This window comes from Comamonas sp. FUJ_7 (assembly GCF_057369555.1).
Genome location: NZ_JBXXZI010000003.1, coordinates 1 through 55,667, shown reverse-complemented (window position 1 = coordinate 55,667; position 55,667 = coordinate 1). Strand labels below are relative to the sequence as shown.

Below are 55,667 nucleotides of genomic sequence, written 5' to 3'. Positions count from 1 at the left end.
GTTTTGTCATCGTCAAGCAAGGCATCGGCCGCTTTGCCCACGCCTTTGCCGACGATTTTGGCTGTGCCAATGGCAGCATCCGCCGCCAGTCCAACCACGCCAGCGGTCACGCTGATGGCCGTACCGGTGACTGCGATGACGGTGCAGCCCGAGAGCGCCAGACAGAAAAAAGCTCCTGCAAACAGCCTCAGGAGCCTGGAGTTCAGAGAGCGCATTACTGCGAAGGAAGGAGTCGTTGCAGGTGATGCTTGAGCGTGCTCAGGTTGACAAAGCTCAGCTCATACATGGCGCTAAGCCCTTGAGCCTGTTCTTGCGTTAACTCAGGAGCCAGAATCAGAAAGCGCTGGGCTGGAATGTCCAAGCGCTTTCTCAGACGCAGATATTTGTCGATGTCTCTGCGGAATTCACCGCTTTTGCATTCAATACAAATAGGTTGCTTGTCTTCAGGCAGGCAGACAACGTCCAGCTCATGCAAATCTTCATTTGGGAAGTTCACCTTGACGCTTCTTGCGCTACCGAGAAGCGCTTTGGGAGACTGCTGACGAACTGCCATGAGTGCATACCACTCAAGCCACCCACCTTCAAAGAATTGGCGAATAGCGGGTGCCGTCTGTAGAGTGAGGCGGGCGATTTTTTCGGGCTTCTGATAATGAAAGCGTGAAAAAAACGTGTGCTCATACAGCTCTCGGCAAAGCTTTGTCACCGCTTGCCCGTCTTTTTGCGATAACTGTGCCAACTCCAGCGTCACATTGCTGTGGCTTTTGCGATAGGCATAGCGCACGCGATCCATCAACTCAGCAAACAGCTCGTAGTCATCTCCGATTCGGGTGGCCATGTCGTCGAAGAATCCGCTGGTATCGGAGAGTGACGGATCAAATTCGGCATGGATCTTTTTCTCCGTGAACCAGTGTTTGAGTGGTTCTATCCCGTGAAGGGGAGCGGACGACATGCTCGCTGCAGAGGTTGCCGGCGAGGAAGCGACGCTGGCCTTGAGTTGCTGCAGTTCACGGCTGGCAGTTGCAAGCCGCTTGACGATCTCTTCCACAAAAAACACGGTTCCATAGACCATGCATGCTGTTCCGCAGCGTGCACAAGGTGTCTGGGTATGGATGGGTGTTTGTGAATCCTCTGAGATGAAACCGCATTTATTGCAACGGTAGATGGGCATGACTCTGTCGTTGTGGTTTTGTCGTTTCAATGAGTTTACCCAATGCGCCAAGACCGGCGCATCAGGTCTTGTCAAACATCGCTATCAATGAATACGCATGCCGGGCGCTGCACCGGGGAAGGGCTCCAGCACATAGATGCCGGGGTTGGCCTTTTCGTCGGCGTGGCTGGCTGCCAGCACCATGCCTTCGCTGATGCCGAACTTCATCTTGCGCGGTGCCAGATTGGCGACCATCACCGTCAGCTTGCCCTGCAGTTGCTCTGGTTGGTACATGCTGCTGATGCCGCTAAAGACGTTGCGGGTCTTGGGCTGGCCGTTTTCGTCCTTTTCACCCACGTCCAGCGTCAGCTGCAGCAGCTTGGTCGAGCCTTCGACGCTTTTGCATTCCAGAATCTTGGCAATGCGCAGGTCGATCTTGACGAAGTCATCAATGCCGATGGTTTCGGCCAGAGGCTCGCCGCCGGGGGCGTTGGGGTCGATCACGGGCTCGGCCTTCTTGGCGGCTTTCTTCTCAGCCTTGGCTGGCTCGGCAGCGGGTGCGGCCTGACCGGCGGGCGGCTCAAACAGCGCTTCGAGCTGCTTGGGGTCCACGCGCTGCATCAGGTGCTGGTAGGCACCAATCTGGTGGCCTTCGCCCAGGGGCTTGACCACATCGGCAAAGCTCTCGGGCGGCACGATGAGGAAGTTGGCCACTTCGGCGGCCACGCCGGGCAGGATGGGCTTGAGATAAATGGTCAGGATGCGGAAGGCTTCGATGCAGGTGCTGCACACATCGTGCAGGCGCTGCTCCATGCCTTCTTTCTTGGCCAGCTCCCAGGGCTTGTTGGCGTCCACATAGCTGTTGACCTTGTCGCACAGCAGCATGATTTCGCGCGCGGCGCGGGCGGTGTCACGGGCTTCATAGGCGGCAACGATGGCGTCTTTTTGCGCGCGCAGGGCTGCCAAAACGGCCTGGCCGTCTTCGCTGACCACGCCGAGCTTGCCGTCAAAGCGCTTGCTGATGAAGCCAGCGGCACGGGATGCGATGTTGACGTACTTGCCGATCAGGTCGGAGTTCACGCGCAGCATGAAGTCTTCGGGGTTGAAGTCGATGTCTTCGTTCTTGCCGTTGAGCTTGGCGCCCAGGTAGTAGCGCAGCCACTCGGGGTTCATCTTGAGCGACAGGTACTTGAGCGGATCCAGACCCGTGCCGCGGCTCTTGCTCATTTTCTCGCCGTTGTTCACGGTCATGAAGCCGTGCACGCAGATCTTGGTGGGCGTCTTGCGGCCGCTGAACTTGAGCATCGCAGGCCAGAACAGCGTGTGGAAGGTGATGATGTCCTTGCCGATGAAGTGGTACTGCTCCAAATCGGGGTCGGCCATATAGGCGTCGTAATCTTCACCGCGCTTGTTGAGCAGCTCTTTGAGCGAAGCCAGGTAGCCCACGGGCGCATCCAGCCACACGTAGAAATACTTGCCCGGCGCATCGGGAATCTCGATGCCGAAGTAAGGCGCGTCGCGGCTGATGTCCCAGTCGTCCAGGCCTTCGCTGGTCGAGCCATCGGGGTTGGTGCGCACACCAAACCATTCCTTGATCTTGGCGGCCACTTCAGGCTGAACATGCTTGCCGTTCTGCGTCCACTCGGTCAGAAACTCGACGGCGCGCGGGTCGGACAGCTTGAAGAAGAAGTGTTCGGACTCCTTCATCACGGGCTTGGCGCCGGACAGGGCCGAGAACGGGTTGATCAACTCGGTCGGTGCGTAGACGGCGCCGCAGACTTCGCAGTTGTCGCCGTACTGGTCCTTTGCGTGGCAGCGGGGGCACTCGCCTTTGATGAAGCGGTCGGGCAGGAACATGTTCTTCTCGGGGTCGAAGAACTGCTCGATGGTGCGGGTTTCGATGAAGCCGGCCTTCTTCAGGTCCAGGTAAATCTGCTTGGACAGCTCGTGGTTTTCGGCGCTGTCGGTGTTGCTCCAGTTGTCGAAGGCGATGTGGAAGCCGTCGAGGTACTGCTTGCGGCCGGCGGCGATGTCGGCCACGAATTGCTGGGGCGTCTTGCCGGCCTTTTCGGCGGCAATCATGATGGGCGCGCCGTGGGCATCATCGGCGCCCACGAAGTTGACCGCATTGCCCTGCATTCGCTGTGCACGCACCCAGGTGTCGGCCTGGATGTATTCCATGATGTGGCCGATGTGGAAGTTGCCGTTGGCATACGGCAGGGCGGTGGTGACGAATATTTTGCGTGCGGTCATGAGGAAACAGCTTTCACAGAGAACCCGTCATTCTAGAAGGGCTTGGCCTTAGGCTGGGCTAGTGGGGTTTGAGCAGAGAGGGCAGTGCATGCGCAATGCTTCTTTTTTAGGAGCTTCTTGCGCCTGAATTTCATTGTTTTCAGATATGAATGATATGAAATTCAATGAATAGCAAGCGGAGCATGCTTTGTAATTGATAGCGGGTCCTGTGTGTCTTCAGCGTATCGACGGCTCTTTGCTGCGATACATGTCCTGGTCGGCCAGCTTGAGCAAGGCCTGCGGGTCTTGCGCATCACGCGGATAGAGCGCCTGGCCTATGGAGACGCCGACGGTAACCACCTCATCTTCAGGGACGCCTTGCAAGGTGCTCAGCGGTTGCTGCAGCGCGTGATCGATCTTCAGGCGCGTGGCCTGTACATGCTCCTCATCGCTGACGCCGCGCAAGATGATGACGAACTCGTCACCGCCCAGACGGGCCACGACATCATTGGGGGAGAGCAGGTTGCGCAGGCGCAGCGCGACTTCGGCCAGGGCCAGGTCGCCGTTGTCATGGCCCCAGCGGTCGTTGAGGGGTTTGAAGCGGTTGAGGTCGAGAAACAGCAGCGCAAACGGAGTCGCTGCATGCTGACCGGAAGCAGGGCGAGTGAGGGTGGTGAGGATGTGCTGCAGCGCGCTGCGGTTGCTGACGCCGGTCAGCGGGTCGGTGAACAGGCTGTGGCGCATGCGGTGAAAGTTGTGGGCCAGTTCGCCAATTTCGTCGCGGCGCTGCACTTCGATGGGCGTGTCGATTTCGCCCTGACCCACGCGCCGCACAGCGCGTGCCAGCAAGCGCATATCGTTGGCCACGGCACCGAAGATGCGTGTGCCGATGAACACGGCAATGACCAGCGCCAGCAGGCCCAGGCCGCCGACCAGCAGCATGTGGCGATATACACCGGCCAGCATGTCTTTGTGCGGAACGGCAACCACGGCCATCCACTCCTGCCCAGCTCCATCGCCCAGACGGCGATAGGCAATTCGAATGCTGTTGCCTTTGGCGTCGGTGAGCAAAGCCGTACCCGGCGCATTGCTGGCAAGGGAGGAGGAGAAAACGTCGCGAATCTTGTCGTACACGGCCTGAATCAACAGGTCCTGGCTGTTGGCCGCGCTCATGCGCTGCATCTTGCCGTCGGGGCCTTGGTAGATATTGGGCATGCCGGTGGCTGCGATCAGCGAGCCGTCACCTTCAATGATGAAGGCTCGGCCATGTTCGCTGAGCTGCAACTGGCTGATGAAATCATTGAGTGCCCGCAGCGAGATATCGGCTGCCACCACGCCTTCGAGCTGGCCCAGCGGCGACAGAATGCGGCGTGCGCGGGTGAGTACCAGATCCTTGGCGCTGAAGTCTATGTAGACCGGTGTCCAGACGGGCTCGGAAGACTCGGCCGCCAGCTTGAACCAGAGCCGCTTGCGGGGATCGAAGAGGCTGCCTTCGGTAGATTCGTGAACAGGTTCTCCATCCATGGCGTCAAGCCTGAAGAAGCTGCGATGCTCTCTGGCATCGGTTTTGAGCCGCAACTGCGCCTGCCCAGCGGCCAGCCGCTTGAGGCCAATGCCCTGGCCCGCCACATTGCCGTAGTACACATAGTCGTTGGGCTGTGTGTGCAAGGACGTGGCAACCCACAGCCGCGAGGTCAGCGCAGAAAGGTGTGGGCGAATATCGGCTGGCGTGCTCTGCTCTTCGGGAAAAGCGGCCTCCAGTACCGCATTGGAGGGAGACAGGTGTTGCTGCACGATGAGTGCAATGCGCTCCACCTTTTCTTCCATGACCTGCTCGGACAGGGCCGAGATGGTGTTGCTGCCCGTCCAGTACCAGAGCATGCCCAGCGCCGAGGTCAGCAGCGCAATCAGAGCGACAAAAGGCAGGATCAGCGAAAGCTTGAGCGAGCGGGATGCACGAAGGGGTGGTGTGGCAGAGGTCACTGATTGGGCGAGGAAATGAAGTCCGTCTGAAACAAAGTGTATCGTTCTCTTTTGCTGCGGCTCAAGCCGCATCATCAAGATTTGTCAAAGCACCGGGCCAGCCCAGAAAGGCACAAAGCTCTTCCTGTTTGGCCATGGCATCTTTGCGACCCAGAGCAATCAGCTCGCGGGTGTAGCTTTGCTCGAAAAGCAAATAGCTGGCCAAAGCGCCATCCCGCATAGGGTTGCCGGCAGCTGCACGCACGCCCAAGGTGCCCAGCAGTGTGCGCACAGGCCGTGGCAACTGGTCGATGTGGCGGGTGGCGATATCGTCAATGCGCTCGCTGGGGGTGATGGTCAGCAGTTCTATGGGGCGCAGCCGGCTGTGTATGCGCTCGGCGGGCGAGATCAGGCTCAAGGTGTGATTGATGCGCTCAGCGCGCTCTATATCCACGGCCAGCGTGTCCAGAAAAATGCTGGAAAGCGCATGCCCGGCAACTTGGGCCAGCGTGGGGTAGCTCGCATCGGGGGCGGTCAGAGGGGCTGCGGGCTCATGCCTACGTCCGGCCCCCACAACCAGCAGCTTGCTTGCGCCCAGGTGGATGGCTGGCGCGAGGGGGGCTGTCTGGCGCATGGAGCCGTCACCGAAGTACTCCAGATGACCATCAATGGGCAGGGCAGTGGCGGGAAAGATAAAAGGCAGGGCAGAGGAGGCCAGCAGGTGGTCTGCCGTGAGCTGTGTCTGCGCGGCTTTGCGCTGATCGCGCACCCAGGGGTTCAGGGCCTCGCGGGACTGAAAGAAGGTGATGTGCTGGCCGCTGCTGTAGCTGGATGCCGTGATGGCCAGTGCATGCAAGTGCCCGCTCTCTATAAGTTGGGGAATGCGCTCAAAGGGCATGAGCGCGCTGTTCATCAGCGCTTTGAGCGGCGAGTTGTCCAGCAGCGAGCGTGGCCGCATACGGCTCCAGCGGGCCAGTGCCCAGCCCAGGGACAGCAGGGTCAGCCAGTGAGCGCCGCTGCGCAGCATGCTCAGAGAGTCGGCCTGGTAAATCTGCTCGGTGTGCATATGGCCCCAGACGTGCAGCATGCGCTGTACGGCGCTGTCAAAGGCATCGGCATGGCAGGCCAGGGCGGCCACATTAATGGCGCCAGCTGATGTGCCTGCAAGTATGGGAAAAGGGTTGGGGGCGTCTCGCAAGCCTCGTGATCGGCGCAGCTCGGCAATATGTGCCAACACGCCCACCTGGTAGGCGGCGCGGGCGCCACCACCGCTGAGCAGCAGCCCGGTTTGCCCGATGCTAGAAACCGGGCCAGCAGGAGGGGGCTGTACAGCCGAAGCGAGATCCGAAGGGAAGTGGGGAAAAAGCTGCTCTGCCGCCATGGCTGCAGTGTGCCCGGATTGCTCGTCCTGCGGTAGGGGCTTGGCGGCGAATCGACTGGCGGTGTTACCTGATGTCAGTGGCCGCTTTTGTTGCCGGCCTTGGGGATTTTGGCAATCAAGGTGGCGATAGCGCGGGCATCAAGCACGGTGATTTGTTGCTTGGCAGCCCAGTCTGCGGCCTTTTCTCCCAGGGCCTGCAGCGCCACATAAACACTTTGATCGGCTTGTTGGCGGGCCTGCGCTGCCTGCAGCTCGCGCAGCGGCTCCACGCCATGGGTGGCAGCCTTCCAGCGTCGCGCGCTGACGACACTGGTCTGACCATTGCGGCTCAGCAGCAGATCGACGCCGGGCAGGTTCAGCGGCTGAACTTCATAGCCCTCGGCTTGCCAGGCGGCCTGCAGCTGGGCGCTGAAGTCGGCCCAGGACTGCTCGGCAACGACTTGCTGAATCAGCTCCAGCCGTGCCGGACTGGGTGCGCGCATCTGCTTGTAAAAAGCGATGCAGCCCACGATAAAAAACGGAAAGGCACCCAGCGCAGCAAACGGCGAGATGTCCTTGGGGAACACGGCCAGCGATATCAGCACCACGGCGGCGCAGATCGCAAAGCTGATCCACCAGCGCGAGCGCATCAGGACTGCGAACAGGGAGTTTTCGGCCATCTTCAGTTTCACGGGCTGTCTCTCAAAATTGGGGCAAGGGGCAGCATTGTCTCCTGTGCCGGCAGGGGCCAGGCAGAGATCGCCGCTGTGCACTAGGGTTGGAGAGCTTCGCTAGACTATCCCCATTGACGAACCTTCTGGAAACTGGAACCAATGGCTGTAACCGAACAAGCGCTTCAGGGCGCACTCGCAGCGGTGCTCGATCCGCACACGGGCAAGGACTTTGTGAGCACTCGCGCACTGCGCAATCTGCAGATCGCGGGCGACGATGTCTCGTTTGATGTGGAGATGGGCTATCCGGCCAAGAGCTTGCATGCCGACCTGCGCAGCCAGTTCATTGCTGCCGCCAAGAGCGTGGCCGGTGTGGGCAATGTCTCGGTCAACATCACCACTAAGGTGGCATCGCATGCCGTGCAGCGTGGCGTGCAGCTGTTGCCTGGTGTGAAGAACATCGTGGCCATCTCGTCCGGCAAGGGCGGCGTGGGCAAGAGCACGACCACAGCCAACCTGGCGCTGGCGCTGGCCGCCGAAGGTGCACGCGTGGGCATTCTGGACGCCGACATCTACGGCCCCAGCCAGCCCATGATGATGGGAGTCTCGGGCAAGCCCGAAAGCCATGACGGCAAGACCATGGAGCCGCTGGAAAACCATGGCGTGCAAGTCATGTCCATCGGTCTGCTCGTCAACAACGACCAGGCCATGATCTGGCGCGGCCCCATGGCCACGCAGGCACTGGAGCAAATGCTGCGCCAGACCAACTGGCGTGATCTGGACTATCTGTTTGTGGACATGCCCCCGGGCACCGGCGACATTCAGCTGACGCTGGCCCAGCGCGTGCCCATGACGGGTGCCGTGGTGGTGACCACGCCCCAGGACATCGCCCTGATCGACGCCAAAAAGGGCGTTCAGATGTTCGAGAAGGTGGGCGTGCCTATTCTGGGTCTGGTCGAAAACATGGCCGCTCACGTTTGCACCAACTGCGGCCATGTCGAACACATCTTCGGCGCCGATGGCGGCAAGAAGATGGCCGGCGAGCAGAACATCGACTACCTGGGTGCGTTGCCTCTGTCGCTGCAGATTCGCCTGCAGGCCGATAGCGGCACACCCACGGTGGTGGCAGATCCCGAGAGCGAAGCCGCTCAGGTCTACAAAAAGGTCGCGCGCGATCTGGCCGTGAAGGTAGCTCTCAAGGCCAAGGACTTCTCCAGCAAGTTCCCTACGATTACGGTATCTCAGGGAACCTGAGATTCACCCCCTGAGGCGCTATGCGCCTTCCCCCTCTCTCTCCGGGAGGGGGACGACACCCTTGCTGCGGGGCGGCCCTTGCTCGGTGTCCCTACGGCGGAGTGTGCAGGTGCGTAGGATTTTGGCTCATGCAGAATTTTTCATTTTTGAGAGTTAAATCTTTATGAACCTGCTGACCTCCATGCGGTATCTGGTGGCCCTTAATGAGCACCGCCATTTCGCAAGGGCGGCGCAGGCCTGCCATATCACGCAGCCCGCGCTGTCCAATGCGCTCAAGGCGCTGGAGGATGAGTTTGGCGCCGTCATCGTGCGGCGTGGTCGTGTGTTTGGCGGGCTGACGCCCGAGGGCGAGCAGGTGCTGGCCACGGCGCTGTCCATGCTCAGGGCTGAAGAATCCTTGCGCCAGGACTTGAGCGCTGCAACGGGTCAGCTCAAAGGCCATTTGCGCATGGCGGCTGTGCCCACGGCCATGCCCATGCTCACGCGCTTTGCCGCGCTGCTGCGTCAGCAGCATCCGGGTATCACGCCCATGGTGCTGTCCATGAGCTCTCTGGAAATTGATAGCGGGCTGGAAGATCTGACACTGGATCTGGCGCTGGGCTATGGCGATCGCCTCTCCAGCACCGGTCGACGGCTTGAGCGCAACACCCGCATCACGATCTGGCCACAGTACCAGGAGCATTATTTTCTGCTCAGTCCTGCGACTGAAAGTCATAGCCAAAAGCCCATGAAGTGGGCGCAGGCAGCGAGACTGCCGCTATGCCTTTTGACCCCGGACATGCACAACCGGCTGATTGTGGACCAGAGCTTCAAGGCCGCAGGCTGCGAGGTGGAAGCAGCGATGGAAACCAATTCCGTGCTCAGCCTGATGCAGGCCGTGACCGAAGGTGGGATGCATAGCGTGCTACCGGGAGCGCTGGTAGCGACCTTGCCCGATGCCGTGCAACTGCGCGTGCGGCCATTGGTGGGACCTAAGGTGCAGACAGCGATTGCATTCTTGACACCGCCTCAGGAGCAGGCGACCCGGGCGCAGCAAGCCGCCATGGCACTGGTGAAATCGGGGCAGTGGATGCAGCAATGCGTCCGCTTTGCCGGGGCTGTGCGTTGATTCACAGCTTGAATCAAGTCATCACTTCAAAGAATTTGACCTGAGGCAGCCCTGAGGCTGAAATGCGGCATGAGACAAAGGGTGCAGGTGCGCCCGCATAAAAAGGCCGCCCCATGCCCTCTGAAAAAAAACCATCGGCCATCTTGCCCGTGCGGGCCTTGCTCAGTGCCGAGCAGGTAGATGCTTTGAAGCATTGCCTGGCGCGCTTTGGCGAAGAGCCCGCAGAACTCTTGCCGCTGCTGCATGCCGTACAGAAAGCACTGGGCTTTATTCCGGCCGCAGCCGTGCCCGTGATTGCCGAGGCTTTAAATCTCTCCAGCGCCGAAGTGCATGGCGTCATCAGCTACTACCCGCATCTGCGCGACAAGCCGCATGGCCGGGCGCTGATCCAGATTTGCCGAGCCGAGTCCTGTCAGTCGCGGGGAGCTGATGCCCTGATGGCCCATGCCGAGGCAGTACTGGCGTGCCAGGCCCACGAAACCACAGCCGACGGCAGCGTGACGCTGGAGCCGGTCTACTGCCTTGGTTTGTGCGCCCAGTCGCCTGCGGTGATGGTGGATGAGCATGAAGTCCATGCGCAGATGACGCCCGACAAGCTGGATGTTCTGCTGCAAAAAATACAGCAAAAACAGCCTGTGGTGCATGCAGATAAAGCGCTGGTAGCTACTGAAAGCGTAGTGAGTGCCGTGCGCGTTTATGTGCCGCGTGATGCGGCGGCGCTGGCCGTGGGGGCTGATGAAGTCGCCCGAACGTTGGCAGAGCAATGCGCAGCCCGTGGATGGCCGGTGCAGATTGTGCGCAATGGTTCGCGGGGTCTGCTGTGGCTGGAGACCTTGGTCGAGGTGGAAACCGGGCAAGGCCGTGTGGCCTATGGTCCGGTTCAGGCGACGGATGTGGCGGGTCTGCTCGATGCCGGCATGCTGCAAGGGCAGCCCCATGCGCTGTGCCATGGCTTGACGGCGCAAATCCCGTATCTGGCCCGGCAGGAGCGGCTGACCTTTGCGCGTGTGGGCGTGATCGACCCGCTGAGCCTTGCCGACTACGAAGCCCATGGCGGCTGGCTGGGGCTGAAAGCTGCGGCAGCCATGGCGCCTGAAGCCATCGTGCAGCAGGTGCTGGACTCCGGCCTGCGTGGGCGCGGCGGGGCGGCGTTTCCTGCGGGCATCAAATGGAAGACCGTGGCGATGGCTGTCGGGCCGCAGAAATACATTGCCTGCAATGCCGATGAAGGCGATTCAGGCACGTTTGCCGACCGTCTGCTGATGGAGGGCGACCCGTACTGCCTGATCGAAGGCATGGCGATTGCGGCGCTGGCCGTGGGGGCAAGCCAGGGCTTTATCTATGTGCGCAGCGAATATCCGCACGCTATTGCTGCGCTGAATGAGGCTATTGCCCGCGCCAGTGCGGCGGGCTGGCTGGGCCGCAATGTGGCGGGCAGCGGCAAGGCCTTTGTGCTGCAGGTGCGTGTGGGGGCAGGCAGCTATGTCTGCGGTGAAGAAACAGCGATGCTGGAGAGCCTTGAAGGCAAGCGCGGCATTGTGCGCGCCAAGCCGCCGCTGCCCGCGATGGAGGGGCTGTTTGGCAAGCCCACGGTCATCAACAACGTGATCACGCTGGCCACGGTGCCCATCATCATGGCAAGGGGTGCGGCCTTCTATCAGGGCTATGGCATGGGTCGCTCGCGTGGCACGCAGCCGTTTCAGCTGGCTGGCAATATTGCGCGGGGCGGGCTGGTGGAAAAAGCCTTTGGCCTTTCGCTGCGCGAGCTGGTTGAGGACTTTGGGGGAGGCACGGCTACGGGCAGGCCCATCAAGGCGATTCAAGTCGGCGGCCCGCTGGGTAGCTACGTCGCCCCCACAGACTGGGATGCGCCGCTGGATTACGAGGCCTACGCCGCCAAGGGCAATGTAGTAGGACATGGCGGTCTGGTGGTGCATGACGACAGCGCCGACATGGCGCAGCTGGCGCGTTATGCCATGGAGTTCTGCGCAATTGAATCCTGCGGCAAGTGCACGCCCTGCCGCATAGGTTCGACACGCGGTGTGGAGGTCATTGACCGCATTACCGCCAACACGGGCGCCGTGAAAGCCGCGAATGTGAGCTTGCTGGAGAGCCTGTGCGAGACCATGGAAAAAGGCAGCCTCTGCGCCATGGGCGGCATGACGCCATACCCCGTGCGATCGGCCTTGCGCCACTATCCGCAGGACTTCGGTATTGAGCCCGTACAGGTCATGACGACCGTGACCCCCGTCTGAGGAGAGCCAGACCATGCTCGAGCATTTGAAGAACACCGACTTCGGCACGCCGGCCAGCCTGTCTGAAGAACTCGTCACCCTGCAAATTGATGGCCGAGACGTGACGGTGCCCAAAGGCACCTCGCTGATGCGCGCTGCGGTGGATGGCGGCATCAAGGTGCCCAAGCTCTGCGCCACCGATTCTCTGGAACCCTTTGGCTCATGCCGTCTGTGTCTGGTGCAGATCGAGGGGCGCAAGGGCTTTCCGGCATCGTGCACCACGCCTGCCGAAGCGGGCATGAAGGTCAGGACGCAAAGCCCGCAGCTGCAGGAGCTGCGCAAGGGGGTGATGGAACTGTATATCTCCGACCACCCGCTGGACTGTCTGACCTGCTCGTCCAACGGTGACTGCGAGCTGCAGGATATGGCCGGTGTGGTGGGCCTGCGCGAGGTGCGCTATGGCATGGACGGAGCCAACCACTTCAAGGGTGAAGCCAAGGCTGCTGTTGATACCTCCAACCCCTATTTCAACTACGACCCCAGCAAATGCATTGTCTGCAACCGTTGCGTGCGCGCCTGCGAGGAAACGCAGGGCACGTTTGCGCTGACCATTACCGGGCGCGGGTTCGAGTCGCGGGTGACGGCTGGGCAGGGCGATGGCTTTATGGCCAGTGACTGCGTGAGCTGCGGGGCCTGCGTGCAAGCCTGCCCCACGGCCACACTGCAGGAGAAGACGGTGGTGGAGCTGGGGCAGAGCGAGCACAGCGAGATCACTACGTGCGCCTATTGCGGCGTGGGCTGCGGCTTCAAGGCCGAGATGAAGGGCGAGCAGGTTGTTCGCATGGTGCCGTGGAAGGACGGCAAGGCCAATGAAGGCCATGCTTGCGTCAAAGGGCGCTTTGCCTGGGGCTATGCCACGCACAAGGATCGCATTACCCAACCCATGATCCGCGCAAAGATCACCGACCCCTGGCGCGAAGTGAGTTGGGAGGAGGCTATAGGCCATGCGGCCAGTGAGTTTCGCCGCATTCAGGCCGAGCATGGCAGGGATTCGATTGGAGGTATCACCTCATCGCGCTGCACCAACGAAGAAACCTATCTGGTGCAAAAGCTCATTCGCGCAGCGTTTGGCAACAACAACGTCGATACCTGCGCACGTGTCTGCCACTCGCCCACAGGCTATGGTCTGGGTCAGACCTATGGCACATCGGCGGGCACGCAGACCTTCAAGTCGGTAGAGCAGTCCGACGTCATCATGGTCATAGGCGCCAACCCCACGGCGGCCCACCCGGTGTTTGGCTCGCGCATGAAAAAGCGCCTGCGTGCGGGGGCGAAGCTGATCGTGATCGATCCGCGAGAGATCGAGCTGGTCAGCTCGCCGCACATCAAGGCCGACTATCACCTGCAACTGCGCCCCGGCACCAATGTGGCCATGATTACGGCGCTGGCCCATGTGATCGTCACCGAAGGCTGGCTTGCCGAGGAATACGTAGCTGAGCGCTGCGACGCCAAGTCCTTCGAGCAATGGAAGGCATTTGTGGCTCGCCCTGAAAACTCGCCCGAAGCCACGGCAGAAATCACGGGTGTGGCCCCGGCGCTGGTGCGCGGTGCGGCGCGGCTGTATGCCAAGGGTGATGGAGCCCGGAAAGCTCAGGTCAACTCCGCCATCTACTACGGCTTGGGCGTGACGGAACATGCGCAGGGATCGACCATGGTCATGGGCATTGCCAATCTGGCCATGGCCACGGGCAATGTGGGCCGCGAGGGCGTGGGTGTGAACCCGCTGCGGGGCCAGAACAATGTGCAGGGCAGCTGCGATATGGGCAGCTTTCCGCATGAGCTGCCGGGCTACCGCCATATCTCGGACAGCACCACGCGTGCCGAGTTTGAAGCGGCATGGGGCGTGCCCCTGAACCCCGAGCCGGGCCTGCGCATACCGAACATGTTTGAGGCCGCTCTGGGCGGCAGCTTTCTGGGGCTGTACTGCGAGGGTGAGGACATTGTTCAGTCTGACCCCAACACCCAGCATGTGACGGCGGCACTGGCGGCCATGGAGTGCGTGGTGGTGCAGGACATCTTCCTCAACGAAACCGCCAAGTACGCCCATGTGTTTCTGCCCGGCTCGTCCTTCATGGAAAAAGACGGCACCTTTACCAATGCAGAGCGCCGTATCTCGCGAGTCAAAAAGCTGATGCAGCCACTGGCCGGTTATGCGGACTGGGAGGTGACGCAGCTGCTGTCCAACGCGCTGGGCTACCCCATGAGCTACGGCCACCCCAGCGACATCATGGCCGAGATTGCGGCGCTGACGCCGACCTTTGCGGGCGTGAGCTACGAGAAGATCGAACGCCTTGGCAGCGTGCAATGGCCTTGCAATGACAGCACCGACGAGGCCGGAACGGCCATCATGCACGAGCAGAAATTTGTGCGTGGCAAGGGGCGCTTCATCATCACGCAATATGTGGCCACCGATGAAAAGGTCACGCAGCGCTTTCCGCTGCTGTTGACCACGGGCCGTATCCTCTCGCAGTACAACGTGGGCGCGCAGACCCGCCGCACGGCCAACAGTCTGTGGCATGGCGAAGATGTGCTGGAAATTCACCCCCATGATGCCGAGGACCGAGGCATACGCGAAGGCGACTGGGTGGGCATTGAGAGCCGCGCCGGTCAGACGGTGCTGCGCGCCACGGTGACCGAGCGCATACAGCCCGGTGTGGTCTACACCACCTTCCACTTCCCGGAGTCCGGGGCGAATGTGATCACGACCGATAACTCGGACTGGGCCACCAACTGCCCCGAGTACAAGGTGACGGCCGTGCAGGTCATGCCGGTGCCGAGTTCCGCCCAGTCGTCCAGCTGGCAGAAGGACTATGCGCGCTTCAACAGCGAGCAGCTCAGCCATCTGGCCGCAGCGCAGGACGCTGCCGCTTTTGCGGGAGGCAAGTGATGGATGCCGACAACCTGATCCGCATGGTCAACCGCATTGGCGAGTTCTTTGAAGCCCAGCCCAATCGCGACGAAGCCCTGCAAGGCATTGCCGAGCATCTGCGCAAGTTCTGGGACCCTCGCATGCGCGGGCAGATTTTGCAGGTGCTGGAGCGGCCCGGTGAGGCTGCGCAATTGCGACCGTTGGTGCGCGAGGCGCTGCTGCTGCATGCTGCGCAGCTGAGGCCGGTAAAAGCATCAGACTATTCGTAAAACGAGAGCAGCATGCGCTTGCCCTGTCTTGGCTGCGGGTATATTGGACCCTCATTTCTCTGATCTGAGCCGCTGCCTGTCATTGGGCGGTAGCGGCCTTGCATGTCTGCTTCTTTCATGACTACCGATTCCGTCAAAAGCGCTTTGATGAGCGCGCATCTGCGCCTTTTGGGTATGGCTGTTCTTTGGGGGGCATCCTGGCCTGCCGGCCGCATTCTGGCGCTCAATATGCCGCCGCTGGCAGCATCGGCTTTGCGCTTTATTCTGGCCGCCACCATGCTGCTGCCCTGGCTCTATTGGTCGGGTGGGCTGGGCGCACTCAAGAAATGGTCAGTCAAGACCTGGCTGGGGATGTTTGCCGCAGGGGCGACGGGGGTGTTTGGCTATGCCAGTTTCTTTTTGACGGGCTTGCAGCACCTGCCCGCAGGCAAGGCTGCCTTGCTGATCACGCTCAACCCGGTGGTCACGCTGGCACTGGCCGTGTGGCTGTTCAAGGAACGCATCAATCTCACCATTGCGCTGGGCATGCTGGTGGCCGCTTGCGGTGCGGTGGTGGTGATCTCGCATGGCGATCCTCTGCAGCTGTTGCAAGGAACGATTGGTGTGGGGGAGATGCTGATTCTGGGCTGCGTGGCCTGCTGGGTGGGGTACACGCTGATTGGCCGAGCCATGCTGGCGGGCGTAGATGCGCTGGCAGCCACCACGGTAACATCGATTTTTGGTGCCCTGCTGCTGCTGGTAACCAGTCTATTGGTGGAAGAGCCTCAGGGGCTGGCTTCGGCCTTTCAGGCCAGCGGAACAGCCTGGACGGCAATGATTTTTATGGCCTACGGTTCTACCGCCGTGGCCTATGCTTGGTATTTCTCGGGTGTCAAAAAACTGGGGGCCGGAGCCGCATCGGGCTACATCACGCTGGTGCCAGTGATTGGCGTGGTTCTCTCAGCCTTGCTGCTGGGCGAAAGCATTGATGGCTCCATGCTGCTGGGCGGAGCCATGGCTATTGCGGGTACTGCGGTGATGAACTGGGGCCGCAGGAGCTAGACACCCCGGCAGGCCGCTTTAAACAGGCTCGTAGCGTGCGTAGCGAGGGTTCAGCCAGCGCACCTCGTGCTTGCCCAGACTGCGCAGGTGATTGACGGCCTGCTGTACCAACGGGAGCTTCAGGTCTTTGTATTCCAACAGGTGAAGCTTTCCCGCCTGGCCCAGTCCCATCAAGCTTGCCTGGCTGCCTTCATCGCTGTAGCTGCGGGCCTTGAGTGTGAGTGGGCCTTCGGTGAACAGAAAAATGTCGTACTCGTAGTAATACTCGTAGTCGCCATGCTCATCGGGCTCGCTGGCGTCAATGTGGTGGCTGACGGTGACTTGCATGAATTCAGCTTGTCTGCTTTGGGGTGATGGCTTGCAGCAGACCCTTGCAGGCATCTTCCACCAGATCCAGCACATGCTCGAAGCCGCGTTCGCCGCCGTAATAAGGGTCGGGTAATTCCTGGTCGTCAAAGCGCTGACAGTAGTCGGTCAGACGCTTCATGCGCTGCTGCTGCGAAGAGCTGGCAATACGTCGTGCAGCGGTTTCATTGTCCGCATCCATGACCAGCACCAGATCGAAATCCTCAAAGTCCTGCGCCGTGAGCTGGCGTGCGCGTTGACCACTCAGGTCATAGCCTCTGCGGCTGGCATGCTGCTGGCTGCGGCGGTCCGGAGCTTCGCCCACGTGGTAGCCGTGCGTGCCGGCAGAGTCCACGCTGATGCGGTGCTGCAGGCCAGCATCGGCGACCATTTTTTCAAAGACGCCATGGGCTGTGGGACTGCGGCAGATATTGCCGGTGCAGACCATGAGTACGCGAAAAAGCTGTTCTTGCGTCATGGCTGAGCGTTCTCTTGCGTGAGTTTGGCTTGACTGGCGCGCGCTTCGTTCATCTGCTTTTCCAGGCTGCCGATCTGAATCTGCAGCTGGCGAATACTGCTTTGCATGGTCAGGCCCAGCAGGCGGCGCATGGCTTCAAAGAACAGGGTCAGAAACAGTGTCAGCGGCAGAATACCCCAGCGCAGCCAGGGCGATGCATGGTTGATCCATGCCACCAGGCAGACCACGGCGGCAATGGCCACGGCAAACATATTCCACTTTCTGGAACGCTGCATTTTCTGCTCGTACTGCTGGCGCGTGGCATCCAGCTTGGTGCCCGTGGCCTTGAGCTGGGTTAGGGAGTCTTGCAGTGCTTCAAGCGTGGGAGCGGAGGTGTCTTGGGCGGCGGTCATGAAAATTCGGGTGATGAGCGCCTGCACAGCTTTGGGGCAGGTGCTCATCGATGTCGTCAAACAGAAAAGATGGCCGCCATCATGCCTGCGGATGCAAAGCAGGTCGTGCTTGCAGGCTGATTTCTTTGTGGGGCAATCTGGCAGTCTGAGAGTTGCAGGGCGGGCGGCTGCTGATCTGCTCTCATGGTGCGATGGTGCAGAGCGAAAAAGCAGAACCAAAGGCAGAACGAAAAAAGCCCCCGCGTCAGCGTTGGCACATCACGCTGGGGCGCGAGGTCTTGCTGTGGCGGGGGCTCTGTAGCGGCTTATCGGCGGTAAGAAAGTTCCAGACCCTGGTATTGCTCGGTCATCGTGGCGTTGACGAAGGGACCGTCGGGGTCGGGCTTGAACTCGATAACCGTGTACTTGGTATCGCTGGTCTTGGTGGGTATGGCATGCGGCGATGCCTTGGTCTTGCTCACGCTGCGGTTGCTGAGCGCGGTCAGTGAGGGAGACCTGCCTTTGGGGCTGCAGTGCTGGTTGACTGCAGTCAGGGGAATACCCAGTTCGGTGGCGATGCTGCGGGGGGATTTACCTGCGTTGCTCAACGAGGTGATCTGGAGGCCTTGCTCCTTGGTGATGGAATTAACCAAATTTCTTCAACTCCTTAATCGCGTCAAGGGTTCGAATTCCTGGTGGTCAAGCTGTGACTAACCATTTCTTCTGTCATGGCTTTTTATTGACAGTAGATCGCCAGGGCGTTAGGTAATTTTAATCGCTGGGGGTTTTTCTGCCTCTTGCTTCTGAATTAAACCTATGGCTGGTGCCACTATGAAGAAAGAAGGGAGTGAAATAAGCGCAGAAAAATGCAGAAAGAGGCGGCAAGGCAGAGATGTGTTTTTCGAGATATCGAGAGTGAACTCTTGCGGTAAAGAAATCTGATTTCTATGAATTTGATAGCTTCAAGCGCTTTGTTTGTAAGCGCTTGAAGCTGTTTTGAGCGCAATTTATACCGGCAGCATACGGGCGTGCAGAGCATCAAACTCTGCGCCCCACTGCGAACGCAGAACGCGCTTTTCGCTTTCGTCAAGCCATGCCGCATCGATGCCGTTGAGCATGAAGCTGCGGAGGTCTGAAACCGAGAAACCAAAGTCGCTGACCATCTTGGTCCAGGCTCCAGTGGGGTTGACGTGGTGCAAGGTGGGGTCGTCGGTGTTGGGGTGCACGCGAATGCCCATGGACGGCATTTTGCGAATGGGGTGGTCCAGCGCCCAGCGTTCTGGCGAAAGTGTGCGCAGGTAGTAGGAGTTGGTCGGTACCACGGTAAACACAATGCCCAAATCGGCGCAGCGCTGTGCCAGCTCCGGGTTGTCGATCACGGTGTAGCCGTGGTCTACGCGGTCCACCTTGAGGGTCTCAATGGCGGTTTGCAGATTGTTCCAGGGCAGGCCGAACTCGCTGGCGTGGGCTGTGGTCCTGAGACCCTTCTTTTTGGCCAGCACGTAGGCTTCGATGAACAGCTCGGGCGGGCGTTCGTTTTCGCGGTAGTCAATGCCTATGCCGGGCACTTCATCATGGCGACTCTCCAGCATCCATTGCACCATCTGCACTGCGGCTTCGGGCGGGGCTTCACGGTCGATGGAGGGCACGAGACGGCCGCGTATGCCGCAGTCCTTTTGCGCGGCGGCAGCTCCCGCCAAAATCGCCTGCTGGGCTGCGGCATAGCTCATGCCAGAGCATTGCACCGTGCCCGTGGGGTTCCAGAAAAACTCGGCATAGCGAACGTTGTGGGCGGCGGCATCCTGCAGGTATTCGTAGGCGATGCGCTCCAGGTCGGCAGGCGTCTGTAGCAGCCACTGGTCCAGTGCTCGCAGCACGCGCAATACGCCTACGGGCTTTTCGCCGCGCGTGTAGAAGGCTTCAATTTCTTCGCGTGTCAGCGGCGCTTGGGAGCGCTCGGCCAGTTCGATAAAAGTGTTTTTGCGAACTGTGCCCAGCAGATGGCAATGCAGCTCCATCTTGGGAATGGCATGGCAAAAAGCGGTCAGTTCGGCAGTAGGTTCTGTGGGCGCGGCATTCATGCTGCAGATGGTAGAGGCTGCGGGGCACTCCAGCCGTAGGCAGTTCTACGTTACGGCGCAAAGAACAGGCGCGGCACGGACGCTGCCAGCATGGCGATGCCGGAGCAGATCAGCAGGCTCAGCACGATCTGGCGAAAGCGGGCATCGCTGACGCCTTTGTACACACGCGTGCCGAAGATGACGGGCACCAGCACGGCAGGCAGCACCACGGCGAACCATTGCCACATGGCGGGCTTGACCATGCCGGTTGCCAGATAGCTGGCCATGGTGACGGCCAGCACCGAGAGATTGAAGTTCTGAATCACGGTGCGTTGCACATGGCGCTCAAAGCCGCGCAGCGTGCACCACAGCGTGGGCACGGTACCGCTGAAGCCGCCCAGCCCGCCCATGGCGCCACCAATCAGGCCAGCCACCGTATCGGTGGCGCGAGCCAGCAGGCCGCCGCCCAGTGTCAGACGGGGCAGATGGGCGCTGAGCAGCATGGTGGGGCACCACAGCACCAGCAGCAGGCCAAGGCCAAACTTGAACCAGTCCATATTCATGTGCGGCATGACAGCCACCCCCATGGGAATGCCGACCAGTCCGCCGGCAATAAAGGGCAGCAAAGACTTCCAGTGAAACTCGCGGCGCACCGTAAAGGCCGCAATGATCTGGCCGGTGAGAGAGCCAAAGACGGAGAGCACGGCGGCCAGCTGCGGCTCCAGCACCCAGGCCCAGAATGACATGGCCACCATGCCAAATGCAAAGCCCGAAAGCCCTTGTACAAATCCCGCCACGGCGGCGCCCAGGGCCACGACCAGCATTACTTCCACGTTTTTGTCTCCGTTAATGGGCGGGAATTATCGGCCGCAATACATGGTCATTGACTACGCAGTTTTCGCAGGAAAGCCGGGGGCTGCGCTATCGTGCAGCCCATGCAAGCATCATCTGTCTGGACTCTGGGCCTACGCAATCTCTGGCGCGACCTGCGCGCGGGAGAGCTGCGCCTGATCATCGTGGCCGTTCTGCTGGCCGTGGCGGCGCTTACCTCCGTGGGCTTTTTTGCAGACCGCCTGCAGGCTGGCTTGCAGCGCGATGCCCGCCAGCTGCTGGGGGGCGATGTGGTGGTGGTCAGCGACAACCCCACGCCTGCCGTGTTTGTCGATCATGCACATCAGGAAAAGCTGCAGACCGTGACCACGGCCAGCTTTCCGACCATGGCGCGAGCTGCGCAGGAGCAAGGCGGGGCCAGCCGCCTGGTAGCGCTCAAAAGCGTGGCGGCGGGCTATCCGCTGCGTGGGGTCATGCATCTGAACCAGGGGCCGGGCCAGCCTGATCTGGCAGTCAGGGCCACGCCAGAGAGCGGCTACGCATGGGTGGATGCTCCGCTTCTGGAGGCGCTGGGCCTGAAGATTGGCGATCAGCTGCTGCTGGGCGATGCCAGCTTTCATATCTCGCACATCATCGCCATCGAACCGGACCGGGGCGCGGGCTTCATGAGCTTTGCGCCGCGCGTGATGATCAATGAGGACGATTTGCCTGCCACGCGGCTGGTGCAGCCAGCCAGCCGCATCAGCTATCGACTGGCGGTGGCGGCCGTGCCAGAAGCGGGGCGCGCTGGGGAGCAGGCTGCCCAGCGCTATCTGGACTGGGCGCAGGAGCAGGCCAAAGACTTGCATGGCGTGCGCATAGAGTCGCTGGAGAGTGGCCGCCCCGAGATGCGCCAGACGCTGGACCGGGCCGAAAAATTTCTGAGTCTGGTGGCTCTGTTGTCCGCGCTGCTGTCCGCCGTGGCGGTGGCACTGGCTGCACGGGCGTTTGCCGCCAGTCACTTGGATGCATCGGCCATGCTGCGCGTGCTGGGCCAGAGCCAGCGCCGCATTGCGCTGGCCTATGTGGTGGAGTTTGCGGCAATTGCCCTGGCAGCCAGTGCGGCTGGCGTGCTGCTGGGCTGGGCCGTGCACCATGTGTTTGTCTGGCTGCTGGCAGGGCTGGTGGAATCGGCCTTGCCAGGGGCCAGCCTGTGGCCGGCGCTGTTTGGCGTGGGCATGGGGTTGACCTTGCTGCTGGCCTTTGGCCTGCCGCCCGTGCTGCAACTGGCGCAGGTGCCGCCGCTGCGCGTGATGCGGCGTGATCTGGGTGCGCTTAAGCCGGCATCGTGGCTGGTGCTGGGCGTGGGTGTGGCGGGCTTTGCTGCCTTGCTGCTGGCGGTCAGCCGCGACATCAAGCTGGGTCTGATTGCCGTGGGCGGCTTTGCGGCGGCGGTGCTGCTGTTTGCTGGCCTGGCCTGGCTGGCCGTCAAGCTGCTGCGCCGCGTGGTCAATGAGACCACGGCGCCGCGCTGGCTGGTGATGGCTACGCGCCAGGTTTCGGCCAAGCCGGTGTATGCCGTGGTGCAGGTCAGCTCCTTGGCCGTGGGGCTGCTGGCGCTGGTGCTGCTGGTGCTGCTGCGCACGGATCTGATTGCCAGCTGGCGCAAGGCCACGCCGGTCAATGCGCCCGATCGCTTTGTCATCAATATCCAGCCAGATCAGGCGCAGGACTTTCAGGCTGCGCTCCACAAAGCCGGGGTGCAAAGCTATGACTGGTACCCCATGATTCGCGGCCGGCTGATTGCCGTCAACGGCAGGGATGTGAGCCCTGATGACTATGCCGAAGACCGCGCCAAGCGGATGGTGGACAGAGAGTTCAACATCTCCACGGCTGAAACCATGCCCGAGCACAACCAGTTGGTGGGCGGCCGCTGGCAGGCGGGCGAGCAGGACGCCATCAGCATGGAAGAAGGCATTGCCAAAACGCTGGGGCTGAAGCTGGGCGATACGCTGCGCTTTGATGTGGGCGGGCAGGAAAACGAGGCCCGCATCACCAGCCTGCGCAAGGTGGACTGGAGCTCCATGCGCGCCAACTTCTTTGTGATCTACCCCGTGCAGCATCTGGAGGATGTGGCCGTCACCTATCTGGCCGCCTATCGCGCGCCGGACATCAAGGGTTTTGACAATGCGCTGGTCAATGAATTTCCCAACATCACCAATGTCGATCTGAGCAGCACGCTGGCCCAGGTGCAGCAGGTCATGGATCAGGTCATACGTGCGGTGGAATTTCTGTTCGGCTTCACTCTGGTCGCCGGGCTGGTGGTGCTGTTTGCCTCCGTCACCGGCACGCGAGAGGAGCGGGCACGCGAGTACGCCATCATGCGTGCCGTGGGGGCAAGGTCGGGCCTGCTGCAGCAGGTGCAGAGCGCCGAGCTGGCGGGCGTGGGTCTGATGGCTGGCTTTCTGGCCAGCGGTGTGGCGCTGGCCGTGGGCTGGGCGCTGGCGCGCTGGGTGTTTGACTTTGCGTGGAGCCTGATCTGGTGGGTACCTTTGGCCGGTGCTTTGACGGGGGCGCTGCTGGCATGGCTGGCGGGCTGGTGGGCGCTGCGTGAGGTACTCAGCCGTCCGGTCATGCAGACGCTGCGGCAGGCGCAGGAATGAAAATATTCAATTTTGATAGCTGCTTGCGCTTGTCAGTATTGGGCTAAGGCCACTTTTGACTCTTAATTGCCATGCAGCTGCGCAGGGGAAGCACGGGCACCGACAATCTGCTCCATGCAGATTGAAGAAAAGCCCCCCTTTGATACGCCCTATGAATGGATAGGTGGCGAAGAAAAAGTGCAGCAACTGGTTGCGCGCTTCTATGACCTCATGGATCTGGAGCCCGGCTACAAGGAGCTGCGCGACGCCCATGGCAGCACGCTTGAAGATGCGCGCCAGAAGCTGTTCTGGTTTCTCTGCGGCTGGCTGGGCGGCCCCGACTACTATCAGGAACGCTTTGGTCACCCGCGTCTGCGCATGCGTCACATGCCGTTCTCGATTGGCATTCTGGAGCGTGACCAGTGGGTGGCCTGCATGGATCAGGCCATGGGCGAGACGGATGTCCCCGAGGCTTTGCGCACGCGCCTCAAGGCCAGCTTCATGAACACAGCAGACTGGATGCGCAATCGCGGCGCTTGAGCGCTTTGCTGCTTGAATTCTTTGAAAGGAAGACGCAATGCCTTTTTTGCTGCAAGTCGATTTTGAGATGGACGGGCCTTTTGGCGAGGCCATGGTCCAGGCCTTTAGCGGACTGGCCCAGAGCATCAACCAGGAGCCCGGCATGCTCTGGAAGATCTGGACCGAAGACGCACAGGCCAAGCAGGCCGGCGGCGTCTATTTGTTCGATACGCGCGAGCATGCGCAGCAGTATCTGGACATGCATTCGGCCAGGCTGACCGAAGCCGGTGTACGCAATCTGCGCGGCAAGATTTTTGAAGTCAACCAGGCGCTGAGCGCCATCAATCGCGGGCCACTGCAAGCCTGAATTTTTCGCGCTGAGCAGGGTGGTCGGCTACCATTTCCTCCATTTCGACAATTAAGGGGAGGCGTGAATGGCTGGCTGGATTGCTCTTGCAGTGGCGGTGGTGGTTCTGATCTGGGGTGTGGCGATTTACAACCGCTTGCGTACGCATAAGAACCAGGTGGAAAACGCATTTGCCCAGATTGATGTGCAGCTCAAGCGCCGTCACGACCTGATTCCCAATCTGGTGGAAGTGGCGCGTGGCTATATGCAGCATGAGGCGCAGACGCTGGAGGCCGTGACCCGAGCCCGCAGCGATGCCGTCAGCGCTGCAGAAAGAGCACGCCAGTCTCCGGGGCAGACAGAGGCCATTGGCGGTCTGATGCTGGCCGAGCAAGCCCTGGTCAGCCAGATGGGGCGATTGATGGCGCTGACTGAGGCCTATCCCACTCTCAAGGCCGATGCGCGCATGCAGCAGCTCAGCGAAGAGATCACCAGCACGGAAAACCGCATTGGCTTTGCGCGCCAGGCCTATAACGATCAGGTGCTGGACTTCAACAACGAGGCAGGCCAGTTTCCCGATTTGCTGATTGCGCGCCTGACGGGCTTTGCCCACATGAATATGCTGGAGCCGATCCAGAACGAGCAGGAGCGCTCCGTCCCTCAGGTCAAGTTTTAAAGAATGCGTTTTTGGGAGCAGCAAAAGCAGGCTCGGCGCCGCACGCGCTGGCTGTTGCTGGCTTTTGGCCTGTGCGTGCTGGCGGTCGTGGTGTCCGTGCACCTGGGGCTGGCTCTGGCATGGTGGCTGGGCACCTGGCTGTTTGGCGGCTGGAACTATCCCACGGGGTTCACGGCAGTCAATATCGGCGTGACCTTGTTGCTGGTGCTGGGCGGCACCTGGATTGAGCTCGATCAGTTGCGCCATGGCGGGCGCAAGCTGGCAGAGCGCGTTGGCGCACGCGAAGCGCGGCCGGGCAGCTCATTGGCCGAGCAGCAGCTGTGCAACATCGTCGATGAAATGTGCATTGCCGCACATTGGCCCACGCCCCAGGTCGCCGTGCTGGTGCGTACCGAAGCCATCAACGCCTTTGCAGCGGGCTGGGGTACCGAGGATGCGGTGATTGCTGTGACGCAGGGGGCACTCGATCAACTCAATCGCGAAGAAATGCAGGGCTTGGTGGCCCATGAGCTGTCACACCTGCGCGAGGGCGATACCCGCCTGAACATGCAGCTGGCCAGCATGGTGTACGGGCTGGAGCTGATTCACAACTTTGGCCAGGGCCTGCGCGAGCGCGATAACGTGCTTACCCAGTGGTTTGGGCTTTTCATTCAGGCTTCGGGATTCATCGGCTGGCTGTGCGGACAATTACTGAAGGCTGCTGTCTCACGCCAGCGCGAATACCTGGCCGATGCACGGGCTGTGCAATGGACGCGCAGCAAGGATGGCCTGGGCGGCGTGCTGCGCAAGGTGCTGGCGCAGCGTGAGATTTCGCGGCAGCAGTACGGTGACTGGCAGGCCGATGTGCGCAGTCATCAGGGGCTGGATCACCGTGCGGTGCAACACATGCTGCTGGCTGACACGCCCCATGTCAGCGGGCTTGAAGAGTGGCTGGAATCACACCCCTCGGTGCGTGAGCGCGTCCGCCGCATCTATGGGCGCGATATGCGGCCACTGCCCTTGCCATTCAATACCGTGCCCCAGGGGCGTTAGCTGCAAGTACTCTGATAAAAGGAGCTGCAGGCGCTTGCTGATAATTGATTTCAGGTCGTTATAGAAACGAAATCATTATCTGCTAAGCGCTGTCAGCTCCTTTTTTTGATGATTCAAGCCGGTGATGTACAGCTGGGCAGAGGCTGATTCTTGTTGAGTGCATCCACGCTTTGAAGCATCTTCAACCAGTACGAGGGTAGGGTGGCCCATGGGTTGCCGACGTTGTTCTGGTAGTCGTACTGCCTGTCAGTGACATAGATAAACCCGGTATGGGCCTTGGTGGATTGGGCGTTGCGGAGGACGGACTGCATTTCCTCACAGCTGCTGGCGTCATGCACCAGTACCGCGTTGACGGAGGCCGGGTGTTGGTAAATCCAGGTGTGGTTGTGCTGAGGGTCCAGCTTGCGGTAATCGGCCGCCTGACCTTCAAAGCTCACAAGCGTATCGGCCACCGCCGCGTAGTCGGGCTTGGGCGGCGTTCCAGGGTTGCCCACGATTTGCAGCTGTGGATTTTTGCTGCGGACGTAGCTTGCCACTTGCTGGTAGAAGCCGATGTTTGCGCCTTGCGCTTCCATCTCATCGAGAAACACGCCCTGAACGCTGGGATAGAGGGTGAGGTAGTCGTTGATGTTGCTTCGAACCTCTTCAAGACTGAGCTTGGCGTATTTGGTGTTGACGTAGCCAATCACGGCTCCGCCACGCTGCTGAAAGCTTTGCATGGCGGTGGTGAATGCAGGCACTTCCTTGTCAAAAACGCCATTGCTGGGATTCATGATGGCGGTGATTTTGACGTCTGGATAGGCGGCTGCACCGGCATTGAGCTTGTCCCATTCGGAGTTTTTGCTGCTGGGGTAGAAGTAGGCTGGTACCAAAACCTCAAGCGGCGCAGTGCCTGCTGGCGCGGTTTGTGGGGAATCGGGGCGTGACGATGTGGGTGGATTGCTGCCGCCGCTGCCACCACTATCGCTGCCACCGCCACCGCAGGCGGCCATGGACGTGGAAATCGCAACAATCAAACCCGCAAGGCGCGCAGACGCAGAGAAAAATGGCGGCATAAAAAGAATGTGGAGGGAAAGAAAAGACTGCCTCAAAGGCGCTTGGTGTGAAGGGGCAAGGTTTCGGTGCAATGACTGGCGGTAGGGAGTGCCAACATGCTCTTCGTACGCTATTAGTACATGCGCCGTTTTCCGGGCTGTAACAAAACGACCAGCGCTCCTGCGCCCCCTTCGGCAGGGCGGGCCTGCACAAAAGCCAATACCTCTTTTTTCTGCACCAGCCAGCGCTGTACCTTGCCTTTGAGCACGGGCGTGCGGCCCGGCGAGCCCAGTCCCTTGCCATGCACGATGCGTACGCAGCGCACGCCCGTGCGGTGCGACAGGCGGATGAACTGGCCCAGGGCCTCACGGGCCTCATCAGAGCGCAGACCGTGCAGGTCCAGCTGGCGCTGAATGCTCCAGTGTCCGCCGCGCAGCTTGCGCGTCACATCCAGGCCAATGCCGGGGCGGCGAAAGCTCAGCTGGTCGTCCACATCCAGCAAGGTGCTGACGTCGAACTCATCGCTCATGGCTTCGCGCAGCACGTTTTGCTCATCTATCACCAGTTGCAGCGGTAGAGGCGAGGGCGCAGGCTCCTGAAAGCTGACCTCGTTGCGTGCGCGCAAGGGCGTGACCTTGCCAATGCTCAGCGCAAACAGATTGCGCTCGCGTTCACGCGCCGCCTGGGCTTCGGCTTTGGCGGCGGCAAGGGCTTCGGCCTGTTCGCGAAGCTGCTTGAGGTGGCGTGAGATGCCGACCAGATCCTGCAGTGAGCGGTGGGCGTGATTCATAGCAAGCCCTCCTCTGCCATGGAGCAGGCCGCGCCCGGGCCCACAATGATGTGGTCCAGCACATGCACATCCACCAATGCCAGAGCGGCCTTGAGGGTGCTGGTCAGCGCCTTGTCGGCATGACTGGGCTGCACGCTGCCGCTGGGGTGGTTGTGCGCGAGTATGACGGCGCCGGCTTGATGGTGCAAGGCGCGCAGCACGACTTCGCGCGGGTAAACAGAGGTTTGCGTCAACGTACCGCGAAACATTTCTTCCAAAGCCAGTAAGCGGTTTTGACTGTCCAGAAACAGCACGCCGAACACTTCATGGCTTTTGGAGGCCAAATGCAGCTGCACATAGTGTTTGACGGCTTGGGGGGAGGAAAAGACTTCCCGCTCACGCAACTGCTGCGCCGTGGCGCGGCGGGCCAGCTCCAGCACGGCCATCAGCTCGGCCCGCTTGGCGGGGCCCAGGCCTTTGACGGCTGCAAGCGCTTTGTAATCAGCCGCCAGCAGGCCGGCAAGACCACCGGTGCCAGCCGTGCCGGGCAGCTGCAGCAGCTCCTGCGCCATCTGCAGCACGGTCTTGCCTGCGATGCCTGTGCGTAGGATGACGGCCAGCAGCTCGGCATCCGAGAGCGCAGCAGGGCCGCGCTGCGCGAGTTTTTCGCGCGGCTGGGCATCCAGTGGCAGGTCTTTGATGGGCATCAGCTTTGGCTCAAGTGGCCCTGCATTCGCGCTGCAAACTGCAGCACAAGGCGCGGGGGCATGGGGGATTTTCTACAATGCAGGCCAGTTTATCGGGACTTTCATGACCACAAGCGCAACCCCCTCCGCCGCCGCCACGGATTTGCCCGTCGTGCAGGCAGGCTCTTTTCTCACGCTGCATTACCGCCTGGCGGGCCCTGCAGGCGATGTGATCAATACCTTCAATGAAAAGCCCGCGACGCTGTCGCTGGGTGCCGGCGAACTGTCTCCCGCCATGGAAGACAAGCTCATCGGCCTGCCCGAAGGCACGCATACGACATTTGAGCTGCCCGCTGGCGAGGCCTTTGGCGAGCGCAACCCCGAGATGATGCAGTGGGTGGCGCGCAAGCTCATGAACGAGCTGGGCGACCCCCATGAGCAATACACGGCTGGCGATGTGGTGCAGTTCCCCACACCCGATGGCATGGGCAGCTACGCCGGTGCCGTGGTGCAAGTGCGCGAGGACGGCGCCGTGCTGTTCGACTTCAACCACCCGCTGGCAAGCCAGCCCGTGACCTTTGAAGTCAAGCTGATCGGAGTGCTCTGACGTGCTGGGCGCCAAGGAAGTTCTGCTGGCCGAGCCACGCGGCTTTTGCGCCGGCGTGGACCGAGCCATCGAGATCGTCGAGCGTGCATTGGCCAAGTTTGGCGCGCCCATCTACGTGCGCCACGAGATCGTGCACAACACCTTTGTGGTCAACGATCTCAAGGCCAAGGGTGCTATCTTCATTGAAGAGCTGGACGATGTGCCGCCCGGCGCCACGCTGATCTTTTCGGCGCATGGTGTCTCCAAGGCCGTACAGCAAGAGGCCGAACGCCGCGGCTTTGCCATCTTCGACGCGACCTGCCCGCTGGTCACCAAGGTGCATGTGGAAGTCGCCAAGCTGGCCAAGGAAGGCTACGAATTCCTGATGATCGGCCACAAAGGCCACCCGGAAGTCGAAGGCACCATGGGCCAGCTCTCCGAAGGCATTCACCTGGTCGAAGACGAGGACGACGTGGCCAAGGTGGCACCGCGCCAGACCGAAAAGCTGGCTGTGGTGACGCAGACCACCTTGTCCGTCGATGACGCCGCTGGCATCAAGGCAGCGATCAAGGCCCGTTTTCCGCAGGTGCGCGAGCCCAAGCAGCAGGACATCTGCTATGCCACGCAAAACCGTCAGGACGCGGTGAAGGTGCTGGCGCCGCAGGTGGATGTCGTCATCGTCGTCGGCAGCCCCACCAGCTCCAACAGCAACCGCCTGCGCGAGCTGGCCGCCCGCCTGGGCACACCCGCCTATATGGTGGACAACGCCTCAGAGCTCAAAGAAGAATGGTTTGCCAATACCGCCCGCGTGGGTTTGACGGCGGGCGCATCGGCGCCTGAGGTGCTGGTCGAGGAGGTCATCGACCGCATCAAGCAGCTGGGTGCGGTGGCCGTGCGCAAGATGGACGGGATCGAGGAAACCATCAAGTTCCCGTTACCCAAGGGGCTCAAGATCGACGCGGCGACCGGGCTGGAGATCGAAGTGCGCAAGGCTCCGGAAACCGGACACTAAGCATTTCTTCCACGAATTGCTTTAAATTTAATAGCGCCTTGCGCTGGTCATTCAAGAAGCTCAGCATTGTTTAAGCTGTAATTCTATGAATGGCCTGCGCAAGGCGCTCTGCTTTTAATAGTTGGCAAGGGCCAGCTCTCAAGCGTCTGCCGTGTACGGCCAGTCGCTCTAAAATCATCACCTATGCTCGACATTCAACTTCTCCGCAAAGACCTGGATTCAGTCGTCGCCCGACTGCAAACCCGCAAGAACCCCCAAGCCTTCCTGAACGTGGAAGCCTTCAAGGCGCTGGAATCCGAACGCAAGTCCATTCAGACGCGCACGGAGGAGCTGCAGTCCAAGCGCAACCAGCTGTCCAAGCAGATCGGCATGCTGATGGGCAAGGGCGAGAAAGACGCCGCCGAAGCCGCCAAGGCCGAAGTGGCCGCCATGAAGTCCGAACTGGAGCAGTCCGCCACGCGTCTGGACCAGATCCAGACCGAGCTGCAGGCCATGCTGGTCGCCGTGCCTAACCTGCCCCATGAATCCGTGCCCGTGGGCGCCGACGAAGAAGGCAATGTGGAAGTGCGCCGCTTTGGCACGCCCAAGAACTTCGATTTCGAGATCAAGGACCACGTCGATCTGGGTGCGCCCATCGGCCTGGATTTTGAATCCGGCGTCAAGCTGAGCGGTGCGCGTTTTACCGTCATGCAAGGCCAGATCGCCCGACTGCATCGCGCGCTGGCCCAGTTCATGCTGGACCTGCAGACCGAAGAGCACGGCTACACCGAATGCTATGTGCCCTATATCGTCAACAGCGACTCGCTCAAAGGCACGGGCCAGCTGCCCAAGTTCGAAGGCGACCTGTTTGCGGCGCAAAAGGGTGGCCAGGACGCGGAGCCCGTGCCCGACACAGCGGCTCTGTATCTGATTCCCACGGCCGAAGTGCCCTTGACCAATCTGGTGCGCGACGAAGTGCTGGCCGAAGATCAGTTGCCCATCAAGCTCACGGCCCACAGCCCCTGCTTCCGCTCCGAAGCCGGCTCCGGCGGGCGCGACACGCGCGGTCTGATCCGCCAGCACCAGTTCGACAAGGTCGAGATGGTGCAGATCGTTCATCCTGAAAAGAGCTACGAAGCGCTGGAAGAGATGACCGGCCACGCCGAAGCCGTGCTGCAAAAGCTGGGCTTGCCTTACCGCGTCATGAGCCTGTGCACGGGCGATATGGGCTTTGGCGCTGCCAAGACCTATGACCTGGAAGTCTGGGTGCCTGCGCAGAACACCTATCGCGAAATCAGCTCGGTCTCCAACTGCGAAGCCTTCCAGGCCCGCCGCATGCAGGCTCGCTTCAAGAATGCCCAGGGCAAGAACGAGCTGGTTCACACCCTGAATGGTTCCGGCCTGGCCGTGGGCCGCACATTGGTTGCCGTGCTGGAGAACTACCAGAACGCCGATGGCTCCATCACCGTGCCTGAGGCGCTGGTTTCGTATATGGGCGGAAAAACTTTGCTGAAGGCCTGATTTGTAGGCTATAATTTCAGCTTCGACACACAGGAGAGGTGGCAGAGTGGTCGAATGTACCTGACTCGAAATCAGGCGTACGTGAATAACGTACCGTGGGTTCGAATCCCACCCTCTCCGCCATTGTTGGAATGCGGCTGTAGCTCAGCTGGATAGAGTACTTGGCTACGAACCAAGGGGTCGTGGGTTCGATTCCTGCCAGCCGCACCAAATACAAGCCCTAGAGTAAAAATGCTCTAGGGCTTTTGTATTTCAGTCCCCAATGGCGTTGTTGCATAAATCAGGTTTGAAGCGAGCTTGCCCTAACCCCAGTCGTGGCTATGCCACGGCTGCCGTCTGAGGACGGCCCAGCTCACTCAATCGATTCAATATGGCTGCTCGGATATGCAGCTCGTTAACTTGGCGTTCAAAGGTGCGAGACATCACTCGCTCACCCAGCCGCTTGATGCAGTTCATCTTGGTTTCCACCAAGCTTCGCCGGTGGTAGCCAATCCAGCGCTTCCAGATACTGCGGCCCCAACGCCTGCACGCAGCAATCGCTGCGTTGCGGTGGTCGAACACAGTGCCCCTGCGCACTCGTGCATTCTTACGGGGAGAAATGATGGGAATTGCACCGTGCCTGATGATTGCTTCGTAGGCGGGCTGTGTATCGTAAGCACCATCACCCGTCAGGCTTTCGAGTGCTTCATCTGGGGGCAGTTGCTTCAGCAAGTCGCCGAGAACAGAGGCATCGCTGACGTTATTGCTCGTCACGCAGATGGCCCGAATCTGCAAGGTGTCAGCATCGATACCTATGTGCAGCTTGCGCCACTGACGGCGGTATTCGGCGCCGTGCTTTTTGCATTTCCACTCGCCTTCACCCAGGAACTTGATGCCTGTCGAATCAACAAGCAGGTGCAAGCCTGCTTGACGGCGGGTGTACGGAATGTGGACATTCAAATCTCGCTGCCGCCTGCACAAGGTGCTGAAGTCTGGAACGGGCCAAGCAAGGGCACACAGTTGCAGCACTGACTTCACCAAGCCTGTGGTTTGCCTGAGCGCCAGGCCGAACAGGTTCTTGAGTGTCAAGCAAAACTGGATGGCCGCATCCGAGAACTTCGGGCTTCGCCCGCGTTTGCCGCTGCCGGCGGCAAACCAGGCCATGCGCTTGTCCATCCAAATTGACAAAGAGCCTCGAGCCTTGAGGGCAGCGTTGTATTGCTTCCAGTTGGTGGTGCGGTAGCGAGGTTTTTTGGGTGGGCTCATGTCGCAAGCCTACGGCCTGCGACACAGCGATTTATGCAACAACGCCAGGTAAAGGGTGAAAACACAGCCTTGCCCATGCATTAATTTCATCCTGAGCCTTTTGGTGGTGAAATATCTGTATATAATTCGAGGCTTAGCGGCTGTAGCTCAGCTGGATAGAGTACTTGGCTACGAACCAAGGGGTCGTGGGTTCGATTCCTGCCAGCCGCACCAAACGACAAGCCTCAGAACTGCAAAGTTCTGAGGCTTTTTCGTTTCTGAGCCTGTTTTTACAGTTTCAGTGGAGGCTGTTTTTGTAAAGAAAATTCGGGTTTTCACTGAGATGTCTCTGGAATCGAATACAATGGAGGCTTAGCGGCTGTAGCTCAGCTGGATAGAGTACTTGGCTACGAACCAAGGGGTCGTGGGTTCGATTCCTGCCAGCCGCACCAAACGACAAGCCTCAGAACTAAAAAGTTCTGAGGCTTTTTCGTTTCTGCTTGAGATTTTTTCATGGCCGACGATGTGGGCGATCTGTGTGAAGATTGGCGCCATGAGCAAGGCTTTCACCAAAGAATCGGATGGCGACGACGATGATGACATCGGTGCTCTGCCACCCTTGCCCCCAGGCGGCAAGAACTACATCACGCCCCAGGGCTACCAACGCATCAAGAATGAGTTGCTGGACCTGATTGACAACGAGCGTCCCAAGATCGTGGAGATCGTGCACTGGGCGGCCAGCAACGGCGACCGCTCGGAGAATGGCGATTATCTATATGGCAAAAAGCGCCTGCGCGAGATTGATCGCCGCATTCGCTTTTTGACCAAACGCCTGGAGATTGCCGAGGTGGTCGATCCGGCCGTGCATGCGGGCAGCGACCAGGTCTTTTTCGGGGCCACGGTCACTTATGTGGACGATCAAGGGGTCGAGCGCACCATCACCATCATGGGTATTGACGAGGCGGACAGCGCACAGAACCAGGTCAGCTGGATTGCCCCGGTCTCGCGCGCACTGCTTAAGGCGCGTGTCGGCGATGAGGTGGCCTTGCCCACGCCAGCCGGCGTGCGCATGCTGGAGATTCTGGACGTCAGCTATCCACAGCCCTGAGTTCGCAGGCCAACAAAAAGCGCAGCTTCCGAGATGGAGGTTGCGCTTTAATTTTGTGAGCTGCTAGCGCCTGTCAGCCAATGATTTCAGATAGTTTTTATATTGAATTCATTGACCATCAAGCACTGGCAGCTATTGTTTTTGATAGTTAGTTGCTGCTCTGCAGGCGCTGCAGCAACTCCAGTGTGGGGTAGCCGTCTGCCACCAGCCCCTGGCTTTGCTGATACTGGCGCAGTCCTGCACGGGTGGCTGGGCCCATCACGCCGTCGGCAGCGCCGGTGGCAAAGCCGCGCTGGGTGAGGGCGCTTTGCAGGGCCTTGGTCTGCTCACGTGTCATGGCGCTGAGCTCGCGTGGCCAGTCGGCCGTCACGCCGCCGTTGCCTGCCAGCTGGGATGACAGCAGGCTCACGCCCAGCGCGTAATTGGTGGAGTTGTTGTAGCGCAGGATGGCGCGGAAGTTGCCGCCCACCATAAAGGCCGGGCCGCGCACTCCTGCTGGCGCGATGATGCTGGCTCCAGCCATGGCTGGCAGAGCCTGGCCACTCATGCTTTGAACGCCTTCGGCGGCCCAGGCACTGCTGTTCTGGCGTGTGGAAAGCTCGGTGCGGGCGTAATCGAAATGGCTGGGCAGACGTACCTCGGCCCCCCAGGGCTCTCCGGCGTTCCAGCCCGAGCTGGCGAGATAGTTGGCGGTGGATGCGGCTACATCGGCCATGGAGCCCCAGATGTCGCGGCGCCCGTCGCCGTCGGCATCGACGGCGTATTGCAGGAATACCGAGGGCAGGAATTGGGTGTTGCCCATGGCGCCCGCCCAGGAGCCGATCATGTGGGCGGCATCAATGTCGCCGTTGTCGATGATGCGCAGCGCAGCCATCAGCTCTTTTTCTGCCCATTGCGCACGCCGTCCATCAAAGGCGAGGGTGGCCAGGGCATCGACAGCCGAGAAGCTGCCGAAGTTGCTGCCGTAATTGCTCTCCATGCCCCAGATGGCAGTGATGATCTCGGCCGGAACGCCGTAGCGCCGGCTGGCAGCTTGCAGGGCCGATTCATATTCCCGCATTTTGAGCTTGCCGGTCTTGATACGCTGGGCCGAGACCGCCGTGTCCAGGTACTGCCAGGGCGTGCGAGTGAACTCCGGCTGTGAACGATCGAGCTTGATGATGCTGGGTTGGAGCTTGGCGCTGGCGAGGGCACTGCTCAGGGTACGCTCTGAAATTCCTGCTGCACGGGCACGCGGTGCAAATTCTTGCTTCCAGTGTGCAAAGCTGCTGGCTGCGACAGGGCTTTCGCTGGTTTGCACGGGGCTGCTGGGTTGGCTCTCGTTGCTCTGTGCCGGTGTGGCTACGGGGGCGGCAGCCGGGCTTGCCACAGGTGGCTCGGGCCGGGTGGCGCAGCCTGCCAGCAAGGCGGAGGCAATTGCGGCCGTCAGCAAAGAGCGGCGAGTGTTCGAAAGCAGGTGAGCGGTTTGGAGCATGAATGCGATTGTCGCTTGCTGCCGGGCATAGGCGCCGCTTGTCTCAGAAGATTGCCATTGCAGAATGCAACAAAACCTTTCGCTCAGTCTTTTGTCCATGAAAAAGGCTGCCTTCGGCAGCCTTGGTGCGAGGTGTCCTGGCGGCGCTCAGGCAATGATGCGGCTGGCACGAATCACGGAGTGCAGCCGGCGCAGATTGCGCAGGGCATTCTCCAGTTGCACGCTGTTCTGTACGGAGATGACAAAGCGCAGGTCTGTGGTGCCGATTGCGGCTTCATCGGTCATCTCGACGCGAACGATGTCTGCCTCGGCGTTGGCCAGCTCTGCCGCGACTCGCGCCAGAACGCCCTTGTTGTTTTGAACGGTGACGACAATGCCCGCTTCAAACAGGCGGGTGAGTTCGTCGGACCAGTCCACTGCAATGAAGCGGTCGGCGTCTTTTTCGCGCAGCTTGATGGCGTTGTGGCAATGGGCGTGGTGCACGACCAGGCCCTGGCCGCCGAGGTAGCCCAGAATGGGGTCGCCGGGTACGGGGCGGCAGCAGTGCGAGTAGTAGACCGAGCTGCTTTCGTCGCCGTTGAGCATGACGGCGCCTTCGGAGGGGCGGTTATCTGTGTTGAAGCGTTCCTGCGTGATGAGCAAGGCATCCGGGCGCACACCTTGCTTGGCCATGAAGCTGGTCATGCGTGCAGCGACCAAAGAGGCGATGCGGCGGCCCATGCCAATATCAACCATCAACTCAGCAGGAGTGCGGTTGCCGGTGATGCGCAGAATTTCGTCCCAGACACCCTTGCTGGCTTCGTCCTGAGGCGGAACGCTGTCAATGCCCTCGGCACGCAAAGCCTGTGCCAGCAAGGTTTCGCCCAACTGGCCAGCCTCGGTCTGGGCGGCATTCTTGAGGAAGGAGCGAATCTTGGAGCGTGCACGCCCTGTTTTCACAAAGCCCAGCCAGGCCGGGTTGGGTGTGGAGGCCTCGGAGGTGATGATCTGCACCACGTCACCGCTCTTGAGTTCGGTGCGCAGAGGCACTTCTTCGTCATTGATCTTGGCGGCCGTTGTGCGGTGGCCAATCTTGCTGTGAATGGCGTAGGCAAAGTCCACCACGGTGGCGCCGCGCGGCATGGCCATGATCTCGCTCTTGGGCGTGAACACATAGACGGCATCGGGAAAGAGGTCCACCTTGACGTGATCCCAGAACTCGGCAGCGTCGCGGGTTTCGTTCTGAATATCCAGCAGAGACTGCAGCCATTGGGTGGACAGGTGCTCGGAGTCATGACCCTGCTGGGCCTTGTACAGCCAGTGGGCAGCCACTCCGGCCTCGGCCACGATGTTCATCTCTTCCGTGCGGATCTGGAACTCGATGCTGACACTGGAAGGGCCGACCAAGGTGGTATGAAGGGACTGGTAGCCGTTGCTCTTGGCAATGGCGATGTAATCCTTGAAGCGGCCCGGCATGGGCTTGTACTTCTGATGGAGCACGCCCAAAGCGGTGTAACAGTCCAGCGTCTTGGGGACGATGATACGAAAGCCGTAAATGTCAGTGACTTTGGCGAAGCTCAGCTGGTTTTTCTGCATGCGCAGATACAGGGAGTACAGCGTGCTTTCGCGCCCGAGCAGGCGCACGGGCAGGCTTTGATCGGCAAAGGCAGAGCTGACTTCATCCTGAACACGTTGCACCAGATCGCGACGGCGCGTGCGCGAGCGAGAGATGGCTTTTTCCAGCGTGGCATATCGCCAGGGGTGGAGGTGCTTGAACGACAGATCCTGCAACTCGCGATAGGTCTGGTTCAGGCCCAGGCGATGTGCGATGGGGGCGTAAATCTCCAGAGTCTCCGACGAAATACGGCCCCACTTGCTGCGCGGCATGTCGCTCATGGTGCGCATATTGTGCGTGCGATCAGCCAGTTTGATGAGGATGACGCGCACGTCGCGGGCCATGGCCAGCAGCATCTTGCGAAAGGACTCGGCCTGATTCTCTTCGCGGGTGTTGAACTGCAGTTTGTCGAGTTTGGTCAGGCCATCGACCAGCTCGGACACATCCTCACCAAATCGCTCCTTGAGGTCCAGCTTGGTGATGCCGCAGTCCTCCATGGAGTCGTGCAGCAAAGCGGCCATCAGGGCTGGAGCGTCGAGCTTCCAGTTGGCACAGATGTCAGTGACCGCTATGGGGTGGGTGATGTAGGGTGCTCCACTGCTGCGCCACTGATCGGAGTGGGCTTTGTCTGCGTAGAGGTAGGCCTGTCGCACGCGCTCTGCACTGTCGGCATCCAGGTAGCCCAGATGCTCCATCAATCCGTCAAAAGCAGCGGCTGACACACGTGCTGCCTGCTCAGCGGGCATGCGCTGGGGCTTGGCCTGTGCTGAAGTAGAGAGAGCAATCGTCGAGTTCTGGGCCGCTGTCATATTCCTTAAATGTAGCCTGCAAGTATGGAGCGCAGGTCGATAGGCACAAAAAAGCACCGGCGAGCGGTGCTTAATTGTGTTTTTTGGTGCTGCGATGCAACAGCTTAGCCTGGTACCTTCTTCAGCATTTCCAGGCCGACCTTGCCGTCTGCAATTTCGCGCAGGGCAGTGACGCTGGCTTTGTTCTTGGTTTCAATCTTGGGGGTGTGGCCTTGATTGAGCATGCGGGCGCGGTAAGTCGCGGCCAAAACGAGCTGGAAGCGGTTGGGGATCTGCTCCAGGCTATCTTCAACAGTAATGCGTGCCATCAGGAACTCCGGGAACGGTCAGTTGGATTCAGGGATATTGAGCGACTCGAAGGTGTCGGCGCGAAGGCGCCGCTGGGCCGCATATTTGAGGCGTTGCGCGTGAATGATCGCTTTCAGATCAAAGAGCGCACTTTCAAACAGTTCGTTGATTATAACGAAGTCGAATTTTTCAACCTGCGCCATCTCTTCCGAGGCATTTTTCAGGCGTAGCTCGATCACTTCGGGGGTGTCCTCACCACGGTTTTCCAGACGTGCGCGCAATTCGTCCCAGCTGGGCGGCAGAATGAAGATCAGCACGGCATTGGGGAAGGCCTGCTTGACCTGCAATGCGCCTTGGTAGTCGATCTCGAGCAACACGTCGGTGCCGCCCTGGATGCGCTCTTCCAAGGACTTCTTGGCAGTGCCGTAGCGACGGCTGTGCACATTGGCCCATTCGACAAAGCCGTTGTTGGCGACCATGGCGTCGAACTCGGCATCCGAGACGAAATAGTACTCACGACCATGCTTTTCCTGGCCGCGGGGCGCGCGCGTGGTGTGGGAGACAGAAGGATAAACGCGCGCATCGAATTCACGCAGCGCGCGTACCAGGGAGGATTTTCCGGCTCCGCTGGGAGCAGAAACGACAAATAGATTTCCGGGATGGTCCATGACTTCGGGCATGACTGGGCATGAAATTGAGCGCATGGTTTGCATGCGCTCAGGGTTGGCTTATTCGATGTTTTGCACTTGCTCGCGCATTTGCTCGATCAGCACTTTCATGTCCACGCTGATGCGGGTGAGCTCCAGCGTGGCAGATTTGGAGCCAAGCGTATTGGCTTCGCGGTGCAGTTCCTGAATCAGAAAATCCAGTCGCTTGCCGATATCGCCGCCCTTTTTGAGCAGGCGCTCGATTTCGTCAAGGTGGGAGCCCAGGCGGGTGATCTCTTCTGCGACGTCAATGCGGATGGCAAAAGCCGTCGCTTCTGCCAGAGCCCGGTCTTGCGCAGCTTCGGGGGCAACGGAGCCTTCGCCCAGAGCCATGGCTTCTTTCCAGCGATCCAGGAATTTCAGGCGTTGCTGCTCTACAAGCTGGGGCACCAGCGGGGTTGCTGTCTTGGCCAACTCACGCAATTGCTTGATGCGATCGAGCAGCATGGCGGACAGGCGCTCACCTTCGCGGGCACGGGCGGCCAGCAGCTCGGTAATGGCTTGCTCCGCCAGTGCTGGGGCGATCTCGCTCCAGTCGGTGCTGGCTGCGCTTGAGACGCTGCACAGACGCAGGGCGTCGGCAACGGACAAGTCACGAGCCTTGGGCAACCAAGCTTGAACGGCGTCCTGAAGAGACATCAGCCGCTGCAACTGCGAGGCTGCAGGGGTGGACAGGGTAGAGTTGCTGGAGACGTCGATGGCGGCACGCACTTCGACCTTGCCGCGCTTAAGGCGTGCGGTGAGCAAGGTGCGCAGGGCCGGCTCAAGGGCGCGCAGTTCGTCGGGAAGGCGGAAGGACAAATCCAGAAAGCGGCTATTGACCGCGCGGATCTCAAGGCCCAGTCGGCTGTTTGACAGGGACTCTTGACCACCCTCAACGGATGCACTGTGCTGAGCACTGGCGTATCCGGTCATGCTGTAAACTGGCATTGGACTTTTGATGGATGCTTGCAATTTCCCGATTATCCGGGTTTCGTATCATCCTTGAGGTTTACCGGTAAAAAATGTCTACTAAAACCAAGCCAGCGCCCCTTCCGCCGGGCAGCACAATAGGCGGATACCGGGTGGTGCGCAGGATTTCCTCGGGAGGGTTCGGGATTGTTTACTTGGCACTGGACGCCGATGGCCGTCAAGTAGCAATTAAGGAATATCTGCCGGCCTCGCTAGCCACTCGGACGCCTGCTGAGTTGCAGCCTGTTGTCGCACCAGAAAAACTGTCCCTATACCGGCTCGGACTCAAGAGCTTTTTTGAGGAGGGGCGTTCGCTTGCGCAGATCTCCCACGCTTCTGTTGTGAGCGTGCTGAATTTCTTCCGCGAAAACGAAACTGTCTATATGGTGATGAACTATCTTGAAGGGGCAACCCTGCAGGAATTCATTGTCACTGCGCGCGACCTCAAGACTGAAAAGGTGTTCAGAGAGTCGACCATTCGCTCTTTGTTTGACGAGGTGCTGCGTGGCCTTCGCATCGTGCACCAGCACAAGATGCTGCATCTTGATATCAAGCCTGCCAATATCTTCATCACCAATGACGACAGCGCAGTGCTGATCGACTTTGGTGCGGCGCGGGAGGTGCTGTCCAAGGAAGGTAACTTCATTCGGCCCATGTACACACCGGGCTTCGCTGCCCCGGAGATGTACCGGCGCGACTCCCAATTGGGGCCCTGGACTGATATCTATGCCATCGGAGCCTGTATCTATGCCTGTATGCAGGGCATCCCACCCAACGAGGCGCCACAGCGTCAGGACAAGGATAGGCTGGGCCTGGCTTTGAACAAGCTACGTGGCGTCTACTCCGACAACCTGATTGAGGTGGTGGAGTGGTGCATGGCCATGGACCCGCTGTCGCGTCCGCAGTCGGTTTTTGCGCTGCAAAAAGAGCTGAGCCGTGAGGGAGAGCGTCGCTACACCAGGCTCAGCGTGCAAGAGCGCATGCGCATGCAGTTCGACAACATGGTGCATGACGCCAAGAAAAACCTGCAAAAGCTCGGCAGCGCCGAGCGTGACGCCTTGACAGAGAACAATCGCAAGCCATGAAATTTTCGGTATTCCAGCTCAGTCGTCGCGGTGGGAGAGCGCAGAACGAAGACCGTATGGGCTATTGCTATACGCGAGAGGCAGCCCTGTTTGTGCTGGCTGACGGCATGGGCGGACATCCGGACGGAGAGGTGGCCGCACAGATTGCGTTGCAGGTCGTCTCCACGCTCTTTCAGCAAAAGGCCAAGCCATTGCTGGAAGAGCCAAGGCTGTTTCTGGAAGAGGCGCTGCTGCAGGCGCATCGCCAGATCCTGCGCTATGCCAGTGCCAAGGGCATGATGGACACACCCCGCACCACGCTGGTGGCAGCCGTTTTGCAGGAAGGCAAGGTCACCTGGATTCACTGTGGCGATTCGCGTCTTTACTGGGTGCGTGACGGGGAACTGGTAGAGCGCACGCGAGATCACTCATACAGTGAGATGCGCAAGGTCTCGGGCGTCATCATGCCAGCAAACCGCAATGTGCTGTTCACCTGCCTGGGGTCTCCTTCCAAGCCGATTTTTGATGTGAGCGAGACCAGGCGTTTGCAGGAGGGCGATCAGCTGATGCTGTGCTCCGACGGCCTTTGGGGGACTGTGGCCACACCGGAGATCCTGCAGCTCATGAGTGGCAAGGCGGTGGCACAGTTCGTGCCTATGCTGGTGGATACTGCGCTCAAGCGGGCTGGTGATGGCAGTGACAATGTCACCGTGCTGGCAATGGTATGGGAAACGCCCAATAATTTTGAGCCTTCCTCCATCTCCACTTTGGAGATTGATGATGAGGGTTTTGAGTCCACGATACAGGCGGGACCGATCGATGATTGCGAGGATGTGCTCGACGATGAAGCCATTGAGCGCTCGATTGCCGAGATCAACGAAGCCATACGCCGCTCGGCACAGCGTCAAAAAGCCAACCCCTGACCTGGGTCGACACAAGCCTAGATCGTTGGCGTGAAGTCTTGTCGTAATGGGGTATGGAAATGACTTGGCCTGCTCGCACTCATAGGCTCTAAGTTACTACTGAATCAATAGCTAAATGCGCAGGTGCTGCATGCACTTGCATGGATTTTTATCATGAAAATTGTGCTGGCATCCAACAACCGCGGCAAGCTGGCCGAGTTGCAGGCTATGTTTGCTCCTCTGGGCGTGGAGCTGATTTGCCAAGGTGATTTGTTTGAGGGCGAAGCCCCCGAGCCCTATGGCACCTTTGTGGAAAACGCGCTCTCCAAAGCGCGTTTTGCCGCCGAGAAAACCGGCTTGCCCGCCATCGCCGACGATGCCGGTATGTGCGTGGATCACTTCGGTGGCCTGCCCGGGGTGGATACGGCTTACTACTGCACGCAGTTCGGTTACGAGAAAAGTGACGACAACAATGTGCGTGCGCTGCTCGAGCAGATGCAGGGCGTGGACAACCGCCGTGCCGCCATGGTCAGCACCCTGGTGGGCGTGCGCTCGCCCAAGGATCCCGAGCCTCTGATCGCCGTGGGTCGTGTGCAGGCGCAGCTGACGACCGAACGCCGGGGCAGCAACGGCTTTGGCTTTGACCCGGTTCTGCTGATTCCTGCACTCGGTCAGACCTTTGCCGAGATGACACCCGAGGTGAAGCATGCGCACAGCCATCGTGGTATTTCTTCTCGCAAGATGATCGAGATGGTCAAAGACCGCTGGCTATAACCAGCGGTTTTGACCGCACTTCCTCTGAAGCACTTTGCGTCTTCCCCTCTCTCGCTTCGCGGAAGAGGGACGACAGCCTCGCTGCGCGGCGGCCCTTGCTTGCTGTCCCGTGGTTGGGGTGTGCTAGCTTTAGCGGCGTCGGTTTTGTTTGCGCTAAAAAAGCATATTTCCCATGATCCCCATCCAGCCTCAAACAGAGACTGCTGAAGCCGCAGTTCAGCGCGATATTCAGCATTACATGCGTCCGGGCACGCTGCAGCTGGGCAGCTTGCCGCCGCTGTCGCTGTATGTGCATCTGCCCTGGTGCCTGAAGAAATGTCCGTACTGTGACTTCAACTCGCATGGCTGGAGCAAGGATGCGGCCTTGCCAGAGGATCGTTATATCGACGCCCTGATGGCCGATCTGGAGTCGGCCCTGCCGCTGATCTGGGGGCGCACGGTGCACAGCGTCTTCATGGGCGGCGGCACGCCAAGCCTGTTCTCCCCGGAGTCCATTGACAAGCTGATTGCCGGTCTGCGTGCGCGTCTGCGCATGGAGCCGGACTGTGAAATCACCATGGAGGCCAACCCCGGCACCTTCGAAAAAGACCGCTTCAAGGCGTTCAGGGCGGCAGGAGTGAACCGTCTGTCTATCGGTGTGCAGAGCTTTGATGATCGTTTTTTGCAGGCGGTGGGCCGCGTGCACGATGCGGCGCAGGCCAAGGCGGCCGTGCACGAGGCGGCCGATAACTTCGAGACCTTTAATATCGACCTGATGTATGCGCTGCCGGGCCAGTCCATCGCCGATCTGCAGCGCGACGTGGATACGGCGCTGTCGTTCGCGCCGCCGCATCTGTCCATCTATCACCTGACCATCGAGCCCAACACCTATTTCGCCAAGTATCCGCCCGCGGTGCCAGAGGACGATACAGCCTACGAGATGCTGGATCTGATCACGGCCAGTACCCAGCAGGTGGGCATGCAGCGCTATGAAGTGTCTGCCTACGCGAAGGAAGGCCATCAGTGCTTTCACAACAGCAACTACTGGCAGTTTGGCGACTATCTGGGCATTGGCGCGGGCGCGCACAGCAAGCTGAGCTTTGCTCACCGAATCGTGCGCCAGGTGCGCTTTCGCGACCCGGCCCGTTATATGGACATGGCGCTGGCCGGCACGCCTTTGGCGCAGGACCACGAGATCAAGCGCGCCGATCTGCCCTTTGAATACATGCTCAACGCCCTGCGCCTGCGCGGCGGCTTTGCCCTGCAGGAGTTCATGGAGCGCACGGGGCTGCCCATGTCAGCCATTGCCAAGGGGCTGGATGAAGCACAGGCCAAGGGCCTGATTACCCGCGATCTGGGTCGCGTGGTACCCACGGAGCGCGGCTTTGACTTTCTGAGCGATCTGCAGGAAATGTTCCTTTGATCGCTCAGCGTTTGGCGTTTAGCCGCAGCGCAGCGCGGTGATCTTGCCTGCGTCGTTTGTGATGACGTTCAGGCGCTCCTGGTTGTAATCCATGGTTGCAGGCTGGCCTTCACGCATGACACGCAGCAAGTACGAGCCGGACTTCTGCCGAATGATCTCCAGGGTTGAGGCCACGGTGTTGTGACCCAGATAAATCTGTACCGGCTCTGCATGGCAAACCTGCAGCTGACGCGCTGCAGGGGCTCTTGTGTGATCACCTGAGGAGGTCGGGCCATTGCTGGCGCAGCCTGCCATCAGCACAGCCAGGCTGGCTGCTGCAATGCCCAGCAAAGGGCGAAGAGGGGGGCGGGAGTGATGTTTCATGCCTCACACCATAGCGCCAGCATGACCCTCAGGGATGCCAGACCACGCCTTCAATATGCAAGCGACTGCAACGGCGATATTCAAAAACTGATAGCTGCATTCGCTTGTCAGTACTTGCTGATCTGATTTTTTGATGCTTTTTGGGCCGCAATTCTTTGCATTCAGGGTTGGCTGGCGACACCTTCGCTTTGAAAGATGCTGGCCTCAATCTGTGCGGCCTGCAGCACTCGCGCGGCTTTTTCAGCACGCTTCTGGCTCTCGAACGGGCCGCTGCGTACACGGATGACTTCACCCTTGTTGCTGGCCAGTGTTTGCGTCAGCGCTGGCAGCTTGGACTTCTTTAGTTGTGCCAGAGTTTTGCTGGCACTGGCTGCATCGGAGTACACGCCTACATTCAGATAAAACTTGCCGGGGACGAGATCCGCATTGGTTTCGGGTTGGGCGTGATCTTTGCTCCCCGCGGGTGCACTTTGCACCTCAGTCTGAGGTGAAGCGTTGCCGGAAAAAGGCTGAGGAGCAGGCTGAGATGGCTCGCCGGAGACATCTGCGTGGGCTGGTGAAGAGGCAGCCGTTGGGGCATCGACATTTTCTTCCGGACGCGTGGTGGCAAGCGCTGCTGCCGTGCTTTCTTGAAGTGACTGCGAGCTGGTTGACGAGCCGCCCGGGGTGGTTGTGGCAGGTAGCAAGGCCAGCCCGGCTCCGGTGGCCGCGGCAATGGGCAGGGCAAGTGCCAGCATCGCAGCCGTCTTGTGGTGCGGGGTCTGAGCTTGAGCCTGGAGCACGGCGTGGGCGGTGGCCATGTTGGGTGACTCTGTAATTGCCTGCAGCGTCTGGGCCTTGATCTTGCGCCAGTACCAGCCGTTGCCCAGCAGGCCCGGTATGGCCATTGCCAGCAGCCACAGAGCTGCTGCAACCCCTAGCGCGATGGCCGGTGGCAGTGCAGGACGAATACCAAACCACCAGATCAGCGCGCCGGCTGCGACCGCAATCAGATATTTCCCCGCTTCGCGCCACAGGCCATTGAGGCAGCACCAAGACAGCGTGAAAAAGGCGGCAGCCATATTCCAGCTGGGCAGGCTGCGGTCCAGCGCATCAAAGCGCTTGAATTGAAAGAGATAAAAGCTGCGAGAGCGCGGCCTCAGGCGGCTGGCATAGAGCTGGGGCAGCATGCCTGTGTCTTCTTCTGCGACATGTTCGACTTCAGGCTTTTCGCTTTGCAGGCTGTGCTGCATGGAGTAGGCCGCTGCCGCGAATGCTCCCGCAATGGAGGCCGGAAGAGGGCTGGCGCTGCTGCCGCGTGATGGCGACTGAGCCGGCTCGTGGTGCTGATTGGAGGCAAAGGAGGGGGACGCAGGTATAGGGGTGTCCGAAGCGGAAGGCATAGCCGCAATTGTGTCACGGCGTTACGAAATGGCCGAAGGCTGGATTTCCATAAAAAAACCGGCACAAGGCCGGTTCTTTGTGATGCTGAGAAGGGCTCAGACCTGGCGTGCAGGCAGCACGGTGGCACGGCATTCGCCAAAGCCAATGCGTGCGGCGCCGGGCTTTTCGCACCAGCCTGTAAAGACCACGGCGTCGCCGTCTTGCAAGAAGGTGCGGGTTTCGCCATTGCTCAGGCTCAGGGGCTTTTTGCCGCCTTCGGTGATCTCCAGCAGCGCGCCGGCTTCGCCCATGGTGGGGCCGGACAGCGTGCCCGTGCCCAGCAGGTCACCGGGTTGCAGATCGCAGCCGTTGACGGTGTGGTGCGCGATCAGCTGGGCCATGGTCCAGTAGGCGTGGCGGTAGCTGGTCTGGGTGATCTGCTCGGCGGGCTGGCCTTCGGTGCGCATTTTCTCGGTCTGGATGGCGACGGTGAGCTGCACATCCAGAGCGCCCTGCTGCGAGTTGGCGTCTGAGCTGAGGTAGGGCAGAGGCTGCGGGTCTTCGGCAGGACGGGTGAATGTCGTGCGGTAGGGGGCAAGCGCTTCCAGCGTCACAATCCAGGGCGAGATGCTGGTGGCGAAGTTCTTGGACAGAAAGGGGCCGAGCGGCTGGTATTCCCAGGCCTGGACATCGCGTGCCGACCAGTCGTTCAAGAGGCACAGGCCAAAGATGTGGTTTTCCGCATCATCAATGCCAATCGCGTCACCCCAGGCGTTGCCTGTGCCGGCGTAGATGCCCATCTCCAGTTCATAGTCCAGGCGGTTGCAGGGCAAGAGAGCGGGATCGGCATCAGGGGCCTTGAGCTGACCATTAGGGCGCTTGAAGTCCACGCCCGAGATGCGGATGCTGGAGGCGCGGCCGTGGTAGCCGATGGGTACCCACTTGTAGTTTTCCATCAGCGGGTTCGTGGGGCGAAACAGCTTGCCCACGTTGGTGGCGTGGTGCACCGAGGTGTAGAAGTCCGTGTAGTCGCCCACCTGTGCGGGCACGGTGAATTCCACCTCGGCCAGAGGCACGAGGCAGGCCTTGAGCGCGGCTTCTTCGGCGGCCCCGGCACGCAGAGCACGCGACAGGGCCAGGCGCAGGGCCGACCACTGGGCGCTGGTCATGGCCATCAGTGTGTTGAGCTGGCTTTGCGCAGCGGCATCCACCTGGGCTTGAACGTCAGCCCCCAGCGCCTTGGCGGCGTTGACCGCGGCCATGTCCAACACCTCGTCGCCAATGGCCACGCCGCCGCGAAAAGCCTCGCTGCTGCCTTTGCGGCGGAACACGGCAAAAGGCAGGTTCTGGATGGGAAAGTCGCTGCTGCCGGTGTTGGCGCTGGCCACCCAGCTTTGCAGGGCGGGGTCGTGGGTTTCGTTCAATGCCATGCTCATCTCCTAGGATCAATATCAGTAAAAATGGTTTGTAGCGCTTATTTGGTATGCGCTATCTGCTATGAATTTTGTATATCTGCGCTGAAGCGGGCATCACTGCAGCATGTCCATCTCGATATGCACATATTCGCTGCGATAGCGAATCTTGGCCCAGTAAATCAGCACGCCCTGCGGATTGCAGGCCCAGCGCAGAACCTGAATCAAGGCGGTTCCCAGTGGCACGCCCAGGTGCTCGGCAATCAGCTCGTCTGCCGGGGTCACGCTCAGGTGCTGGCGAGCGGCGGCAATGCGCGATGGTGCGCTGCCCAGGGCCTGCGCCAGCGTGGCATCTTTGAGTTGCGCTTCAATTTCGGGATACAGGCCTTGCTCTACATACAACTCGGACAGGCAAAAGCATGCATCGTCATAGGCGTGTGTGCGTAAAAAATGCACATAGGCATCGGCTAGTTGCCCCGGTTGTGGAAAGCCAGCAGGAATGGGGGGCATGCAGTCGTGCACGGTATCCAGCGTGATGGGCTCGATCTGCTCACCAAAAGCGACCAGTTGCTGCCAGTTGCCCGGTAGCAAAAATGATGGCGGCTTGTAGGGTAGGCCCATGACCTTGGTGCCGCCGCGCTTGCGCGTCTCCAGAAGCCCTTCATTGACCAGTGCGTGCACGGCCATGCGCACCGTGGTGCGCGAGACGCTGTGCAGAGCTTCCAGTTCTTCGACGGTAGGAATGCTCTGCCCCACGGGCCACTCTCCCGTGGCGATCTTGTTGCGAAACAGCCGGGCCAGCTGCAGATGCAGCTTGTCGCGGGTCTGGGGGAGAGAAGGCGCAGAACTCATGGCGGTCAGAAGAGCAGTCAGTTTAGCAAATAAAGTATTTAAAAAGTAACTTTATTTTTGCTTGAAAAAATAGGACGGTGAAAAACTCAGCAAGAGTTCACAAATGTCACCATTTTTGCGGCTCGAATGACTTTTAAACTCAGCGATTTGATAGCAGAGAGCGCGCGCAGCCTTTGGCTGCAGGGCGCATGGACAGGGCAAAGTGTGCCTGGAAGTTTGGACGTTTCATGCAGCAGAGTTATGAGTGGCAGTTTTTCCGTGCCGGCGATGTGGACCAGGTGGTCATACGCACTGGTCAGGACATTGCCCATATTGCAGAGTTGGACCAGAAGCTGTGGGTGGCGCTGGCCTGCCCCACAAGAGGCATTGAATTTGACAGCGCTACGCTGGACCTAATTGACGAGAGCAAGGATGGGCGCATTCGCCCGCCCGAGCTTGTGGCGGCCTGCGAGTGGGCCGTGGCCCGTGTGCGTGACCCGCAGGTGCTGGCCGATGGCGGTGATGTGCTTCAGCTGAGCAGCATCAACGACGCGACGCCCGAAGGCGCGCAACTGTTGGCCGAAGCCCGCCGCGTGCTGGTCTTGGCCGGCCAGCCCGATGCCCAGGCCATCACGCTGGAGCAGATGCAGCAGCGTCTGGCATCGCTGCAGGCCTTGCGCTTCAACGGTGATGGTGTGGTCAGCGCAGCCACTGCAGAGGGCAATGAGGCGCTGGCGGCGCTGATCGCACGCATCCAGGAGCTGTATGGTGCCGTGGACGGCAGCGATTGCGTGCCGGGCATTGACCGCAGCAAGGCCGATGCCTTCTGGGCGGATGTGCAAAGCCTGCAAAACTGGTTTTCCCAGGCCGCCGAGCTGGGCTGCCATTTGCAGCCGCGCGCATTGGCGCTGGCTGCAGCCGAAGCGGTGAATGCAGTCCAGGCCAAGATTGATGACTTTTTTGCGCGCACGCGACTGGTGGAGTTCGACGGCAATGCGCGTGCACCGCTCAACCCCACGGCCGAAGGGTATGCGGCTTTGGGCGCCCAGGTGCTCAGCAATGCATCGGAGTCTTTGGCCGCTTTGCCACTGGCCAGCGTGACCGGTGAGCGTTGCCTGCCGCTGGTGCAGGGTGTGAACCCCGCCTGGGCAGCTGCTTTGCAGACGCTGCGCGAGCAGGCCGTACAGCCGGTGTTCGGTGAAGCGCTGGTCGAGATCACTGAAGAGCAATGGGAGCAGCTCAAGACCATGCTGGCCAACTGCCAGCAGTGGCTGGCGGCTTGCCCCGCCACGCCGCTGGGGGCCATTAGCGAAGCCGAAGTGCTGCAGCTGCAGGGCAGCGGCATGCAGCAGGCGCTAGCGCAACTGCTCGATCAGGATGAGGCCGAGAAAGAGCATGCCGAGCAGGCCATGGCGCTGGAGAAGCTGATTCGTCTGCAGCGCGATCTGCTGCCGCTGCTGAACAACTTTGTGTCCTTCTCCAGCTTCTACCGCCGTGAGGGTGCAGCCTTCCAGGCCGGTACGCTGTTCCTCGATGGACGCAGCTGCGATCTGACTGTGGAGGTGGCCGATGCCGCTGCCCACTCGGCGCTGGCGGCCATGGCCAAAACCTATCTGGCCTACTGCGAATGCAGGCGCGGTGCAGAGAAGAAAACGATTGTGGCGGCCTTCACCGCCGGTGATGTGGACTTCTTGTTCGTGGGCCGCAACGGCGTGTTCTACGACCGCGCGGGCAATGACTGGGATGCGACCATCGTCAAGCTCATCGACAACCCAACCAGCATTGGCCAGGCCTTCTTCTCGCCTTACAAGAAGTTCCTGCGCATGATCGAGGAGCAGGTGGTCAAGCACGCTGCAGCTAAGAACGATCTGGTCAACACCAACCTGGGTGATAGCGCCGCCAAGCTGACGACCGAACCCAAGGAACTGGCCCCCGCTGCTGCACCGCGCAAGACCGATGTGGGAACGGTGGCCGCCATTGGTGTGGCTCTGGGCTCGATCAGCGCCGTGCTGGTGGGCATCTTTGGCAAGTTCATCGAGCTGGGTCCGTGGATTCCCATGGCCATTCTGGGCATCATTTTGGCCATCTCTGGCCCCAGCATGATGATTGCCTGGCTCAAGCTGCGCCAGCGCAGCCTGGGACCGATTCTGGATGCCAGTGGCTGGGCCATCAATGGCCGCATGAAGATCAATCTGCTTCTGGGTAAAAGCCTGTCGCAGACGGCCAAAGTGCCGCTGAACGCCAAGCGCAGCCTGGCTGATCCCTATGCGGACAGCCATGGTCTGCGCAACACCTTGTGCGTGCTGGCGCTGGTGGTGGCCGCCGTGCTGCTGGCCTGGCGCATGCACTGGCTGGACAGTGTGCTGCCCGCCAGCTGGCAGCGTGCACCTGCCGCCACAGCGGTGACTGCACCAACTGAGCCTGCCGCTCCTGCTGCACCTGTTGCTGCACCTGTTGCTCCAGCTGTGGGTGACACAGCAGCCCAGTAAGGTAAGCGCCGGCACTGTCTGCAGGCCTGAGGCCGCAGGCGGATAATCGCCAGCCTGTGCCAGTGTCAGAGAAATTTTCTTTGCGCTGGCCGCCCCTGAGAGGGCACCTTTTGTAGCCATCCATCAGTTTGTCGAAGACGCAAAAGCCAATGGTTTTTGCGTCTTTTTTGCTGGTGCGACTGGAAAAACGTCCACGCATACAGGCGTGGCAGGAAAGCAAGGCATGAGCTGGCAAGACTTCAAGCACCTATATCTGGTGCGCTTCTGGTCGCCCGTACCCGCAGTCATTGCGGCGGGCGTACTATCCGCGTATTACTTCGGCATCACCGGCACCTTCTGGGCCGTGACCGGGGAGTTCACCCGCTGGGGCGGGCATATGCTGCAGTTCGCGGGCGTGGACCTCAGCAACTGGGGCTACTTCAAGGTCATCGGCCTGGAGGGCACGCCGCTGACGCGCATTGACGGGCTGATGATCATCGGCATGTTTGTCGGCTGTTTCTCGGCTGCGCTCTGGGCCAATAACGTCAAGCTGCGCATGCCCAACCACCGCATTCGTGTGGTTCAGGCCATCATCGGCGGCATCATCGCCGGCTTTGGTGCGCGTCTGGCTATGGGTTGCAATCTGGCCGCTTTCTTCACCGGCATTCCCCAGTTCTCGCTGCACGCCTGGTTCTTTGCCATTGCCACGGCCATTGGCTCGCTGGCAGGTGCCAAGGTCAGCCTGCTGCCCATCTTCCGCATTCCCGTGAAGCTGCAAAAGGTGACGGCCCCCAAGCCGCTGGAGCAGCGCGAGGCCCAGGCCAAGCGCCGCTTTCGCATTGGCATGGCACTGTTTCTGACCTGCGTGGCCTGGGGCATCTGCAAGGCCGCTGAAGCGCCCAAGCTGGGCATGGCGATTCTGTTCGGTCTGGCTTTCGGACTGATCATCGAGCGCGCCCAGGTCTGCTTTACCTCAGCTTTCCGCGACCTGTGGATCACCGGTCGCACGCAGATGGCCAAGGCCATCATTGCCGGCATGGCCGTGGGCACGATTGGCATCTACAGCTATGTGCAACTGGGCATGGACCCCAAGATTTTCTGGGCCGGCCCCAATGCCGTCATTGGCGGCCTGCTGTTCGGCTTTGGCATTGTGCTGGCCGGTGGCTGCGAAACCGGCTGGATGTACCGCGCCGTCGAAGGCCAGGTGCATTACTGGTGGGTGGGTCTGGGCAATGTGATCGGCTCCACAATGCTGGCCCTGGTCTGGGATGACATCGCCCCCGCGCTGGCCACCAGTTACGACAAGGTCAACCTGCTCAAGGAGCTGGGCCCCCAGGGCGGCCTGCTGCTGACCTATGTGATGCTGGGCATCTCCCTGGCTCTGGTGCTGTGGTGGGAAAAGCATTTCTTCGCCAAAAAAGCCCGTCTGGCTGCAGTTGCAGCGCGCATGGCCTAAACCTCAAGGACTCCATCATGAGTGAAACCCAATACGTTCCCGATTTTCGCCTCGACATGCTGGGCGAGCCTTGCCCATACCCCGCAGTCGCCACACTGGAAGCCATGCCCAACCTGCAGCCGGGCCAGATTCTGGAGGTGGTGTCGGATTGCCCGCAGTCCATCAACAATATTCCGCTGGACGCCAAGAACCACGGCTATGAAGTGCTGGAGATTCAGCAGGACGGCCCGACGATTCGATACTTGATTCGGAAGTGACACCCCCTGAGCGGCTTTGCCGCTTCCCCCTCTATGCTTCGCGGAGGGGGACGACGGCCTCGCTGCGGGGCGGCTCTTGCTTGCTGTCTCTTTGTTGGGGTGTGGCGGTTTTAGGCGCTGTGCCCAGAATCATTGCCCTGAATCACTGTTTGAGAAATTCGCCATGACACAAAAAATCGTTTTGATCGTTCACGCCGCTCCTTATGGCAGCGAGCGTTGTCTGTCGGCTTTGCGCGTGGCTACGGCCTTGCGCGGGCATGACGACAAGCCGGAGGTGAAAGTCTTTTTGATGTCCGATGCCACCGTGGTTGGCCTGCCCCATCAGCATGACGGCGCGGGCACGGGCCTGCAGGCCATGGTCGAGCATCTGGTGGCAGAGGGCGTGACCGTGAAGCTGTGCCGCACCTGCGCACTGGCCCGTGGTCTGGCCGAGCTGACGCTGATTGACGGTGTGAGCATTGGCACGCTGCCCGAGCTGGCAGACTGGACGCTGGCGGCCGACAAGGTCATCACCTTCTAAAAATCGCTAACACAGCCTTTGATACGTTTTTGTTTCGCCTTGTCGTACTTATGTACTGCCTTCGGCTTCACGCCTCGACTCAGCCGCAAACTTTAGGTTTGCTGGGTCGTGTTAGAGACTCTAAAAGCTACTAAGCCCGCTGGTCACTGTCCAATACCGCTCTCGCAGGTGCGGTATTGGCGGCTGCGGCGGCAAGCTGCCCTAGAGTGCTGCTCTGTACTCACCGAAGCACTTTGGATGTGTTGACGTCCAAAGTGCTTTTTCATTTCAATTGATGACAGGAGCCAACTATGGGCCGTGCGATCCATTCCGCGCATGAACTTCTCGCCACCAATGAGCGTGAGCTCTACGATCTTTCGCAGTCCGAGGCTGCTTTGGACAATCTGAGTCCAGCCCAGCGTCGCCTGCATCTGCAGCGCGCACGTGATATGCGTGACCGTGCGCGTGCGCTGTACCGCAAGCAAGTCGGCCATACGCTGCACCACACTTCCACCAAGCGCGGCTTTACCGGTATGGCCAATGAGCGAACGCGCCAGAAGGCGCAGCTGCTGTCTGAGGTGGTGCGCAAGCTGGCGGGCGAGCAAGTTTGAATCAGTCGCTCTGACTGCTCTTGAAATATGAGCTGTCAGCACTGGCTATTCTTTGAATTCAAGCTGAAATAAGCTTGAAACCATTGAATAGCTTTCGCAGTCAGCTCATTTTTTATGGGTGCTTTATATCTGCGACAGGTTCACGGCCGACAACAAGGGCATGCCCGTGCGGCGGGTGAACTCTTCATAGCTGATGGGCGGGCCCATGCGTGTGTCGGCGCTGTTGGCCTGCCAGTACACCCAGCTCTTGCGCGTGCTGGCGTCATAGACAAGCTTGAAGATGTAGTCAGGCACGGCCACCTTGCCAGCACCGATGGTGGATGCGTTTTGGGTGAATACCGGGCCTGTGAAGACATAGACATCACCCTGGGCGCGCAGTGCGTACTTGCGCGTGGCCTGTTCCACCTGGCTCCAGGCACCGGCGTTGTGACTCTGGTTTTGCGGCACCATGTTCGCCAGGCTGAAGCTCTGGGCCATGGCTTCGGGCGTGTTCATGTCGGCAGCCGGGGCCATGTGCCCGCGTGAATAGCCTGAGCGCTTGTAGTCGTCCAGCTCGGAACGCTCGGCACGCGGCAGCCGGGCATCGGCATAGAACTTGTCGGTGCGCTGCAGACCCTGCGCTTGCTGCAACATTTTTCGGTTCAACCGCTGGGCGACAAAAACCGGGGTCTTGGTGCTGCCGTTATGCAATACAGCAAAGCCGGAAAAGCACAGCTCGCGCTCATGGGGCTGCAGTTGCAAGGCCGGGGCCTTGCCGCCGGGAAAGAACTGAGGGCAGTTGGCAAAGCGTGTGCTCTGAGCCGCAGCGTTGGTGTCAGCTCTATCGGCCTTGCCGTCCACGCTGCCCGAGTGGGCAATGGAAGGCGAGCTTGGAACTTGCAAGTCAGGCCAGCCGTTTTTGCGAAAGGCCTGCAGCGTCTGGTTCAGGCTGTCCAAAGCCGGAATGTGCAGGGCTGAGATTGCCTGGCCGATCAGCTTTTCGGCAGAGACACTGGGGTTGAAGCTGCAGCTGGCAATCTGAAAGCTGGCGAGAGCCGCTGCGCCGGCAGATAGCGCAAAGCGCTTGATGCGGGAGAAGCTGAAGGCTGAAGCTTTGGAGGCAGTGCCGCGCTTGCGCGCAGGCGTTTTCTTTTTCTTGGCGGTCGTCATTCAGGCGGCAATGTTACGCCGCTTGAGTGCTTCCAAAAGCATAGTGCAGCCCGCAGGCTGCTCTTTGTGTTGCGACTTGTTAAGCCGCCTTGCGGGAGCGGCTTCAGTGAAGCCGTGCAGCGCTGCCCGGACGGTGGATTTCAGGCACTGCGCAATGCGTGGCGGACTCGTTCATGGCGCTGTCATGCGCGTGTTTGGCCACTTCGAGCTACATGGCCTGGGGCAGCGATACAGCGTTTTTTCACCGCCAGAATTTCGGCCATCACACTCACGGCTATTTGCGCCGGAGTCATGCTGCCGATATCCATGTCGATGGCGCCGCGCAGCTTGGCCAGCGAAGCCTGGGTCTCGCCAAAGTGCTCCATCATGCGATCGCGCCTGGCATGGTTGTTGCGGCGCGAACCTATGGCGGCGACATAAAAGGCAGGACTGTGCAGGGCTTCGAGCAAGGCCAGATCGTCGAGCTTGGGGTCGTGGGTCAGGGCGCGAAGCAGCTGGTCGCATCAGGCTTGAAGGCGGTGACGGCACCGTCCGGCATGTCGGTGACTCTGCTGGCCTGGTGTACCGACCATCTGCCCATGCATTCCTCGCCTGGGTCGCAGACGGTGAACGTGAAGCCATTGAGCAAGGCCATGGTGGCCAGATATTCGGACAGGGCACCGGCATCGATCAGCATCATGCGGTAGCCGGGGCTGAGATGGTTGGTGAGGTGTGTGACCATCGAACTCCAGCGCAGCGGGCTGCTTGGCGGTTTGCAGCGTGACTTCACCGCTGCTGCAGTCAACGCTGCGCTTGACCAGTGAGCCTGACTCCAGCTGGGCCACCAGCTTTTGCAGACTGTCATCCTCGCGCGAGGCCATCATGGATTCCACGGGGCGCGGCGATGAGCCCCAGGTTCGAACTATCGTGGCCAGCAAGGCGTGTTGCCCGGCTGCCCGCCAGTCGCCAAGGCCTTGAGAACCAAGACGTCGATATTGTCCATTGCCTGCTTTCTTGATTGCTTTGGCATGCTGCCACTCTGAATCATCACATGTCTTCAGAGTGCTATGGCATTTGTCATTGCAGCCACACTCACTGTCTTGGTTGGACGCTCTTCGGGAGAAGGGGCGTGATAAAGCTGCGCTCAGAATGTGTTGTGCAGCCACAGGAGCGCAGACCATTTCGCGTGGGGCGGGGGGAAGAAATGTGGAACTCTCCAGAATGGTCAAAAAAAATGCGCTATAATTTTTTTCTCTAGGGGAGTCGCCAAGCTGGTTAAGGCACTGGATTTTGATTCCAGCATGCGAAGGTTCGAATCCTTCTTCCCCTGCCAAAATTTCAAAGCCCACCTATTTCATAGGTGGGCTTTTTGGTTTTAGATTAGCTTGAGCAGGTGATGTCGTTATTAGATGCTCTTACATACGAGTCTTTGAGGTGATCTGCTCCACGTCATGAGTGGCGCATCTGCCATGCATGCTTTCAAGCATGTTTAACTGCAGAAAATGAGTGCTGACGCAGTGGATGGCATGTGTATTGACCCAGTAAAAACCTGCACAGGTCCTAAACTTGAAGAAAGGACCTGACAGATGAGAGATCAAGAAGAAGTCAAACGCTGGACCGCCAAGCGTAAAAGCGCCTTGGTACTGGAGATCATCCAAGGCAAAACCACAGTTGCTGAAGCAAGTCGAGCCCATGACCTTCTTCCTTCAGAGATCGAGAACTGGGTCGACGAAGGCAAGCGGGGCATGGAGAACGCCTTGCGTGCCAAACCCGAAGATGTGCGTGAGCAGTACGAGCGCCAACTGAGGCAGCTGCAAGAAGCCTATGGCGAAGCGATGCTGGAGCTGCGTGCCAGAAAAAAGCTGCAAGCCTTGCTGGACGAGGAAGGCAAATGATTCTTCGCCTCCAG

51 protein-coding genes, 5 tRNA genes and 1 pseudogene (1 of these 57 running past the window's edge) are annotated in these 55,667 nt (G+C 60.1%); 30 read left to right on the top strand and 27 right to left on the bottom strand.

Annotated elements, in window-relative coordinates:
- The 6 genes from AC2I9W_RS05675 to AC2I9W_RS05650 form a co-directional block, all read right to left on the bottom strand.
- On the bottom strand, positions 1-215 hold the 5' portion of the coding sequence (locus AC2I9W_RS05675; protein ID WP_486409047.1) for a hypothetical protein. The gene continues 184 nt to the left of window position 1, outside the view; only the first 215 of its 399 coding nucleotides appear in the window; it begins with the start codon at positions 213-215; its stop codon lies off the left edge, out of view.
- Positions 215-1,168 carry a hypothetical protein gene (locus AC2I9W_RS05670; RefSeq protein ID WP_486409046.1) on the bottom strand — a complete coding sequence of 318 codons (954 nt, stop codon included), beginning with the start codon at positions 1,166-1,168 and terminating at the stop codon, positions 215-217. The genes AC2I9W_RS05675 and AC2I9W_RS05670 overlap by 1 nt, the downstream gene beginning before the upstream one ends.
- An 84-nt stretch (positions 1,169-1,252) precedes the next feature.
- Positions 1,253-3,400, bottom strand: a complete 2,148-nt coding sequence (gene metG, locus AC2I9W_RS05665; RefSeq protein WP_486409045.1) for a methionine--tRNA ligase — start codon at positions 3,398-3,400, stop codon at positions 1,253-1,255.
- 216 nt (positions 3,401-3,616) lie between these two features.
- Positions 3,617-5,362, bottom strand: coding sequence for a bifunctional diguanylate cyclase/phosphodiesterase (locus AC2I9W_RS05660; RefSeq protein ID WP_486409044.1), 1,746 nt, complete (start codon positions 5,360-5,362; stop codon positions 3,617-3,619).
- A gap of 61 nt (positions 5,363-5,423) precedes the next feature.
- Positions 5,424-6,722, bottom strand: a complete 1,299-nt coding sequence (locus AC2I9W_RS05655; RefSeq protein ID WP_486409043.1) for a patatin-like phospholipase family protein — start codon at positions 6,720-6,722, stop codon at positions 5,424-5,426.
- A 74-nt stretch (positions 6,723-6,796) separates the two neighbouring features.
- The gene (locus tag AC2I9W_RS05650; protein ID WP_486409298.1) at positions 6,797-7,381 is read right to left on the bottom strand and encodes a restriction endonuclease; all 585 of its coding nucleotides are present in this window, start codon (positions 7,379-7,381) and stop codon (positions 6,797-6,799) included.
- A gap of 153 nt (positions 7,382-7,534) precedes the next feature.
- On the opposite strand from AC2I9W_RS05650, the gene apbC reads away from it, so the two are divergent.
- From apbC to AC2I9W_RS05620, 6 genes are all read left to right on the top strand, one after another.
- Positions 7,535-8,626: an iron-sulfur cluster carrier protein ApbC gene (gene apbC / locus AC2I9W_RS05645; protein WP_486409042.1), complete on the top strand. Its 1,092-nt coding sequence runs from the start codon at positions 7,535-7,537 to the stop codon at positions 8,624-8,626.
- Positions 8,627-8,789: 163 nt separating this feature from the next.
- Positions 8,790-9,734: a LysR family transcriptional regulator gene (locus AC2I9W_RS05640; RefSeq protein ID WP_486409041.1), complete on the top strand. Its 945-nt coding sequence runs from the start codon at positions 8,790-8,792 to the stop codon at positions 9,732-9,734.
- A 113-nt stretch (positions 9,735-9,847) separates the two neighbouring features.
- Complete coding sequence (locus AC2I9W_RS05635; protein ID WP_486409040.1) at positions 9,848-11,989, top strand: formate dehydrogenase subunit gamma; 2,142 nt, start codon at positions 9,848-9,850, stop codon at positions 11,987-11,989.
- A 13-nt stretch (positions 11,990-12,002) separates the two neighbouring features.
- Positions 12,003-14,915, top strand: coding sequence for a formate dehydrogenase subunit alpha (gene fdhF, locus AC2I9W_RS05630; RefSeq protein WP_486409039.1), 2,913 nt, complete (start codon positions 12,003-12,005; stop codon positions 14,913-14,915).
- A complete protein-coding gene (locus AC2I9W_RS05625; protein ID WP_486409038.1) occupies positions 14,915-15,166 on the top strand; it encodes a formate dehydrogenase subunit delta in 252 nt (83 codons plus the stop codon). The genes fdhF and AC2I9W_RS05625 overlap by 1 nt, the downstream gene beginning before the upstream one ends.
- A gap of 117 nt (positions 15,167-15,283) precedes the next feature.
- Positions 15,284-16,207, top strand: a complete 924-nt coding sequence (locus AC2I9W_RS05620) for a DMT family transporter (protein WP_486409037.1) — start codon at positions 15,284-15,286, stop codon at positions 16,205-16,207.
- Positions 16,208-16,225: 18 nt separating this feature from the next.
- Here AC2I9W_RS05620 and AC2I9W_RS05615 read toward each other — a convergent pair whose 3' ends face one another.
- From AC2I9W_RS05615 to AC2I9W_RS05590, 6 genes are all read right to left on the bottom strand, one after another.
- A complete protein-coding gene (locus AC2I9W_RS05615; protein ID WP_486409036.1) occupies positions 16,226-16,534 on the bottom strand; it encodes a hypothetical protein in 309 nt (102 codons plus the stop codon).
- A 4-nt stretch (positions 16,535-16,538) separates the two neighbouring features.
- Positions 16,539-17,030 carry a low molecular weight protein-tyrosine-phosphatase gene (locus AC2I9W_RS05610; RefSeq protein WP_486409035.1) on the bottom strand — a complete coding sequence of 164 codons (492 nt, stop codon included), beginning with the start codon at positions 17,028-17,030 and terminating at the stop codon, positions 16,539-16,541.
- Entirely contained in the window at positions 17,027-17,422 is a 396-nt protein-coding gene (locus AC2I9W_RS05605) for a hypothetical protein (RefSeq protein WP_486409034.1), read from the bottom strand. Before AC2I9W_RS05605 ends, AC2I9W_RS05610 begins: the two co-directional genes overlap by 4 nt.
- Before the next feature lie 305 nt (positions 17,423-17,727).
- Complete coding sequence (locus tag AC2I9W_RS05600; RefSeq protein ID WP_486409033.1) at positions 17,728-18,054, bottom strand: hypothetical protein; 327 nt, start codon at positions 18,052-18,054, stop codon at positions 17,728-17,730.
- Positions 18,055-18,408: 354 nt separating this feature from the next.
- On the bottom strand, positions 18,409-19,482 hold the full coding sequence (locus tag AC2I9W_RS05595; protein ID WP_486409032.1) for an adenosine deaminase family protein: 1,074 nt from the start codon (positions 19,480-19,482) through the stop codon (positions 18,409-18,411).
- A gap of 50 nt (positions 19,483-19,532) precedes the next feature.
- Positions 19,533-20,285, bottom strand: a complete 753-nt coding sequence (locus AC2I9W_RS05590; protein WP_486409297.1) for a sulfite exporter TauE/SafE family protein — start codon at positions 20,283-20,285, stop codon at positions 19,533-19,535.
- A gap of 111 nt (positions 20,286-20,396) precedes the next feature.
- On the opposite strand from AC2I9W_RS05590, the gene AC2I9W_RS05585 reads away from it, so the two are divergent.
- The 5 genes from AC2I9W_RS05585 to AC2I9W_RS05565 all read left to right on the top strand — a co-directional run bounded on the left by AC2I9W_RS05585 (position 20,397) and on the right by AC2I9W_RS05565 (position 25,486).
- The gene (locus tag AC2I9W_RS05585) at positions 20,397-22,934 is read left to right on the top strand and encodes an ABC transporter permease (RefSeq protein ID WP_486409031.1); all 2,538 of its coding nucleotides are present in this window, start codon (positions 20,397-20,399) and stop codon (positions 22,932-22,934) included.
- A 114-nt stretch (positions 22,935-23,048) separates the two neighbouring features.
- Complete coding sequence (locus tag AC2I9W_RS05580; RefSeq protein ID WP_486409030.1) at positions 23,049-23,453, top strand: group II truncated hemoglobin; 405 nt, start codon at positions 23,049-23,051, stop codon at positions 23,451-23,453.
- Between the two features lie 37 nt (positions 23,454-23,490).
- Positions 23,491-23,799, top strand: coding sequence for a monooxygenase (locus tag AC2I9W_RS05575; RefSeq protein WP_486409029.1), 309 nt, complete (start codon positions 23,491-23,493; stop codon positions 23,797-23,799).
- A 67-nt stretch (positions 23,800-23,866) separates the two neighbouring features.
- Positions 23,867-24,454 carry a LemA family protein gene (locus AC2I9W_RS05570; protein WP_486409028.1) on the top strand — a complete coding sequence of 196 codons (588 nt, stop codon included), beginning with the start codon at positions 23,867-23,869 and terminating at the stop codon, positions 24,452-24,454.
- Between the two features lie 3 nt (positions 24,455-24,457).
- Entirely contained in the window at positions 24,458-25,486 is a 1,029-nt protein-coding gene (locus AC2I9W_RS05565; RefSeq protein ID WP_486409027.1) for a M48 family metalloprotease, read from the top strand.
- 113 nt (positions 25,487-25,599) lie between these two features.
- Here AC2I9W_RS05565 and AC2I9W_RS05560 read toward each other — a convergent pair whose 3' ends face one another.
- The 3 genes from AC2I9W_RS05560 to radC all read right to left on the bottom strand — a co-directional run bounded on the left by AC2I9W_RS05560 (position 25,600) and on the right by radC (position 27,997).
- On the bottom strand, positions 25,600-26,541 hold the full coding sequence (locus tag AC2I9W_RS05560) for a spherulation-specific family 4 protein (RefSeq protein ID WP_486409026.1): 942 nt from the start codon (positions 26,539-26,541) through the stop codon (positions 25,600-25,602).
- A gap of 113 nt (positions 26,542-26,654) precedes the next feature.
- Positions 26,655-27,311: a Smr/MutS family protein gene (locus tag AC2I9W_RS05555; protein ID WP_486409025.1), complete on the bottom strand. Its 657-nt coding sequence runs from the start codon at positions 27,309-27,311 to the stop codon at positions 26,655-26,657.
- A complete protein-coding gene (gene radC / locus AC2I9W_RS05550; protein WP_486409024.1) occupies positions 27,308-27,997 on the bottom strand; it encodes a RadC family protein in 690 nt (229 codons plus the stop codon). The genes AC2I9W_RS05555 and radC overlap by 4 nt, the downstream gene beginning before the upstream one ends.
- A gap of 103 nt (positions 27,998-28,100) precedes the next feature.
- Between radC and AC2I9W_RS05545 the strand changes: the two genes are divergently transcribed.
- The 5 genes from AC2I9W_RS05545 to AC2I9W_RS05525 all read left to right on the top strand — a co-directional run bounded on the left by AC2I9W_RS05545 (position 28,101) and on the right by AC2I9W_RS05525 (position 31,284).
- Positions 28,101-28,583: an FKBP-type peptidyl-prolyl cis-trans isomerase gene (locus AC2I9W_RS05545; protein ID WP_486409023.1), complete on the top strand. Its 483-nt coding sequence runs from the start codon at positions 28,101-28,103 to the stop codon at positions 28,581-28,583.
- A gap of 1 nt (position 28,584) precedes the next feature.
- The gene (gene ispH, locus AC2I9W_RS05540) at positions 28,585-29,574 is read left to right on the top strand and encodes a 4-hydroxy-3-methylbut-2-enyl diphosphate reductase (protein WP_486409022.1); all 990 of its coding nucleotides are present in this window, start codon (positions 28,585-28,587) and stop codon (positions 29,572-29,574) included.
- 183 nt (positions 29,575-29,757) lie between these two features.
- A complete protein-coding gene (gene serS / locus AC2I9W_RS05535; protein ID WP_486409021.1) occupies positions 29,758-31,074 on the top strand; it encodes a serine--tRNA ligase in 1,317 nt (438 codons plus the stop codon).
- A gap of 32 nt (positions 31,075-31,106) precedes the next feature.
- Positions 31,107-31,197: transfer RNA gene (locus tag AC2I9W_RS05530), tRNA-Ser, on the top strand.
- A gap of 10 nt (positions 31,198-31,207) precedes the next feature.
- Positions 31,208-31,284: transfer RNA gene (locus AC2I9W_RS05525), tRNA-Arg, on the top strand.
- A 108-nt stretch (positions 31,285-31,392) separates the two neighbouring features.
- Here AC2I9W_RS05525 and AC2I9W_RS05520 read toward each other — a convergent pair.
- Complete coding sequence (locus AC2I9W_RS05520) at positions 31,393-32,319, bottom strand: IS5 family transposase (protein WP_486409020.1); 927 nt, start codon at positions 32,317-32,319, stop codon at positions 31,393-31,395.
- A gap of 136 nt (positions 32,320-32,455) precedes the next feature.
- On the opposite strand from AC2I9W_RS05520, the gene AC2I9W_RS05515 reads away from it, so the two are divergent.
- From AC2I9W_RS05515 to greB, 3 genes are all read left to right on the top strand, one after another.
- Positions 32,456-32,532: transfer RNA gene (locus AC2I9W_RS05515), tRNA-Arg, on the top strand.
- A 141-nt stretch (positions 32,533-32,673) separates the two neighbouring features.
- Positions 32,674-32,750 (top strand) — tRNA-Arg (locus AC2I9W_RS05510).
- Positions 32,751-32,851: 101 nt separating this feature from the next.
- A complete protein-coding gene (greB, locus tag AC2I9W_RS05505) occupies positions 32,852-33,406 on the top strand; it encodes a transcription elongation factor GreB (RefSeq protein ID WP_486409019.1) in 555 nt (184 codons plus the stop codon).
- Positions 33,407-33,554: 148 nt separating this feature from the next.
- Here the strand turns inward: greB and AC2I9W_RS05500 are convergent, their stop codons facing one another.
- From AC2I9W_RS05500 to AC2I9W_RS05480, 5 genes are all read right to left on the bottom strand, one after another.
- A complete protein-coding gene (locus AC2I9W_RS05500) occupies positions 33,555-34,889 on the bottom strand; it encodes a lytic murein transglycosylase (protein WP_486409296.1) in 1,335 nt (444 codons plus the stop codon).
- A 138-nt stretch (positions 34,890-35,027) separates the two neighbouring features.
- Positions 35,028-37,283 carry a RelA/SpoT family protein gene (locus AC2I9W_RS05495; RefSeq protein ID WP_486409018.1) on the bottom strand — a complete coding sequence of 752 codons (2,256 nt, stop codon included), beginning with the start codon at positions 37,281-37,283 and terminating at the stop codon, positions 35,028-35,030.
- Positions 37,284-37,387: 104 nt separating this feature from the next.
- Complete coding sequence (gene rpoZ, locus AC2I9W_RS05490; RefSeq protein ID WP_003052081.1) at positions 37,388-37,591, bottom strand: DNA-directed RNA polymerase subunit omega; 204 nt, start codon at positions 37,589-37,591, stop codon at positions 37,388-37,390.
- An 18-nt stretch (positions 37,592-37,609) separates the two neighbouring features.
- Positions 37,610-38,239, bottom strand: coding sequence for a guanylate kinase (gene gmk / locus AC2I9W_RS05485; RefSeq protein WP_158394354.1), 630 nt, complete (start codon positions 38,237-38,239; stop codon positions 37,610-37,612).
- 60 nt (positions 38,240-38,299) lie between these two features.
- Positions 38,300-39,193: a YicC/YloC family endoribonuclease gene (locus AC2I9W_RS05480; RefSeq protein WP_486409017.1), complete on the bottom strand. Its 894-nt coding sequence runs from the start codon at positions 39,191-39,193 to the stop codon at positions 38,300-38,302.
- An 89-nt stretch (positions 39,194-39,282) separates the two neighbouring features.
- Between AC2I9W_RS05480 and AC2I9W_RS05475 the strand changes: the two genes are divergently transcribed.
- From AC2I9W_RS05475 to hemW, 4 genes are all read left to right on the top strand, one after another.
- On the top strand, positions 39,283-40,314 hold the full coding sequence (locus AC2I9W_RS05475) for a serine/threonine protein kinase (RefSeq protein WP_486409016.1): 1,032 nt from the start codon (positions 39,283-39,285) through the stop codon (positions 40,312-40,314).
- Positions 40,311-41,216 carry a PP2C family protein-serine/threonine phosphatase gene (locus tag AC2I9W_RS05470; RefSeq protein WP_486409015.1) on the top strand — a complete coding sequence of 302 codons (906 nt, stop codon included), beginning with the start codon at positions 40,311-40,313 and terminating at the stop codon, positions 41,214-41,216. Before AC2I9W_RS05475 ends, AC2I9W_RS05470 begins: the two co-directional genes overlap by 4 nt.
- Before the next feature lie 153 nt (positions 41,217-41,369).
- Positions 41,370-41,969, top strand: coding sequence for a non-canonical purine NTP pyrophosphatase (locus tag AC2I9W_RS05465; protein WP_486409014.1), 600 nt, complete (start codon positions 41,370-41,372; stop codon positions 41,967-41,969).
- A 172-nt stretch (positions 41,970-42,141) separates the two neighbouring features.
- Positions 42,142-43,371 (top strand): radical SAM family heme chaperone HemW, encoded by a 1,230-nt coding sequence (hemW, locus tag AC2I9W_RS05460; protein ID WP_486409013.1) that lies wholly within the window; start codon positions 42,142-42,144, stop codon positions 43,369-43,371.
- An 18-nt stretch (positions 43,372-43,389) separates the two neighbouring features.
- On the opposite strand, the gene AC2I9W_RS05455 is transcribed toward hemW, so the two are convergent.
- The 4 genes from AC2I9W_RS05455 to AC2I9W_RS05440 all read right to left on the bottom strand — a co-directional run bounded on the left by AC2I9W_RS05455 (position 43,390) and on the right by AC2I9W_RS05440 (position 47,360).
- The gene (locus tag AC2I9W_RS05455; protein ID WP_486409012.1) at positions 43,390-43,734 is read right to left on the bottom strand and encodes an I78 family peptidase inhibitor; all 345 of its coding nucleotides are present in this window, start codon (positions 43,732-43,734) and stop codon (positions 43,390-43,392) included.
- Between the two features lie 161 nt (positions 43,735-43,895).
- Positions 43,896-45,116, bottom strand: coding sequence for an SPOR domain-containing protein (locus AC2I9W_RS05450; RefSeq protein ID WP_486409011.1), 1,221 nt, complete (start codon positions 45,114-45,116; stop codon positions 43,896-43,898).
- 96 nt (positions 45,117-45,212) lie between these two features.
- Positions 45,213-46,526 carry a fumarylacetoacetase gene (gene fahA / locus AC2I9W_RS05445; protein WP_486409010.1) on the bottom strand — a complete coding sequence of 438 codons (1,314 nt, stop codon included), beginning with the start codon at positions 46,524-46,526 and terminating at the stop codon, positions 45,213-45,215.
- 99 nt (positions 46,527-46,625) lie between these two features.
- Positions 46,626-47,360 (bottom strand): GntR family transcriptional regulator, encoded by a 735-nt coding sequence (locus AC2I9W_RS05440; RefSeq protein WP_486409009.1) that lies wholly within the window; start codon positions 47,358-47,360, stop codon positions 46,626-46,628.
- A gap of 227 nt (positions 47,361-47,587) precedes the next feature.
- On the opposite strand from AC2I9W_RS05440, the gene AC2I9W_RS05435 reads away from it, so the two are divergent.
- From AC2I9W_RS05435 to AC2I9W_RS05415, 5 genes are all read left to right on the top strand, one after another.
- A complete protein-coding gene (locus AC2I9W_RS05435) occupies positions 47,588-49,828 on the top strand; it encodes a hypothetical protein (RefSeq protein ID WP_486409008.1) in 2,241 nt (746 codons plus the stop codon).
- Between the two features lie 205 nt (positions 49,829-50,033).
- Positions 50,034-51,263 carry a selenium metabolism membrane protein YedE/FdhT gene (gene yedE / locus AC2I9W_RS05430; RefSeq protein ID WP_486409007.1) on the top strand — a complete coding sequence of 410 codons (1,230 nt, stop codon included), beginning with the start codon at positions 50,034-50,036 and terminating at the stop codon, positions 51,261-51,263.
- A gap of 17 nt (positions 51,264-51,280) precedes the next feature.
- Complete coding sequence (gene yedF / locus AC2I9W_RS05425) at positions 51,281-51,520, top strand: sulfurtransferase-like selenium metabolism protein YedF (RefSeq protein WP_486409006.1); 240 nt, start codon at positions 51,281-51,283, stop codon at positions 51,518-51,520.
- 163 nt (positions 51,521-51,683) lie between these two features.
- Complete coding sequence (locus tag AC2I9W_RS05420) at positions 51,684-52,040, top strand: DsrE/DsrF/TusD sulfur relay family protein (RefSeq protein ID WP_486409005.1); 357 nt, start codon at positions 51,684-51,686, stop codon at positions 52,038-52,040.
- A gap of 290 nt (positions 52,041-52,330) precedes the next feature.
- Complete coding sequence (locus AC2I9W_RS05415; protein ID WP_486409004.1) at positions 52,331-52,630, top strand: hypothetical protein; 300 nt, start codon at positions 52,331-52,333, stop codon at positions 52,628-52,630.
- A gap of 123 nt (positions 52,631-52,753) precedes the next feature.
- On the opposite strand, the gene AC2I9W_RS05410 is transcribed toward AC2I9W_RS05415, so the two are convergent.
- Both AC2I9W_RS05410 and AC2I9W_RS05405 read right to left on the bottom strand, forming a co-directional pair.
- Positions 52,754-53,779: a DNA/RNA non-specific endonuclease gene (locus tag AC2I9W_RS05410; RefSeq protein WP_486409003.1), complete on the bottom strand. Its 1,026-nt coding sequence runs from the start codon at positions 53,777-53,779 to the stop codon at positions 52,754-52,756.
- 103 nt (positions 53,780-53,882) lie between these two features.
- Positions 53,883-54,761 (bottom strand): annotated as a pseudogene (locus tag AC2I9W_RS05405) (XdhC family protein).
- Positions 54,762-55,014: 253 nt separating this feature from the next.
- Here AC2I9W_RS05405 and AC2I9W_RS05400 point away from each other — a divergent pair.
- Positions 55,015-55,091: transfer RNA gene (locus tag AC2I9W_RS05400), tRNA-Gln, on the top strand.
- A 253-nt stretch (positions 55,092-55,344) separates the two neighbouring features.
- Positions 55,345-55,653, top strand: a complete 309-nt coding sequence (locus AC2I9W_RS05395; RefSeq protein ID WP_198462436.1) for a transposase — start codon at positions 55,345-55,347, stop codon at positions 55,651-55,653.
- The last annotated feature ends 14 nt before the right edge of the window (positions 55,654-55,667 follow it).

Excerpts from the sequence above, each read along its gene's own strand:
- AC2I9W_RS05495 (WP_486409018.1), bottom strand. The coding sequence starts at position 37,283 with ATGACAGCGGCCCAGAACTCGACGATTGCTCTCTCTACTTCAGCACAG.
- AC2I9W_RS05635 (WP_486409040.1), top strand. The coding sequence starts at position 9,848 with ATGCCCTCTGAAAAAAAACCATCGGCCATCTTGCCCGTGCGGGCCTTG.
- metG (WP_486409045.1), bottom strand. The coding sequence starts at position 3,400 with ATGACCGCACGCAAAATATTCGTCACCACCGCCCTGCCGTATGCCAAC.
- AC2I9W_RS05415 (WP_486409004.1), top strand. The coding sequence starts at position 52,331 with ATGGGCCGTGCGATCCATTCCGCGCATGAACTTCTCGCCACCAATGAG.
- serS (WP_486409021.1), top strand. The coding sequence starts at position 29,758 with ATGCTCGACATTCAACTTCTCCGCAAAGACCTGGATTCAGTCGTCGCC.
- yedF (WP_486409006.1), top strand. The coding sequence starts at position 51,281 with ATGAGTGAAACCCAATACGTTCCCGATTTTCGCCTCGACATGCTGGGC.
- AC2I9W_RS05615 (WP_486409036.1), bottom strand. The coding sequence starts at position 16,534 with ATGCAAGTCACCGTCAGCCACCACATTGACGCCAGCGAGCCCGATGAG.
- AC2I9W_RS05545 (WP_486409023.1), top strand. The coding sequence starts at position 28,101 with ATGACCACAAGCGCAACCCCCTCCGCCGCCGCCACGGATTTGCCCGTC.
- AC2I9W_RS05640 (WP_486409041.1), top strand. The coding sequence starts at position 8,790 with ATGAACCTGCTGACCTCCATGCGGTATCTGGTGGCCCTTAATGAGCAC.
- AC2I9W_RS05570 (WP_486409028.1), top strand. The coding sequence starts at position 23,867 with ATGGCTGGCTGGATTGCTCTTGCAGTGGCGGTGGTGGTTCTGATCTGG.
- AC2I9W_RS05420 (WP_486409005.1), top strand. The coding sequence starts at position 51,684 with ATGACACAAAAAATCGTTTTGATCGTTCACGCCGCTCCTTATGGCAGC.
- AC2I9W_RS05605 (WP_486409034.1), bottom strand. The coding sequence starts at position 17,422 with ATGACCGCCGCCCAAGACACCTCCGCTCCCACGCTTGAAGCACTGCAA.
- AC2I9W_RS05625 (WP_486409038.1), top strand. The coding sequence starts at position 14,915 with ATGGATGCCGACAACCTGATCCGCATGGTCAACCGCATTGGCGAGTTC.
- AC2I9W_RS05480 (WP_486409017.1), bottom strand. The coding sequence starts at position 39,193 with ATGACCGGATACGCCAGTGCTCAGCACAGTGCATCCGTTGAGGGTGGT.
- AC2I9W_RS05435 (WP_486409008.1), top strand. The coding sequence starts at position 47,588 with ATGCAGCAGAGTTATGAGTGGCAGTTTTTCCGTGCCGGCGATGTGGAC.
- AC2I9W_RS05465 (WP_486409014.1), top strand. The coding sequence starts at position 41,370 with ATGAAAATTGTGCTGGCATCCAACAACCGCGGCAAGCTGGCCGAGTTG.
- radC (WP_486409024.1), bottom strand. The coding sequence starts at position 27,997 with ATGCCCATCAAAGACCTGCCACTGGATGCCCAGCCGCGCGAAAAACTC.
- fdhF (WP_486409039.1), top strand. The coding sequence starts at position 12,003 with ATGCTCGAGCATTTGAAGAACACCGACTTCGGCACGCCGGCCAGCCTG.
- AC2I9W_RS05560 (WP_486409026.1), bottom strand. The coding sequence starts at position 26,541 with ATGCCGCCATTTTTCTCTGCGTCTGCGCGCCTTGCGGGTTTGATTGTT.
- AC2I9W_RS05565 (WP_486409027.1), top strand. The coding sequence starts at position 24,458 with ATGCGTTTTTGGGAGCAGCAAAAGCAGGCTCGGCGCCGCACGCGCTGG.
- rpoZ (WP_003052081.1), bottom strand. The coding sequence starts at position 37,591 with ATGGCACGCATTACTGTTGAAGATAGCCTGGAGCAGATCCCCAACCGC.
- AC2I9W_RS05590 (WP_486409297.1), bottom strand. The coding sequence starts at position 20,285 with ATGCTGGTCGTGGCCCTGGGCGCCGCCGTGGCGGGATTTGTACAAGGG.
- AC2I9W_RS05455 (WP_486409012.1), bottom strand. The coding sequence starts at position 43,734 with ATGAAACATCACTCCCGCCCCCCTCTTCGCCCTTTGCTGGGCATTGCA.
- AC2I9W_RS05650 (WP_486409298.1), bottom strand. The coding sequence starts at position 7,381 with ATGGCCGAAAACTCCCTGTTCGCAGTCCTGATGCGCTCGCGCTGGTGG.
- gmk (WP_158394354.1), bottom strand. The coding sequence starts at position 38,239 with ATGGACCATCCCGGAAATCTATTTGTCGTTTCTGCTCCCAGCGGAGCC.
- AC2I9W_RS05475 (WP_486409016.1), top strand. The coding sequence starts at position 39,283 with ATGTCTACTAAAACCAAGCCAGCGCCCCTTCCGCCGGGCAGCACAATA.
- AC2I9W_RS05555 (WP_486409025.1), bottom strand. The coding sequence starts at position 27,311 with ATGAATCACGCCCACCGCTCACTGCAGGATCTGGTCGGCATCTCACGC.
- AC2I9W_RS05470 (WP_486409015.1), top strand. The coding sequence starts at position 40,311 with ATGAAATTTTCGGTATTCCAGCTCAGTCGTCGCGGTGGGAGAGCGCAG.
- AC2I9W_RS05655 (WP_486409043.1), bottom strand. The coding sequence starts at position 6,722 with ATGGCGGCAGAGCAGCTTTTTCCCCACTTCCCTTCGGATCTCGCTTCG.
- AC2I9W_RS05440 (WP_486409009.1), bottom strand. The coding sequence starts at position 47,360 with ATGAGTTCTGCGCCTTCTCTCCCCCAGACCCGCGACAAGCTGCATCTG.
- apbC (WP_486409042.1), top strand. The coding sequence starts at position 7,535 with ATGGCTGTAACCGAACAAGCGCTTCAGGGCGCACTCGCAGCGGTGCTC.
- AC2I9W_RS05585 (WP_486409031.1), top strand. The coding sequence starts at position 20,397 with ATGCAAGCATCATCTGTCTGGACTCTGGGCCTACGCAATCTCTGGCGC.
- AC2I9W_RS05410 (WP_486409003.1), bottom strand. The coding sequence starts at position 53,779 with ATGACGACCGCCAAGAAAAAGAAAACGCCTGCGCGCAAGCGCGGCACT.
- AC2I9W_RS05620 (WP_486409037.1), top strand. The coding sequence starts at position 15,284 with ATGACTACCGATTCCGTCAAAAGCGCTTTGATGAGCGCGCATCTGCGC.
- AC2I9W_RS05395 (WP_198462436.1), top strand. The coding sequence starts at position 55,345 with ATGAGAGATCAAGAAGAAGTCAAACGCTGGACCGCCAAGCGTAAAAGC.
- AC2I9W_RS05610 (WP_486409035.1), bottom strand. The coding sequence starts at position 17,030 with ATGACGCAAGAACAGCTTTTTCGCGTACTCATGGTCTGCACCGGCAAT.
- AC2I9W_RS05450 (WP_486409011.1), bottom strand. The coding sequence starts at position 45,116 with ATGCCTTCCGCTTCGGACACCCCTATACCTGCGTCCCCCTCCTTTGCC.
- greB (WP_486409019.1), top strand. The coding sequence starts at position 32,852 with ATGAGCAAGGCTTTCACCAAAGAATCGGATGGCGACGACGATGATGAC.
- AC2I9W_RS05580 (WP_486409030.1), top strand. The coding sequence starts at position 23,049 with ATGCAGATTGAAGAAAAGCCCCCCTTTGATACGCCCTATGAATGGATA.
- AC2I9W_RS05595 (WP_486409032.1), bottom strand. The coding sequence starts at position 19,482 with ATGAATGCCGCGCCCACAGAACCTACTGCCGAACTGACCGCTTTTTGC.
- AC2I9W_RS05575 (WP_486409029.1), top strand. The coding sequence starts at position 23,491 with ATGCCTTTTTTGCTGCAAGTCGATTTTGAGATGGACGGGCCTTTTGGC.
- fahA (WP_486409010.1), bottom strand. The coding sequence starts at position 46,526 with ATGGCATTGAACGAAACCCACGACCCCGCCCTGCAAAGCTGGGTGGCC.
- AC2I9W_RS05670 (WP_486409046.1), bottom strand. The coding sequence starts at position 1,168 with ATGCCCATCTACCGTTGCAATAAATGCGGTTTCATCTCAGAGGATTCA.
- AC2I9W_RS05520 (WP_486409020.1), bottom strand. The coding sequence starts at position 32,319 with ATGAGCCCACCCAAAAAACCTCGCTACCGCACCACCAACTGGAAGCAA.
- hemW (WP_486409013.1), top strand. The coding sequence starts at position 42,142 with ATGATCCCCATCCAGCCTCAAACAGAGACTGCTGAAGCCGCAGTTCAG.